Raw genomic sequence first — 57,671 nt, 5'->3', positions numbered from 1 at the left:
CCGCTTGACCAAGGCGACCATCTCCGGGCCGTACAGCCCGCCGCGGGCGGCCCTGCCCGACTCGTTCGGGTAGATCCGCTTGAGCGTCGCGCCGAGGTGGTCGACCTTCACACGGTCACGCTCGCCGGGCTGGATGCCGAACTTCGGCGTCACGGCGGGGCCCAGGGTCAGCCCGGCGTCCATCCGTCCGAACAGGGCCTGCCAGGTCTTGGACCCGACGATGCCGCTGTCCTTGATCCCCTGTGCGCGCTGGAAGGCGCGCACGGCGGCGAGCGTCTTCGCGCCGTAGAACCCGGTGCCGGTCAGCTGGTAGCCGCGGTTGCGCAGGTTGAGCTGCAGCGCCAGGACCTGCTTGCCGGTCGCGCCGGGACGGACCTGTGGCTGCCTGCTCGCGTAGCTGTGCGAGTTCGTCGACGAACTCGCGGTCGATTCCGGGCACGCGGCGGCGGTGCCCGCGCCGGCGGCCAGGCCGCCCGCGAGCACGCCCGCCGCCAGCAGACCGATGATGGACGTGCGGAAACAAGCCTTGATTCCCATGGATTCTCCCCAGTTCGGCGGCCTTTCGGCCTCGTTGCCAGGTACACGCCTGAACCGGGGAATCGGTTGGTCACAAGGAAGTCACGGATTTCTCGACCGAAAACATCGAAGCCCCCAGGAGGTCCTGGGGGCTTCGGTGAGCTGACCGATCAGGCGACCGTGATGGCCACGTCGTGCAGGCCGGGGCCCGCCGCGCTGACCGTGGCCTCGCCGTTGCCGGTGCGGTGCAGGGCGCGCACGGTCCAGTCGCCGGGGGCGGCGAAGAACCGGAAGTCACCGGCGTCGGAGGCGACGACCTCGGCGGTGAACTCGCCGGTCGAGTCGAGCAGGCGCACGAAGGCGCCGCCGACGGGCTCTCCGCCCTTGGTGACCTTGCCGGTCAGGACGATCTCCTTGCCCGCGTCCACGTTGGCGGGCAGGGACTGGTCGGGGGCTCCGCAAGAGCTCATTTCAGGTATCTCCCTAAGTGGTGCGGCGGGTCAGTTCTGGGCGCCGATTTCGACCGGCACGCCGACCAGCGAGCCGTACTCGGTCCACGAGCCGTCGTAGTTCTTGACGTCGCTGTAGCCGAGCAGCTCGCGCAGGGCGAACCAGGTGTGCGAAGAGCGCTCGCCGATGCGGCAGTAGGCGATGGTCGCCTTGCCCTCGTCGAGGCCCGCCTCCTTGTACAGCTCGCGCAGCTCCTCGTCGGAGCGGAACGTGCCGTCCTCGTTGGCCGCCTTGCTCCACGGCACGTTGATCGCACTCGGGATGTGGCCCTTGACCTGGGCCTGCTCCTGCGGCAGGTGCGCGGGGGCGGCCAGCTTGCCGGAGAACTCGTCGGGCGAGCGGACGTCCACCAGGTTCTTGGCGTTGATCGCCTCGACGACCTCCTCGCGGAAGGCGCGCAGGCTCAGGTCCTGGTCCTTGGCGGAGTAGGTGGTCTCCGGGCGGGACACCGGGTCGGCCTCGAGCGGGCGGCCGTCGAGCTCCCACTTCTTGCGGCCGCCGTCGAGCAGCTTGACCGACTCGTGGCCGTAGAGCTTGAAGTACCAGTAGGCGTAGGCGGCGAACCAGTTGTTGTTGCCGCCGTAGAGGACCACGGTGTCGTCGTTGGCGATGCCGCGGGCGGAAAGCAGCTTCTCGAAGCCGGCGCGGTCGATGAAGTCGCGGCGCACCGGGTCCTGCAGGTCCTTGCGCCAGTCGACCTTCACCGCGCCCGGGATGTGGCCGGTGTCGTACGCGCTGGCGTCCTCATCGACCTCGACGAACACCACACCGGGCGCACCGAGGTTCTCCTCGGACCAGGCGGCCGTCACAAGCACGTCTTCGCGGCTCATCGGGTGGTTCCTACTTTCTTATTCGTGATGGATAAGCGGTTGAGCAGCAGATATGCCTCGCAGCCGAGGCAGAACCCGAACGCGGCGTTCAGGAAGGCGGCGGCCAGCGCGGCCGCCGTGGCGACGATGCCGAGCCCGACGAGCCCGGTCGCGTAGCCGAGGGTGCCGACGACGGCGAAGCCGAAGCCGACCGCCTGCGCGAACCGCAGCGGCGCGACGTCCTCCCGCTCGTCGGTCGGCCGCAGCCGGGGCGCGACGAACACGCGGTAGAGCGCGCCGTAGGGCGAGTAGTTCAAGCCCGCGAACGCGCCGAGGGCGAAGACGACGGCCTGGGCGGCCAGCAGCGGCCACCAGCCGGTGAGAAGCACCGCGACCAGGACGGCCGTGGTGAGCCAAGCGCTGAACCGGGGACCACGGGGGTCCACCTGGGGTGTGACTGGTCGAGTCACTGTGCCTCCTGACCTGGACGCGGGAAAACTGAGGTCCGGTGGGGGCGGAGCGGACGCTTGCGCGATCCTGGGCTTACCGCCCGATCAGATCGTTTCCCGACACAGCGAACTGTCGACACGGCAGAAGTCCACCGCGCGTCGCCTGGTCAGAGTGCTGGTCACGGCGGCGAGTTTACCGGCGATCCCTCGGTACGGGACCAACGTCCAGTCAGTGGGACTGATCATGCCGACAGATGCGGCCGCAGCGCGGCCAGCAGCGACTCCCGCCGCGGCACCCCGCCGACCCGCAGGATCTCGGCCCCCTGGGAGTCCACGGCCAACGTGGTTGGCGTCCGCAGCACAGCGAGCCGCTGGGCGAGTTCGGGCCGGTCAGTGAGGTCGATATCGGCGTGCGCGAGGCCGTCGGTCTTGTCGGCGAGGTCGGCGAGGATGACCCGGGCGTGCCTACAGGGGGCGCAGAAGGTGGTGGAGAGCTGGACCAGGGTCACCTCGGCCCGGGGGTCAAGGACCGCCCGGACGTCGTCGGGAACGGTCGCGGTGTTCTTGGTCCGCACTCGACCATCCCGCCTTCGCAGCAAGACTCCGATGAGTCCCGCGACGAGCAGAGTGCCGATGGCCACCAAGCCGCCGATCATCCGGTCTCCTCTCGTCGGCACCGACAAGCATCGGCCCGGGTGGTGGGTGAGCGCATCCACGTCCACCCAGTGGAACTGTGGGGTGGATCGGAGCATTCCCCTGGGCACCGGAATGGCCGCTGTGGGTGACGGAACCGATCGGCGCCGATGGCTCCTCGCTCGCTGGGCTGCCGGGCGGCTGTGCCGTTGGCTTCCTCGCTCGTTCGGCTGTCGGGCTGTCGGGCTGTCGGGAGGCTGGGGCTGTTGGCCGCTGGGCCGCGTAGGGGCGGTGCCTGTTCGGGTAGTTCGCCTTGATTCGGGGAACCCGGAGAAGGACCTGCGCGGGTAAAGCGGGGCAGGGTGAAGAAACCGCCCCGCGCCGGGCGAGTTTAGGTCCGACCTGTTCTTGCCGGCATGGCGCGCTCGTAGGGCCCGGGAAGGCCCCGGGCCTGCGCGTAAGACGGAAGCGAAGCCCTACCCCGGCGTCTTTGCGAACAGCTCAAGATGCCCGCACTGATTGCACCGATACGCCGCTATCTGCATCCGGACCTTGCCCATCCGCTTCGCCCCACCGAAGATCCCCCGCTCCAATGGCCCATCGACCCACCGCGCGAACCCGCTGGAGCCTTCACCCCGGTCTTCGATGAACCCCTCCTCCAACCTCCCGGTGTCACACCACCGGCACGCGGAGCCTGCGCTCACTTGCCGAGCACCAGGTTCGTCGCCTTGCCCTTGACCGACAGCACGCCTGGCTCGACCTTCACCGACGTCGGCGTCACCGCGAACGGCAGGTCGCCTGGGTTGAGCTTGACCGCGAAGAACGGCAGCACCTTCTGCTGGATCGCGGGCGGCAGTTTGACGTCGGCTTCGCCGTTGCGCAGTTCGATGCGCTTGGGCGATACCGAGATCAGGTTGTCGGTGAGGCTGATGATCGAGAAGACGCACAGCTCGGTGGACTCGCCCGCGATCTCGGCGGTGCCGCAGAGCTTCACCCCGGCGGTGCCGCCTTCGACGTCGGCGGTCTCCGGGGTCTCCTCCGCCGGGGCGTCCTCGGCGGGCTTGGTGGCAACCGTCTTCTCGCTGACCGGGTCGATCGTCAGGTTCGTCAGCGACTTGATGACCTGGTTCTCGTTCGCGGCCATGGCCCGGGTGACGTCGGCGGCCTTGACCTTGACCTGGCCGACGACCTCGCGAACCGGGACCTCGGTCAGCGAACCCGACACCACGTCGGACAGCGGCGCCTGCACGCCGCGCAGGTCGGCGTGCACCTCGACGTCGCGCAGCTGGTTGACGGGGACGCCCTTGGCGTCGACGGTCACCAGTTCGTACTCGCCGGACAGGGCCTGCAGCAGGAACGAGAACCCGCCCACCTTCACCGACGGGTGGTCGGTGAGGTCGAACTGCTTCTGCGCCCGCTTCGAAACCTCGTGCTCGAAGACCGCGGCCGCCCCGAAGTCGGCTGCCACAAGCAGGCCGAGCAGCACGACCAGGGTGATCACCAGCCGTCGCACCGCCTTCGAGCGGCGCTTGGGTCCGGCTGTGGGCCGTCCCCCGTTGGTCACCATGGTTGTCCCGCCACCTGTCATCTCGTCATCCGTCCGCGCCGGTGTCATTCGGTCTCCAAGCCTACTGAGGACGTGCCGCCGGTGGATCAGGTTGTCCACAGGCGGGCTGATGAATGGTGGGATGAATCGGTGTAACACGCCATTCACACGACGATCAAAACCGGCCTCACGGGCCCCATAAAGCGCAGTCCACCTAAGGTTTTACTTCCCTGTAACACGAGGTAAGGCCTGCGGCGTCATCATCGGAAAGATGCCGCCTACCGTGTGACGCGGGCGGCATGACCAGGACATATGCCGTTCCCAGTGGTTAATCTGTGTGCACGTCGCAATCGAAACCCCCGGATGGGGGCCGCGCCTCAATGAAGCGGAGCGGATCAACAGAGAGGCGGACTCGGATGAGCCTCGATCTGCTGCTGCTTACCGCTGACCCGGAGCCGGGTTCGGTGTTGCCCTCGCTGATGCTCCTCCCGCACACCGTGCGGACCCAGGCGCCCGAGGTCACCGCGCTGCTCGAGGCGGGCTCGCGTGACGCCGTGATCGTGGACGCCCGGACCGACCTCGCCGCCGCCAAGAGCCTGTGCAGGCTGCTGACCAGTGGCGGCGACAGCTGCCCGGTCATCGCGGTGGTCAACGAAGGCGGCCTGGTCGCCATCACCTCCGACTGGCGCATCGACGAGATCGTGCTCCCCGCCGCGGGCCCGGCCGAGGTCGACGCCCGACTGCGGCTGCTGACCTCGCGTGGCCCGGCAGGGGCCGCCGTCGACGGCGCGCTTCGCCTGGGCGAGCTGGTCATCGACGAGGCGACCTATATGGCGCGCCTGCGTGGCCGCCCGCTCGACCTCACCTACAAGGAGTTCGAGCTGCTCAAATACCTCGCGCAGCACGCGGGCCGGGTGTTCACCCGGGCGCAGCTGCTGCAGGAGGTCTGGGGCTACGACTTCTTCGGCGGCACCCGCACCGTGGACGTCCACGTCCGGCGTCTGCGCGCCAAGCTCGGCCCCGAGCACGAGCAGCTCATCGGCACCGTCCGCAACGTCGGCTACAAGTTCGTCCAGCCGCCGAAGTCGGGCTCGCGCCGCGAGGCGGAGATCTCGGCCGACGACCTCCGCTACTCGATCGACGCCTAGTGTCGGAGGGGTGGAGCACACCCCCGCGACCCGTGACTGGCTGGATGGCGCCCTCGATGGGCGCCATTCGGCGTTGATCCGTTCTCTGCTGCTCGCCGTCGCCGCCGAGGACGGCGCGCCCGAGGTGTCGGCCGACAGACCGCTGCCGCCTGACTTCCGCGGCGGCGAGCACCTGCTGGCCATGGCAGCCGACGAGCCCGTCGGCTACGCGCACCTCGACACCGGCGGCGACGCCTTCGGCCGCCAGGTCGTCGAGGCCTTCGTCCGCCCCGACGCGCGCGGGCGCGGCATCGGCACCGAACTCGTCCGCGCGGTCCTGGAGCGGGCCACGCCGGGAGTGCGTCTCTGGTCGCACGGCGACCACCCGGCGGCCGCGGCCATCGCCGCCAGGTTCGGCCTCACCAAGGTCCGCGAGATGCTGAAGATGCGCCTCGACCTGACCACCGCCGACCTCCCCGCGCCGCGCTGGCGCGAGGGCGTCCGCGTCCGCACGTTCGTTCCCGGCCAGGACGAGGCCGCTCTCGTCGAGGTCAACCGTCGGGCGTTCGACTGGCACCCGGAGCAGGGCGCGCTGAGCGTCGCCGACGTCGAGGCGACCGAGAAGGAGCCCTGGTTCGACCCCGCGGGCTTCTTCCTCGCCGTGGACGCCGACGACCGGGTGCTCGGCTTCCACTGGACGAAGGTCCACCCGGGTGGGGAAGGCGAGGTCTACGTCGTCGGTGTCGACCCGGCCGCCCAGGGCGGCGGTCTCGGCAAGGCGCTCACACTCGCGGGCCTGGCTCACCTCGTCGACCTGGGACTGTCCGAAGTGATCCTCTACGTCGAATCCGACAACGCTCCCGCGGTGACCGTCTACCGCGGACTTGGATTCGAGCGCGCGCAGGCCCATGTGCAGTACTCCACATTGGACACCCACGGGGACTAGCTGGTTACGCACCGCGTACACGCAGGTCACGGGCCGGACACGGACGGGCGACCAGTGCGTCGCTCTGGTCACAATCAGGTGCTTGTTCACTCGTCGTTCATTTTGTTGGGGTGAAGCGTCAACCACCGCTGCCTAGCGTCCCATCACGAGAGGCGGCGCCACTCGGTGTGCCGCGACAATGAAGACTCCTGGTGGAGGAATCCAACGTGAACATCAAGCGGCACGCGTCCGTGCTGAGTCTCATCGCCGCGGGCGCCCTCGCGCTGACGGCGTGTGGCAGCGACGCCAACACCCCCGCGGGTTCGAACAACTCCGCCGCTCCCGCGCCCACGCAGACCGCCGCGGTCGAGTGCGGCGGCAAGAAGGGCCTCGTCGCGGAGGGATCCAGCGCGCAGAAGGGCGCCATCGAGGCGTTCACCGCCGCGTACGTCACCGCCTGCCCGGGCCAGCAACTCGCCTACACCCCGTCCGGCTCCGGTGCCGGTGTCAAGCAGTTCAACGCGGGCATCGTCGACATCGGCGGCTCGGACTCGGCGCTGAGCAAGTCCAAGGGTGAGGTCGAGGCCGCGGCCACCCGCTGCAAGGGCAACCCGGCGTGGAACCTGCCGATGGTCTTCGGCCCGGTCGGCATCGCCTACAAGGTCGACGGCGTCACCGACCTGGTGCTCAACGCCGAGGTCACCGCCAAGATCTTCAACGGCACCGTCGCCAAGTGGAACGACCCGGCCGTCGCCGCGCTCAACCCCGGCAAGACCCTGCCGGACACCGCGGTCACCGTGATCTACCGTGGTGACGAGTCGGGCACCACCGACAACTTCCAGAAGTACCTCGTGGCCGCCGCCAAGGCCGCCTGGGGCAAGGAAGCGGGCAAGAAGTTCAACGGTGGCGTCGGCCAGGGCGCCCAGGGTTCCGCGGGCGTGGCCGACGCCATCTCCGCGGGCACCGGCACCATCGGCTACATCGAGTGGTCCTACATCCAGGACAAGAAGCTGAGCGCCGCCAAGATCGACAGCGGTGCCGGACCGGTCGAACTCGGCGCCGAGGGTGCGGGCAAGGCCATTAACGCCGCCAAGCTCAAGGGCGAGGGCAACGACCTCGTCATCGACTTGGACGCCCTTTACGCGAGCAAGGAAGCAGGCGTCTACCCGCTGGTCCTGGCGACCTACGAGATCGTCTGCTCGAAGGGCTACGACGCCGACACCGCCAAGGCTGTGAAGGCGTTCCTCACCACCGCGGCCACCACCGGTCAGGCGACTCTGGCGGACGCGGGCTATGTGCCGCTGCCCAACGAGTTCCAGGCCAAGCTGCTCACCGCCATCAAGGCGATTTCCTAGTCGGCAGCCGGCACACTTCGAACGGGCGTAAGCGATGAGCGAACCCGTCTCGGTCGGACGCCCCGTGGCCCCTCGTGGGTCGCGGGGCGGTTCGGCTTCCAACACCGCCGCGGAGGCCACGATTTCTTCCAACGAGCAGGGTGCGGGCGGACCCCCTCCAGGGACTGCCGCGCCTGCCAAGGTGATCACCCGCCCGGGCGACCGCATCTTCAAGGCGCTGACGGTCGGCTCCGGTGTCTTCGTGGTCGCGATGATCGTCCTGATCGGCGTCTTCCTGCTGATCCAGGCGATCCCGTCGCTGATGGAGAACCAGTCCAACTTCCTGTTCAGTCGCGACTGGAACGCCGAGCCGGGCGACCTGGCCTTCGGCGTCCTCGACCTGCTGCTGGTGACCGTCTTCAGCTCGGTCTTCGCCCTGCTGATCGCGATGCCGGTCTCGCTGGGCATCGCGCTGTTCCTCACCCAGTACGCGCCGCGCAGGCTGGCCCGGCCGTTCTCCTACATCGTCGACCTGCTGGCCGCGGTGCCGTCGATCATCTACGGCCTGTGGGGCGCCTACGTCCTCGCGCCTGCGATCGCCCCGTTCAGCGTCTGGCTCAACGAGAACCTGGGTTTCCTGCCGATCTTCGCCAAGGGCAGCTCCGACCTCGGCATCGGGCAGACGATCTTCACCGCGAGCATCGTCCTCGCCGTGATGCTGCTGCCGATCATCACCGCGATCAGCCGCGAGGTCTTCGACCGCACACCCACCATGCAGGTCGAGGGCGCGCTCGCGCTCGGGGCCACCAAGTGGGAGGTCATCCGGACCACGGTCCTGCCGTTCGGCAAGGCGGGCTACATCAGCGCGTCGATGCTGGGCCTGGGCCGCGCCCTCGGTGAGACCATCGCCGTGATGATCATCCTCAGCTCGACGACGACGAACTTCAGCTTCAGCCTCTTCGACGGCGGCGACACCATCGCATCGAAGATCGCGCGCGCGGCGCAGGAGTTCAACGACCCGCGCGGCGCGGGCGCCTACATCGCGGCGGGCCTGGTGCTGTTCGTCCTGACCTTCATCGTCAACGCCTTCGCTCGGTCCATCATCGCGGGTCACAAGGAGTACGAATGATGACTACCGCGACCAGCCTGGACCGGCCCGCGAAGGCGCCGGCGTTCCAGCAGCTCAGCACTGGGCGCAAGCTGAAGAACCGGGCCGCGACGGTCCTCGTCGGCTCGACCTTCGTCCTGGCCCTCGCGCCGCTGGTGTGGCTGCTCTTCACGGTCATCTCGAAGGGCTTCAAGCACGTCCTCACCGCGGACTGGTGGGGGAAGTCGCTGGCGGGCCTGACGTCGCGCCAGTTCGGCGGCGGCGTCTACCACGCGATCCTCGGCACGCTGCTGCAAGGACTGATCTGCGCGGTCATCGCCGTCCCCATCGCCATCATGGTGGCGGTGTACCTGGTGGAGTACGGGAAGAACTCGCGCCTGGCGCGCGCGGTCACCTTCACCGTCGACATCCTCTCGGGTGTCCCGTCGATCGTCGCCGCGCTGTTCATCTACGCCCTGTGGATCACCACGATGGGCATGCCGCGAAGCGCCTTCGCGGTGTCGCTCGCCTTGGTGCTGCTGATGATCCCGGTCGTCGTGCGGACCACAGAGGAACTGCTGAAGATCGTCCCCGATGAACTTCGGGAGGCGTCGTACGCGCTGGGCATCCCCAAGTGGAAGACCATCGTCAAGATCGTCATCCCGACCGCGATGTCCGGCATCATCACCGGCATCTCGCTGGCCATCGCCCGCGTCATGGGCGAGACCGCGCCGGTGCTGGTGCTCGTCGGCTACACGACCTTTATCAACTACGACCCGTTCGGCGGCAGCATGTCCTCGCTGCCGCTGCTCATGACCTCCGAGCGGCTGACCACCAACGAGGTCGGCGAAGCGCGGGTCTGGGGCGCGGCGGTCACCCTGATTCTGATCATCACCGTGTTCAACCTGCTGGGATCCCTGATCTCGCGGCTGACGTCTCTGAAGACCAAGTGAGCGGGCGGTAGAGCAACCATGGCCAAGCGCATCGACGTGAAAGACCTGAACCTGTACTACGGCAAGTTCCACGCCGTGGACAAGGTTTCGCTGGCAGTGCCCCCGCGCAATGTCACCGCGTTCATCGGCCCGTCGGGCTGCGGCAAGTCGACCGTCCTGCGGTCGCTGAACCGCATGCACGAGGTCATCCCCGGCGCCCGCGCCGAGGGCAAGGTCCTCCTCGACGGCGAGGACATCTACGCCTCGACGGTCGACCCGGTGTCCGTGCGGCGCACCATCGGAATGGTGTTCCAGCGCCCCAACCCGTTCCCGACGATGTCGATCCGCGACAACGTCGTCGCGGGCCTCAAGCTGGCGGGCGAGCGCGACAAGCGCAAACTCGACGAGGTAGCCGAACGAGCCCTGCGCGGCGCCAACCTGTGGGCTGAGGTCAAAGACCGCCTCAACAAGCCCGGCGGCGGCCTGTCCGGTGGTCAGCAACAGCGTCTGTGCATCGCCCGCGCCATCGCGGTCCAGCCGGACGTCCTGCTGATGGACGAGCCGTGCTCGGCCCTGGACCCGATCTCCACGCTGGCGATCGAGGACCTGATCGGGGAGCTGAAGAAGGACTACACGATCGTGATCGTCACCCACAACATGCAGCAGGCCGCACGTGTGAGTGACCAGACCGCGTTCTTCAACCTCGCGGGCGTCGGCCAGCCGGGACGGCTGATCGAGATCGACGACACCGAGCGGATCTTCTCGAACCCAGGTCAGAAGGCCACCGAGGACTACATCTCGGGCCGCTTCGGCTGAGTCAGCGCGCACCGAGGTCCCCCGCATGGTCCGTGCGGGGGACCTCGCGTTTCCGGGGAACCGGAAGTCAGGCCATTTCGTCACACACAAGACGGACACCACGGGCGATTGGTACCGTGCCCTTGGGGTCTGGCAGGCGATCGGACTAGGGGCAAACATGTACATCGACGACGCGGGCGGCGCGCCGATCGGCAGCGCGATCGGCAAATCCATGTCGGACTTCGCCTCGGGTGCGGCCAGCGGAGCTTTCGCGGTGAATGAGGCCGGTGGTGACGCGCTTTTGGCCGCAATCAGGGACATGGCCGAGTGGGTCGACGGCGAACAGGCGAGCCTGCAGTTGCTCAACCAGGACGTGATGCTCGGTGGTAGCAACGGCGCGGGAGCCATGAAGCCCCACCTGAAGCAGGTCGCGACCGACCAGCAGGGTTTCCTGACTCAGCTGAAGGCGTTTCGTGAGTCGCTGATCAAAGCGGAGGAAGGCATCCGTCAAGCGATGGCCAACTACCAGAACACCGACAATCTTAGTGCCAAGAAGCTTAGTTGACCCGTCGACACCAGAGATGACTGGAAACACCGTGAGCCGCATTCGCGCGACTATTTCGACACTGGCAGCTGTCCTCATGTGTGTGGGCTGCTCCGAGTCGATGTCGGGTTCGCCGACGACCGCGCCGTCTTCGACCGAGTCTCCCGATTCGACGACCGGCAGTCCGTCACCCACGAAATCGACTGCGGAGCCGTCCTCGAGTCCGCTGAAGGCGCTCAAGCCATGCGAACTCCTCACGACCTCGGCGATGAGCTCGCTCGGAGTCACCGGCGAACCGAAGGAAGGCACGTCGAAGAGCGTTCCATCGTGTCAGTGGCGTGTGACCAAGGCGAGCGTCAAGGACAGCTACACGATCGCTGTCGGCATCTACGAGCGACGTGGTCTTAAGGACATCGTCGCCTCGGGGCAGATCCAGAAAATTCAGGTGGGATCACGGCAGGCGGCCCAGTATCTGGGGGAAGGTGGCGCGCACTGTGCCGTGGCATTGGAGGTAACCGCCTCTTCGCGAGTCGATGTGCTCGCCACTGGTGACAGTGCGGACAAGCTTTGTGGTCCCGTTTTGGAAGCGGCGAAGCTCGTCGAGCCGGAATTGCCCTAGGTATCGGAGGGATTGACCAATGCCTGGACCTGTCAGGACCGCATACACCCCTCCCCAGGGGAATCAGACGACCGTGGACGTGTCCCGTAACGGGCAGCGCGACCACCCGTCCTACGATCCCACCTACGATCCCAACAGCCGGTACTACATCGACCGCAAGGGCACGTCCGACAGCGGCACCGAGGTGCGCGACCAGGCCGAGCAGCAGGTCGACCGGGAGATCGAGAACGCCGAGTGGTGGGAGATCTGGAAGCGGTTCACCCGCAACAGCGAGGTCAACGAGCAGTACAACCAGGAGATGAGCGCCCAGGCCGCCCAACTCGCGCAGGGAGTCGACACGCGGCCCGCTCCGGGGATCCCGCGGTCGAACTACATGAGTCACGCTCACTCCGAGCTGCGTCCGATGGTCACCGAGAACGTGGATCCGGACCAGGTTGGCGAGATCGGCGAGATGTACATCAGCGCGGGAAACGCGATGACGAAGTTCCAAACCGACGTCGCCAACGCCATCAACAGCAGCCAGTCAGACTGGCAGGGCAAGGCGGGCGACCAGGCCCGGCAGTTCATGGCCGACATCGGCAACTGGGTCGGCAAGTCCGGGCAGAGCGCCCAGCTCGCCGGGACGCAGACGAGTCTGCAGGCGGCCGCGCTGGCTGAGGCGAAGAACTCCATGCCGGAGGAGAAGCCGTTCGACATGGCGGCTGCCAACCGCGACCTCATGAACACGACGAACCCGATCGACCTCGCCCGCAAGTCCGCCCTCTACATGTACGACTACCGCGAGAGCCAGACCGCGCACCAGGAGGCCGCGCGGGTGGTCGGGTCGTACGACGGGGCGCTGGGGAGTGCTTCGACGATGCCCGCGTTCGCGCCGCCCCCGACGATGGGTGGTGGGGGAACCGGAGACCCGGGTGACACCGGTGGCACCGACGGCGTCAGGAAGCCCGGTGGCCAGGACATCAACGTCGGCGGCACGGGCGATCAGGGCGGCACCGGCTCGACGATTCCCGGTGGCGGCGGCACCACAGGCGGCGGCGGGTACAAGCCCCCGCCCGGCACCGGTGGCGTCCCCCTGCCCGGTGGCGGCGGAGGCGGCGGCAGCACGACCCCGGGTGGGTACGTGGACCTGCCGCCCGGGCCCGGTGGCCCCGGCCAGAACCCCGGCGGACACCCGCCCGCCGGCCCGTACCCCGGCGGCATGCCACCGATGGTCCCCGGTCCGATGGGCCCCGGCGCGGGCGGCGACACCGCCCGGACGGGCCGTGGCGGTGGTGGCGGAGGCGGCGGCGGAGGTGGCCGCAGTGGCTTTGGGCCCGGTGGTGGTGGCGCCGGTGGCAGTGGCATGGGCGGCCGGTCGGGCATGGGCGGACCGGGCGTGGGCGGTGCGGCGGGCGCGGGTGCGCTCGCGGCCGAGCATGCCGCCGGTGGTGGCCGTGGCGGCGCAGGCGCGGCCGGTGGTCGCGGTGGCGCGCCCATGGGTGGCGGCATGGGCGGCGCACGTGGCGGCCAGGGCGGCGAGGACGACGAGCACAACCGGCCGTCGTACCTGGTCGAGGCCGACCCCGACCAGGTCTTCGGGACCGACGAGATGACCGCACCCCCTGTGATCGGCGGCTAGTGGATGCCTAGGTCGTTCTCACTGTCGCTCGCGGCAGTGGACATGTTGTCGCAGCTGCTGCGGATCAGCTGCAGGCAGTTCCCGTTCGAGATCCCGAGCTTCGGGCAGCTGGAGGAGGACCGCAATCGCATCGCGAAGGCGGTCTTCACCGATCTGGCCAACCGGGGTCTGGTGCGGCGCAACCAGCTCGACGCCGACCTCGAGGCGGCGCTGACCGTCACGGGCGACCACGACATCGGTATCGGCATGATGGGCACCGTCGAGAAGGACCGGCCGGTGCGCGCCCGCGCGGCCGCGGCCGGGACGACGGCGGTGCTGGCCGTGCAGGAGGGGCAGACCATCCGGTTCGAGCTGATCAGCCCGGCCGGGCTCGCCCGGTCGCTGGTCGGCCTGCTGCCGGGCATGGCGGCCGGGCCGGGGCAGTCCGTGCAGGTCGTCGAGGCCCCGCCGCAGCCGAAGTCCGACGACGGGTTCGTCCAGCAGGTGCGGGCGCCCCGATCGACTTCGGAGGCGCAGCTGCGGATGGCGGCGGCGATGCTGGAGCGGCCGCGCACCGGGTTCGGCATGTTCACCGTCACCACGCGCGGCAGGCGCGGGCGGCAGGCCGACGCGGGCACGGTCAGCTGGATCGACACCGACGCCGGTCGCTACCTGTCGCTGTCGCGGCCCAGCCCCGACGGCTCGATCCGCGCGACCTACTCGCCCGCAGACAGCGTCCGCCTGACCCAGCAGCTCGGTGAGCTGATCGAGTCGGTCGCGCCGCGGCCATAGGGCCGCGGCGCGCGGCCGCTACAGGTCGTCGTCCTCGCTGACCGAGCCGGGCATCCGGCCGGTAACGACGAACACGACCCGCTTGGCCACGGACACCGCGTGGTCGGCGTAGCGCTCGTAGAAGCGGCCGAGCAGGGTGACGTCGACGGCCGACGGGACACCGTGCTGCCAGTCCTTGTCCATGATCACCGTGAACAGGTGCCGGTGCAGGTCGTCGACCACATCGTCGTCGTCCTCGAGAGCGCGCGCGGCTTCGACGTCCTGGGTGCGGATGATGACCTCGGCCTTGCGGGCGAGCTGCACGGTGACCCGGCCCAGCTCGGCGAAGTAGCCGCGCACGTCGTCGGGGAGCACCGGCGCGGGGTGCCTGCGCCGCGCGGCCTTGGCCACGTGCAGCGCGAGGTCGCCCATGCGCTCCAGGCTCTCGGCGGCGTGGATGGCCGCGAGCACGGTGCGCAGGTCGGTCGCGACGGGCGCCTGCAGCGCGAGCAGCGAGTAGGCGTGCTCCTCGCAGGCGGAGCGGGCGTCGTCGATCTTCTCGTCGCCGCTGATCACCTGTTCGGCGATGGTCAGGTTGGCGTCGAGCAGCGCGCGCGTGGCGAGCTCCATGGCCTCGGCGACCATCGAACACATGGCCGCGAGCTGGTCGGCGAGCACGCCGAGTTCGGAATGGTAAGCCTCACGCATGCGCACAGCCTAGAGGGACGCGCGGCAGCGCACCCCATCGTGAGGTGAATCCATGGTGAACCACGCGAGAACGCCCTACGCGCAGGTGACGTCGCCGCCGTTCACCGTGGACAGGTTGGCGGGCAGCTTCTCCGGGGCGGGCTGGGCCACCTGGCCGGTGGGGGCCACGACCTCGCCCTTGTACTCCGGCCCGATGATCAGCACGATCGCGCCGACCGAGGCCGCGTCCTCCTCGATGACCGCACCCGGCACCGATGACGCCAACGTCTTCGCCTCGGCTTCCTTGCCCTTGCCGTAGCGGACCACGGTCTTCGGCACGGCGGGCGCGGCGTTGACATTGACGACCTGGTAGCCCAGCGCGGTGAGCTTGTCCGCGGTCCTGCGGGCGATGCCGCCGCTGGTGTTGCCGCCGTTGAGCACCTGGATCTTGAGCGTCTTCGGGTCGACCGGCCCCTGCTGGCGCAGCGGCGCGGACTGCGGCAACGCCTGCTGGCTGCCGGAGGCGAGCGGCTGGCTGCCCGCGGGCTTCTCCCCGGGCAGCGGCTGGTCGTTGACGATGGCCCGGAACAGCGCGTTCGTCGGCTCCTGCAGGAGCACCTCGTTGCCGCGTTCGTTCGCGTCGCCCACGGTCGGGACCGTCACGAACGTGACCCGGCCCGCCTCAAGGCCCTGCATCGACTGCCCGAGGCCCAGGAGCGCGTCGATGTCGATGTTGTCGCCGAAGGTGGCCTTGGCGAAGGAGGTGGCGAAGTCCGTCAGCTTGCCCGGGTCGAGCAGGACCTGGCTCGACATGGCCTTGCGCAGCAGGGACGACAGGAAGCGCTGCTGGCGCTTGATCCGGCCGTAGTCGGAGGTGATGTCGCCTTTCACATGCCGGGCCCGGACGAAGTCCAGGGCCTGGTCGCCGCGCAGCTCGACGGCCTTGCCCGCGTCCTTGACGATCCACTTGTTGAGGAACGTGTCGAACATCGGCTTCTCGACGCACACGTTCACACCGTCGACCGCGTCGACCATGCCTTTGAAGCCGTTGAAGTCGATGCCCACGAACCGGGTGATCCGCAGCCCGGAGATCTCCTGCACGACCTTCGTGGCGCACAGCGGCCCACCGACCTGGTACGCCGTGTTCATCTTGGCGATCTTCTGCCCGGGGACGCGTTCGCCGGTGTACGTGCCCGTCTTGGAGTCGAACCGCTCGCATTCCGGGCGCTTGATCTCAAGGTCACGCGGAAAGGACACGATCACCACGCGCGACCGGTCGGCGGGCACGTGCGCGATCATCATGGTGTCCGAGCGGGCGCCCGGGACCTGGTTCGCGTTGCCCACGCCGTCTTCGCCCGCGGCGCCTTCCCGCGAGTCGGAGCCGACGAGCAGGAAGTTCTCGTCGCCGCGCTGGGCCTCCGGGTTCTGGATGGCCTTGGAGTTCGGGTCGAGCGCGCGGATGTGGGGAATGCTGTCGTCGGCCCATTTCTTGAAGCCCCAGCTGACACCGGTCGCGAGGAAGACGAGCGCGGCCATGGTGCCCGCGACGATCTTGGCGATCTTGGACGACTGCGTCTGCTTGCGGACCTTCTTCTCCTGCAGCCGGGTCCCGGCGGGCGGCTCGTCCTCGTCGGCCCCGTCGATCGCGACGACTCCGACCGACGCGACCAGCGCGGTCGGCTCGCCGGGGACCATCGCGAGTTCCTCGAGGTGCTCGTTGAGCTCGGCGTCCTGCGCGGCCCAGGGGTTCAGCTTGCTGAACTTGGACTTGCGGGCGCGTTCCTCGGCTTTGAGCTCGTCGTGCACCTTGGAGAAGCGGGCGAGCGTCTGATCGACGCGCCTGCGCTTCTGGGTGTGCTCACCGATGGCTTCCATCTCGGTGGTCATCCCGATGAGCTCTTCGGGCGACGCGGCGGGAGCCGGGGGCGCGGAAGGCTTCAGCGCTTCGTCGGGGTCGGGTCGGGGCGGCATCGACGACTGCCCGGGCGGAATCTGCCGGGGAATCATCGGCCGCGCCTGGCTTCCGGGCAGCGAGTCCTGACCGGGCGGCGGGTAGTGGCCGGTGGCCTGGCCGACGTCCGTGTCGGGCCTGGGGCGGGGATGGCTGCCCGTGTCGACCGCGCCCGACAGGATCGCGTCGACCGAGACGGCTGCGGTGGGCATCGGGCCGCGCGGGGGCATGCCGTCGACCGGCCGGGGACCGCGCGGCGGCCTGCCGTCGCCGGGCAGCGGGCGGGAGCCCCGGGCGGCGGGGTCCATCGGGTGTTCGCCGGGGCGGCCACCGCCCCGGTTCCCTTGGGCCTCACCGGGGAGCGGGCCGCGTCGGCCGCCTGGATCAACGGTGTTCGGCCTGTGGTCCTGCTCGCCGTCATAGGGCGTGTCAGGCCGGTAGCCGGGGTTCTGGGGGGCGGGACGGTAGCCCTGCGGGGAATCGGGCCGCCCGTGCCCGCCGGTGGGCTGGTAGCCGCCCTGCGGCGGAGCGGGCCGGTATCCGTTGCCCTGCGGGGCCTCGGAGCCGTTGCCCGGGTATCCGTTGCCCTGGGGGCCCGCAGGTGTGGCGCGGTAGCCGCTGCTCTGGCCGGGGCGAGGCTCGTGGCCCGGATCCGCCTGCCTGCGCGGTTCCACGGGGATGGGCCGTGCTCCGGTGCGGTGGGCCGGGTCGATGCCGCCCGCGGGTCGCTGTGCGCGCGGATCGAGCGGGAGTGGCCCCGAGTCTGCGGGCCCGCGGCCGGGCGCGGGGGCCATGGGAATCGGGCGGGCACCCGTGCGCTGGGCTTCAGCGGGCTCGCGGCGGTGGTCGAGGTCGCCGGGCCGGGGCGCGGGGTCCATCGGAATGGGGCGGCCCTGGTGCGGTTCGACATGTCGGTAGCCCTGGGGCGGGTCCACCGGGATGGGTCGGGCGCCGGTGCGCTGCTCGCCGTGGGGAACCTCGGCGGGACGGGGCGCCGGGTCCATCGGGATCTGGCGCGGCTCCGCCTGCCGGGGCGGTGGCATGGGGGCGGGCGCGGTCGGCCGCGGCGGCACGACGGGCGCCATCGGGATCGAGTGCTGGCCCACGTCGGCGCGGGGCCGGTCCACCGGAGGGCGTGGCGCGGGCCGCGCGGGCTCCTCCGGCTTGACCTCCACCATGCGGTGCACCTGCTCGACCGGCACCGGCCTGCGCGGGGCGTTGTCGGTCCCGGTCGGCGGCACGGCGAGGTCGGCCGGGATGGGCGCGTGCAGGATCGCGCGCGGCGGCTCGGGCTGAGGGCGACCGAAGGCGTCGGCGAGGTTGGGGCGGGGGTCATCCTCGACGGCGCGGCGGCGGCCGGATCGAGGGGCGTGCGGCGTGACATCGGCGGCTGGGCCTGCCGGGAACTCACCGGTGCCGTGCTTGGCCGGGGGCTCAGGAGGTGCGACGTAATGCGGGGTGGGCGGATCGACGGGTTTCTCCGCCGGTCTGTGCGGCGGGGGCGGCACGGGCTGGAGATTCGTTCGCGACCCTGTGTGCCGCTCTACCAGATCCGAGACGCTGACCCCGCCGGACGCCTCCATCGACCGGCGCCTGCGGCGGGGCGCCTCGTCGGGTTCGGGAGCACGTCGTTTGCCACCCTGAGTCGCACGTCCGGAGTCGGGGTCGAGATTGTCGCGCACCCGGGCTCCTTCCGAAGTTCTGCTCGAACCGTTGTCAGGTGGTTATCAACACGTTGTGGGACTGCGTGCGGTTGCCCACCTAATCGTGGCAGGCGGAGGCGATAGTACGGCCGCAGGGGCGGTCGTGACGACCGCATGGCGGGATTTGTTCACTAACGGTACGCAATTACGCGGATACCACTAGCCCAATCGGGCGAGCATCGCCCGCTGAGGGCGGTATCAGGGCTGGATTGGTCGCGGAACAGTGACCGCACGCCTGCCCGAAGCCGGTCCGGCCAGGTGAGCCTTGCCGTCGAGCAGATAGGCGACGGCGTTGCGGCCCGACTGTTTCGCTGTGTAGAGCAGGGTGTCGGCGTCGCGCAGTTGCCGCTCGGGAGACGCGGGTGTGTTGTGCGCCACGTGCGACGCCGGTTCGTGCGACAGGCCGATGCTGACCGTCACGCGCAGTCCGAGGACCAACGAGGACCACGCGTAGGTCTCTACGCGCGCGCGTGCGGTCTCAGCCAGCGTGACCGCTGTCGGACGGTCGACGCCGGGCAGGACGAGAACGAACTCCTCCCCGCCGTAGCGGGCGCAGAACGCCCCCTCGGGCAGGCCTTGCTGCAGCAACTCGACGACCCGCTGGAGTACCCGGTCGCCGACGAGGTGGCCGAAGGTGTCGTTCACCTGCTTGAACCAGTCGAGGTCCACCAGCGCGACGGCGAGCCCGTGGGCGTGGCTCTGCTCGCTGACGACCTCGACCAGCCGCTGGTCGAGGTAGCGCCGGTTGTAGCTGGCGGTCAGGCTGTCGCGGATGCTCTGCTCGTGAGCTTCGGCGTGCTCGCGGCGCAGCCGGTCGACCTCGCGGCGGAACTGCTCAGGGATCTGCGGGGGCGCGCTGAGTTCGGACATAAGGTCCAAGGCGGACCGCAGGTGCTGGTAGGCCTGGCGGTACTGCCCGCGCGAGGCGAGCAGCGCGGCGATCGACTCGTGCAGACTCACAAGGTTCGCCGCGTCTGCGGGCGGCCCGGCGGCGGCGGAGTCCGGATCCGCGGTTTCGGAGAGCGCGGACCGACGCAGGGGAACCGTCGGCTCGTTGCGCCAGCCGCTGTCCCGGGCCCGCTGGGCGGGCTCAGGCTCGGCGACGCCTCGTCCCAGTGCGGCCACCGCGGTCACCTCCTACCTACGTGGTGTGTCGTCTGTATTGACGCGAGGCTTGAGCGGACGGGACGACTGAAGCCGGGAATTCCCCCTACTGGTGGACTGAACGCTGCGCCAAGCCGGTGACGCTCACTGAGCGCTGTTGCGCTAAGCGCCCATTCGGGTACCCGAATGGATCAGCGGGTCGGGCACGGCGCGAAGCCGTAGGCGCGGCCGTCGAGCACGACGATCCGCTGCGACCCGATCTGCTCGGCCAGGGTCGCGTTGTCCCGCCGGATGCGCACCGAGACACCGACGACGTACACGGAACCGCGGGGGCGCTTGCTCGCGTCCTCGGGCTTCCACTTCGCGTCCGCGCGCAGGGTCGACAGCGCGGGCTCCACGGTGAGCACGAGGTCGCCCAGGTCGCAGGTGCGGTCGGTGAAGTCGGGGTGCTGCGTGCGCCGCAGATAGGCGCGCTGCGCCTGCGGGCCCTCGTCGGCGGCCTCGTTGAAGTCGGTGAAGTACTGGCCGATGAGTTCGCGTTCGACTTCCGGCGCGCTCTCCCCGCCCGCGGGCAGCGCGCGCCCGACCACGGTCGTCGAGCAGCCCGACGCGGTGGCCACGACGAGTAAGACCCCCAGAGCCCACCGCATGTCAGCCCCCGGAGTGCATCAGTTCCGCGCCCGCGGGCACGGCGGCGTCGTCGGGATCGTCGAGCCACCCTTCCGGAAGCACGACCTTGCCCGGCGAACCCTGGCGCCCACGCGGCCCTTCGGCCTCCTCGGGGTAGGGGGCCGTCGGGTCGAGCTGTCCGATCAGGTCGGCCAGTTCGTCGAGCCCGGACACCATCGCGAACCGGGTGCGCAGGTCGCCGCCGATCGGAAAGCCGCGCAGGTACCAGGCCATGTGCTTGCGCAGGTCGCGCAGGCCCTTCTCGGCGCCGAGGTGGTCGGCGAGGAGCGTGGCGTGCCGGAAGAGGATGCGGCCGACGGTGCCCAGGTTCGGCCCGTCGGGGATCGGGGCGCCGGTGAAGGCGGCGTGCAACTCGGCGAACAGCCACGGCCTGCCGAGGCAGCCCCGGCCGACGACGACACCGTCGCACCCGGTCTGCTCCACCATCTTGAGGGCGTCGGTCGCGCTGAAGATGTCGCCGTTGCCCAGCACCGGGATGGTCGTCACCGCTTCCTTGAGCCGCGCGATCCGCGACCAGTCCGCCTGTCCCGAGTACCGCTGCGCCGCGGTCCGCGCGTGCAGCGCGACCGCCACTGCGCCCTCGGCCTCGGCGATGCGCCCCGCGTCGAGGTAGGTGACGTGCTCGTCGTCGATGCCGACCCGGAATTTCACGGTGACCGGCAGATCGCCCGCGTTGCGCACGGCGGCGGCGACGATCTCGCCGAACAACCGGCGCTTGTACGGCAGGGCCGCCCCACCGCCCTTGCGGGTGACCTTCGGGACGGGACAGCCGAAGTTCATGTCGATGTGGTCGGCCAGGTTCTCCGCCACGATGATCTTGACCGCTTCACGCATGTTGGCCGGGTCCACGCTGTAGAGCTGCATGGACCGCGGGTGCTCGTCGGCGCCGAAGGTGATCATTTCCATCGTCTTCGGGTCCCGCTCGACGATCGCCCTGGCGGTGATCATCTCGCAGACGTAGAGGGAGGTGGGGCTGCCGAACTCCCGACACAGCGTGCGGAAAGCCACGTTCGTGATGCCCGCCATCGGGGCGAGCACGACTCCAGGATCGACCTTGTACGGGCCGATCATGAGGGGCTGGACCTGGGACATCACGCCTCAAGGCTAACCGAGTGCCGTTCGGGTCCTGGAATCGTGACCTGGGCTACAGCACCAGGTGCGGCCGACTGGCTCTATGCGCGGTAGGGCGGTTTTGCGATCATCGTGAAGTCCGAGGTCGTCTGTTCCTGGCTCGGTGGGCCGAATCGTGTATTCGGGCCGGCCGTGGAGGTGCGGGCGTTCCTTCTCCAGCGGTCGACGGAGGACGCCGATGCTGTTCGCGCGCGTTTCCCCCGGCCCGACGAGGGAGAACGCTCCATGCCCACGTTTGTCCAAGTGCTGACACGGCTGCCCGTGCCGCTGCTCGCGGTTGCCGTGCTGCTCAGATACGTGCCCTCCGCGCTGCTGGTCCTGCTCGCGGGAGTGATCGCGGTGGCGGTGCCAGGTGAGCGCGGCGAGCGGGCGCTCACGGTCCTGCGACTGCTGCTGCCCGCACGTCGTACAGGATTGGCCGAAGGCGACGAACGTGATCAGCGCAGGTGCACGAACCGCGTCCCGGCGGCCAGCAGGGGTGGCAGGGCGGCGGCCATGCCCTTCGCGGTTGCGCCGCTGGGGCGGTTCATGTGGGCGATGACGATCGAACCCGGACGTACCCCCGCCATGGCCGCGGTGATCTGCGGCAGGCTCGCGCGGGCGCCGCTGTCGGCGTTGACGTCGAAACCGATGACCTGTTCGCCCAGCTCGGCGACGATCTTCGTGGCCACGTCGTCGTAGTGGGCGGTGCCGGAGCGGAAGAACGCGGGCGGGTGGCCGAGTGCCTGGGTGAGCAACTGGTGGTTGCCCGCGATCTCGTCGTAGGCCTCGCCGGCGTCGCGAGTGCCCGCGATGCCGTAGGCCGAGCGGCCTGCGACCGAGAGCGGCAGGTGTCTGGTGCCGTGGTTGGCGATGTCGAAGAGCGGGTCGGCGGCCAGGTCGCGGAAGGTCGCCGGGTTGGCCTCGATCCAGCGGGCGTTGAGGAACAGCGTGGCGGGGGTGCCGAGGTCGCGCAGGGTCTTGATCAGCGCGGCGTCGTACTGGGCGCCGCCGGGACCGCCGCACGCGTCGAAGGTCAGGGCGACGCCGGACGACGGCAGGCGGTTGATCACGCCCGGCACGGTCAGGCCGAACCGGGTGGGCCGGGCCGCCCGGTAGCGGCTCACCACGGCCGCCCGCGCGGCAGGCGGTGTGGTGGAGACCGGCGCCGGTGAGGCCGTCGTCGTGGGTGCGGGAGGCGAAATCGGCGACGGACTCGGTGACGGGCTCGGCGCGGAAGTCGGCTCGGTCGCCCGCGGGCGGGGCTGCGGTGGCGTGCAGGCGCTGAGCGCGCCCACCGCGCCCGCGGTGAGCAGTGCCCGCCTGCTGAGTGTCATCCCCACGCCATCAGGCTAGGGCCTGACCAGTCGATCTTGGCGGAGCCGCCCTGGTCCGGGGCCTACAGCTCCGAGTACCAGTCCGACAGCCCGGTGTCGGCGGTGTCGTCGGCCTGGAACAGGTCGGCGTCGGCGAACGCGCCGTCGTCGAGGGTGTCGTCCTCCGCGGGCGGCTCCTCTTCGGCGGCGGGCTCTTCCTCCTCGGCGGCAGGCGGCTGGTCGGACTCCCCGGAGCCGTCAGACCCCTCGGACTCCCCGGACTCATTCTCGAACTCGACGTCCGCCGGGATGTTCTCGAAACCCGAGTCCGGCTCGCCGCCCGAACCGTCCTCGCCCTTGGCGCCGCCCTCGTCCTTGGGTCCGTCCTCCTTGGAACCATCCTCGTCCCTGGGCTCGTGGTCCTGGGGCTCTTCCTTGTTCTCGGTGGGGACGTTCTCGCCCTTGTCCTCCACGGGCGCGTCCTTCGCGGGCGTGTCCTCCTCGGGGACGTCGGACGGCTGGTCCTGCGACTGGTCGTCCGGCGCGGCGTCCTTCTCCGGGACGTCCTCCGCCTGCGGTTCGGCCTTCGGCTCGCCGCCCTGGCCCTTGGCGTTCCACGTGCCCAGCCCGGTCGGGTCGGAGTACGCCGACTCGGCCACCCCGTCGTTGTCGTGATCGAGCAGCGCCGTGTCGGCGACGCCGTCGCCGTCGGAGTCCCACATGGCGTCGTCGTAGCGGCCGTCACCGTCGAAGTCGACGGCGATCGCGTCCGCCGTGCCGTCGCCGTCCACGTCCACATTGGCCTGGCCGTGGTGCACGTTCGGGTCGCCCTCGCCGGTGCCGAACCGGTACTCGATGTCCGCCATGTGTCGTCCCCTCTGAGATCTAAGTCGACGGGTAGACGTCCATGTCCCCGCCTTGGTTCCAGCTCGCCCACGGGTTCGTCGCGAGGTAGGCGTTGCGGTACCGCTTGTCGTCGGTGACCTCTTCGCCCAACCACGGCGGGCGGGGGAACTCGGCGTCGGCAGTGTCCAGTTCCAGTTCGGCGAGCACAAGCCCGGCGTTGTCGCCGAGGAACACGTCCACTTCGAACAGATACCCGTCGACGTCGACGACGTGGCGGTCCTTCTCCACCGGTGAGCCCTCGCACAGCCCCGAGGAGCGCACGCCTTCGACGAAGTCCACCGGCACCTCGGTCTCGAACTCCGGCCGGGAGATCCCCTTGGCCTGGCCCTTGACCGTCACCCACGCCTTGTCGCCGGAGCTGCGCACCCGCACCTGCGCGCGTTCGCCGATGGCGAGGTACGCCTGCACCATCCGGTTCGTCGAGATCACCGACGACCGCCACGAGTCGTCCGCCACCAGGAACTTCCGCTCGATTTCCTCCATCGCGCCAGGCTGTCAGGCCGGGTCCGCGCCGTCCACCGCCCTCAGTAGTAGGACTCGGCGAGCAGGCTCATGAGCGTCTCGCGTGGCGCGTCGGCCCAGTCCCCCGGCGAGACGGCGACCGCCCGCGCCCAGACCAGGGTCCGCGCGACCTTCGCGACCCGGCATGCCAGGTCCAGCTCGGCGACCAGCTCCGCGCGTGACCCGAGGTCGGCGAAGACCTCGAGGTAGGCGTCGCGCACTCGCAGCACGCCGGTCGTCTGCTTGCCCAGCAGGTCGGAGAGGACCTTGAGCGGCACGAACATCGCGGCGAACGGGTGCGCGACGACGGCGTCGCCCCAGTCGTAGAAGCGCACCGCGTCGGGCTCGGCCAGATCGGCGAGCAGGATGTTGCCCACGTGCAAGTCGTTGTGGTCCAGGCTGGGCGGGACCGGGGAGAGAGCCAGCCGGGCGCACCAGTCGGCGAACTCGCCGGACTTCGCGGCGACCGCGGGCAGGCCGCCCACCACGGCGAGGGCCTCCTCGAACCGTTGCGGCATCACCGTGGGCCGCATGTCGGTGACGCCCGCGGCGAGCATCCGGTCGACGTGCGGGGCGAGGTCGCGCTGCAGCAGCCCGTAGCGCGGTATGACCTCGGTCAGCACCTTGACCAGGTCGTCCTCGGCGAGGTCGCGCTCGGCGAGCGTGCGGCCGCCGTCGGGCAGCAGCATCCAGCCGCGCTCGGCGTCGGTGGCGATCGGTTCGAGGACGCGGTGCGGGATCAGCTCGTGCAGCACGTCGTACAGCCCGGCCTCGAAGGCGTTCGGCGGGTTGACCGCCTTGAGCCACACGGTTCCGACCGTGGTCGGCGCGGTCAGCTGGGTCGACCACGGCCGCACGCGCGGCTGCTCGACCGGGCCGGTCCGCTCGATGCCCGCGGCGGCGAGCCGCTCGTCCAGCCACGCCGTCGCCTGCTCCACCCATGCCGACGACGACCACAGTTCGAATCCCATGGCCACCAGCCTTCCAAACGCGGACCGAAACGCCCAGGGCGCCGCGATGGGCGCCCCTGGGCGGTGGATCAGCCGGTCACCGAGAGGCGGTAGCCCGCGACGCCCGCCTGGCAGGTGTAGGAGGCGAACACGCCGTCCGCGACACCGTTGTCGCCGCTGGTGGCGCGGTGGCCGCTGGAGCCGGTGTAGAGGAAGATCGAGTTGGCGGCGCGGCCCGCGCGGTGCCCGCGGCGAGCGCGACCGCGGCGGCGGTGCCTGCCAAGACGGTGTCACGGCGCGCATCTGTCCCGCCTTCCCGGAATTTTGTGTGTTGGTCCTGATCGTGGGCACCTGCCGGTTCAGGGGGCACCGTGGTGGCCGCCGTCACGGTCCCCTTGGTTGACGGTTGTGGGCGGCCATTTCGCTTGGCAGGCAAGGGATTTCTCCCTTGTTAGCGCACACTGAGACCTGTGATGTCGATCATGTGCCCGAACTCCAGCCGTCGCCCCACTCCACGTCGCGGGCCCGCCTGTACGCGTCGGGATCGCGTTTGGTGATCTTGGCTTCGGCGAGCCCGTCCGCGCCCGTGCACAGGCTCAGCGAAACCAGTCCCTTGCGCTTGAACGGGTGGCGCAGGACCCGGTTGTCGACGTGCGGCAGGTCGGCGCGGGTGAGGGCGACGTAGGAGTACTTCTCGTCCTCGTGCGCGAGCGTCGCGGACTTGATCCGCCGGTGCAGCGCGGTCCGGTTGAGCCGTTCGGCGAAGTGGCACCAGTCCTGGCCGCGTGGAATCGGGCACGCGCGCTCGTGCGGACACGGCGCCAACACCTTCATCCCGTCGGCGATGAGCAGGTCGCGGGCCGCGACGATCCGCTCATAGCCCGCGGGCGTGCCGGGCTCGACCAGCACCAGCAGCCCCGCGTCCTGGGCGAGCGAGCGCACCACCGCCGCCCGCGACGACTCCGCCAACTCCCCCAGCACGTAGGACAGCGTCACCAGGTCGGCGGCGGGCTTGGCCACGCTGCTCCCGATGACCGCGCGCTCCCACCGGGCTGATCGCAGAGCGGGCTCCGACGACCGCTCCGCCAGCTTGCGGCCCAGGGCGATCGCGGGCGCCGACTGCTCCAGCACGGTCACCTCCGCCAGCGACGGCCACACCGCCTGGGCCGCCCACACCGACGTCCCCGTGCCGCCGCCGACGTCCACCATCGACTTCGGCTGGAACTCGGGGGCCAGGACGGCCGCGTGGCGCAGCGCGGCCGACACCGCGGCGAAGGTCGCGGGCATGCGGTAGGCCGCGTAGGCCGCCACCGTCAGGTCCTTGTCGAGCACGGGCGACGACGGGTCGACACCACCGCGGTACCGCTCGATGAGCGCCTCCACAGCCGTCGTGACCTGCGAGGTCGGGAACCGCCCGAGGGCGTCGTCGAGGGCGCCTGCGAGCTCGGCGGGGAGGGTGGACACGGCTTCGAATCATGCCTGGTCAATCCCGGTCGGCCCACCTGGGTGGTAATGACCGGGCCTTGACCTCGTCCGGCGGTGGCACGACCATCGGCACGACCAGATCAGGAGCCCGCGATGTTCAGTGAGCCCGACTTCGCCTACGAGGACACCATGCCGTCCTTCGCGGCCGCCCTCCGCTCGGCGATCGATGCCAAGGGCCTCGGGCTGGTACGGATCCAGGACCGGCTGAGCAGGCGCGGGGTGTCGGTCAGCCTGGCGACGCTGAGCTACTGGCAGACCGGCCGCAGCCGCCCGGCGCGGCAGTCGTCGCTCGCCGTGGTGCGGCACCTCGAGGACATCCTGGACGTTCCGCGCGGCGCGCTGACCGCGCTGATCGACCCGCACCGCCCGGCGATGGGCGCGTTCTGGCCGCGGGAGACCCGGGTGGAGGACGCGGTCAGCGAGGTCGACATCGGCTGGGACGACCGGCTGACCCGGCTCAGCCAGCACGACCGGGTCGTCGTCGGCGGCGACCGGGGCGAGCGGACGTCGACCTCGCGGCAGGTGCTGCGGGCCGAGGCGGACGGGCCGGACCGCTGGATCGTCATCAACCACATCGACGAGCACGACCGCGCCCTGCCGACGATCCGGCCGCTGCGCAACTGCCACCTCGGGCGGACCATCAGCAGGCCGCAGAGCGGGCTGCTGGTCGCCGAACTCGTCTTCGACGCACCACTTCGCCGAGGCGAGACGATCGTCCTCGAACACGAACTGATCAGCAGGCCGCCGCATCCGTTGGCCACCAACTACGAGCGCAAGTTCCGGCTGCCGGTGCGTGAGTACGTGCTGGAGGTGTGCTTCGACCCGGCCGCCGCGCCTGGGCGGTGCGAGCAGTTCGCCCGGACCGCGGGCAATGCCGAGCGGGTGCGGCCGATGGCGGTTGATCACCGGCACACGGTGCACAGCGTGGCGTTGGATTTCGGGCCGGGGTGTTTTGGGTTTCGCTGGGACTGGGACTGATCCGCCGCAGGTCTTCCTGCCGGCTCTGGCGGGTGCCTGCTGGGTGGGTGAGGAAATGCTGGGTTGTGGGTCAGGTCAGGGAATTCCGGTGTGGGTAAGGTGAAAGTTGGTCTGTCCCGCCGGCCGTCATCCATCCTGTGCGGATGCTTGGTCGGGGCGGAAATGGATCTTCGGGTTCAGCTCAACCTTCCTGGCCGCCAAACGTCTTCCAGTGGAGAGCCGACTATGCCTGGGGGGCGAAGATGCGTGTGGGTCAGGACGCCGATCTTGCCGAGCGAATACTGAACCAGCCACTGGTGGCCGCCGCGATGGTGGCGGGTTGCGTGGTGATCGGGTTCGCGGCGTTTGTGCTGGCTGGATGGCGGAACTGGCCTCGGGTTCCGGCGGTGCTCGCGGGCTTCGGGCTCGCGCTCGCGCTGGCCGTCACGTTGGGCAGATCCGGTGTGCTGGACCCGGACATCGCCACCATGGACCCGTTTCGCCGCTGCGTCGAGAATGATTTCGCGTTGGCGAGTACGAAACAGCGGTTGAACTTCTACATGCTCATGCCGTTCGCGTTCTTCGCCACTTTGACTGTGCGCAGGCCGTTGCTGGTGATGATCTCTTGCGCCGCGCTCAGCGCGGGAATCGAACTCACCCAAGCGCTTATCGCGGTGGGTGTCTGCGATTCGCAGGACTTTTACAACAACACCGCCGGCGGTGTGATCGCCGTGGCGGCGGCGTGGGCGATCGGCCTGCTTGTCCCGGTGCGCGGGCGGGACACGGAACCGGATGCCGCCACCACGCGGCGGTGACGGCACCCGGGTTCATCCGCGACGGTCAGCAGGAGCCGAGGTCGCGCCAGTTGCTCCACTGGGACGATCCGGGAGCCTGGCCTGAGGTGTACCAGGTCGCTTCCCAGCGGTGGCCGCTGTAGGAGACGCGGTTGCCTGGCGAGTACCAGACATTCGGGTTCCACGGCTGGACGTCCGAGCACGTCGGCGACGGCGTCGGCGTGCCGCCGCCGCCGGTGGTCTGGTTGATCCAGTTCTTGTACGCCGGAACGTTCATGTAGATCGCGGGCGCTGTGCCGCAGGTGTCCTGACCCCTGCCCGCCCGGCTGGTCGCGCCGGTCAGCTCCCAGCGGCCGTTGACCTGGCGCACCGACGGGCCGCCCGAGTCGCCGTAGCAGGCACCGGTGTTGGGCTTGTCGCCGAGACAGATCTCCTTGGTGGAGTCGAAGTCGTCCGTGCGGCCGGAGCTGAGGACCTTGACGTCGATCTCGCGCAGGTTCGTCGGCGGGCCGCCGCAGCCGCGGGTCGGGCAGGTCTGGCCCCAGCCGATGAGCCGGGTGACGGTGCCCGCCGGGCCCGGGTCGGCGGCGATGGCGATCGGCGCCTGCTGCACGGCGGAAGCGAGCTTGACCAGAGCGAAGTCGCGCCCGTCCTGGCTCTTCGTCTGCGACGCGATCCGTACCAGCGTGCCGCCGGAATTCCATGTGGTGGTGCCGACCCGCGCCTGAGTCAGGCTGCCGACGCAGTGCGCGGCGGTCGCCACCCACTGCGGGGCGATCAGCGAACCGCCGCAGTAGTGCCCTTGCGATGTCTGCAGGGACACCATGAACGAGTAGGTCTGGCCGGCGTCGCCGCCACCGATGATCATCGGTTGGGCCACGTTGTCCTCGGCGGGCGGCGGCGCGGCGAACGCGGACGGCGCGACGACCGCCACACCGATCGCGGTCACGGTGAGACTCGCCGCGAGCGCAGCTTTCCTGAGCCGCGTGCGGGATCCTCTCAAATGCGGGGTGTAAAACTCGGACGCAGGTATCCGTGCAGCGAAATATGGTCCAGCTTTCTGACCAAAGCTCATCTAAACGAGGTATTAATTGCGGTTATGGCGAACTTGGAACTAAGACACCTGCGGACGATCTGCGCGATCGCCGAGGAAGGAAGCGTGTCGAAGGCGGCGGCGAGAATCGGTGTGTCGCAGCCCGCGTTGACCACTCAGCTGCGCTCCATCGAGCGGCTGATCGGCGGCGACCTGTTCGAGCGGTCCCCGTCGGGCAGCGTGCCGACCGAGTTGGGCCGCAGCCTCATCCGCTCGGCCCGGGTGGTGCTCGACGACGTCAAGACGCTGCTGAACATGGGCGACCCGAAGACCCGCTCGGCGGCGGACACGTCGCTGGTTTTCGCCTCGATACCGATGCTGTTCACCGGGACGGTGGTCTCCGAACTGGCCGCGTGGATCCGCTGCGCGAAGGTGCGGGTGCAGACCTACACGGCCGGGTCGTGCGTCCTGGACCTGGTCGCGTCAGGTCGCGCGGACCTCGCTGTGTTCGAGTGGTCCGAGGGTCTTGAGCAGCGAAAACTTGCCGGTGTCGAGGTTCGTTCCCTGGTCGGTGAGCCGCAGTTCGTCGGCCTGAGCGAGAACGACCCGCTCTCCGGAGCCGACGAAATCGACCTCGCCGACCTGGCTCGCCGAGACTGGGTGGTGCCGCCGCCGGACGTGGACGGCCTGCGCATCCAGCTCCGCCACGCGTGCGACGCGGCCGGTTTCCTGCCCCGCCTCACCCACCAGGTCAGCGACGCGCGGACCGCCATGACACTCACCGCGGGCGGCGCGGTCTGTCTGCTCCAACCCGCCTCGATCGACGGCCACGGGATCGTCGTGCGCCCGCTGCGCGGCACGCCGCTGATCACCCCGGTGCTGTTGGCCATGCGCTCGGACGGTCTGTGGGCCGACCGCAGACATGAGATCACCGCCTGCGTCGCACACGCCTACTCACCATTGTCGCGCGCAATCCCTATTACGCGAAGTGGTGGACCAGTCATCCGGAACACCACGCCGAACTCGACGCCGCACGGCTTCTCCCGAGGCCCAGTCGACCGCAGTAGGCGGATTCACGAAATGTCTGCTATCCGCCATCAACGCCATTGCCAGTTTGCGGCCATCAGCGTTTTTGATGCCCGAATGGGATAGGCGCGGGACACCCTGTCCCCCCGGGATGCGCCCGCTGATCACCCAGTCACCCCTCCCCAGCGTGCGGCACCCGGTACACTCGCGCAGCGGAGGGGGCGTTAGCTCAATCGGTAGAGCTGCTGACTTTTAATCAGTAGGTTCCGGGTTCGAGCCCCGGGCGCCCCACAACCTCCCCCGTCGGCCCTGGTCGATCCGGTTTCGCCACGCGTTGAATTTACTACCGTGGCTTCGACTTCCGGGGGGAACGATGGTCAGCACAACTCAGTCCGGTCGGTGGGCGGGATATGCGACCGCGGGGTGCGCCTTCCTGTACGCACTGACCAGCTTCTACTGGGGTTCCGGCGGCACCTTCGCCCTCGACACGGTCGGCCGCGAGGCGGTGCGGCTGATCGAGGCGGGTGATCCGGGCATCCATCTCGCGGTGTGGTTCGCGGGAGTCGTCAAGGTCGCAGGTGGAGTTCTGGCTTCTATGGCCACCTCTACCTGTGGGGCCCGTGGTTCGTCGTGTGGGGCGTTCTCATGGGCATCACCGCCTTCTACTACAACCGCGGCGCGCGACGGTCGGCTGACCGCGACTCTCAGGCGGCGCTCGGGTCCGCGGGCGACACCGTGAGGTGATAGTCCACCGACACGGAGAGAGTCCCGGCGTCGCCGCGGATGGTGATCGTGTGGTCGCCTGGCGGCAGCGGTGCGATGGCGACCCACAGCCCGCACGCTCGGCCGCTGAACCTACCCGCCTTGTCGCTCACCGGGTTGTCCGCGACGCCCCGAACCGTGATGTCGGAACCGCTCCACCGCAGGAGAGTCTGTGTCTCGCCGTCGACCGCCACCGCGCCCGACGCGCCACTGAGGAATACCCGGCAGCCCGTGGCGTCGCGCGCGACCCGGTTCACCACTGGTGCGACCAGCATCCGTCCCGCCGGAGCCGCGCACCTGCGCGTCGCCGTCTCGCCGAATGTGCCCGCGAGGAACCAAGGACCCGTGGCGGGCTGGTCGACCGCGCAGTCCTCGCCCGTCAGGTCCATGACCGGGTTGGTCGCGGGCGGGGAGCCTGCCGCCCAAGTCCACCACGCGGTCTGGATGGCGGCCTCGTCCAGTGCGGAACCGCGCTCGCCGGTCGGCGAAGGGGGAGGAGGTTCGGCGGGGCCGGTGGTCCCACAGCCCGCGGCCAGCAACGCCGCCAGGACAATCGTTCTGCGCACCGCGGAAGCATATGCGGTGGTCAGGTGTAGAGGCCCGCCAATTCCGTGACCGTCTTCGCGAACAGTTGTCGGAGTTCCGGCGGTTCGATGATCTCGATGTCCGCGCCCAGCCGCAGCAAGTCGCTGACGGTGTGGTCGGGGGATTCGACGGGGATCACCGCGCGAGTCCATTGTGGACGCGTGCCGGGCTCGCCGGTGTCCGCGACCGCCCGCACGGTCTCGGCGGACAGGATGTCCGGCAGCCGCTCCACTCCGCGCGGGGACAGCTCGACGGTCGCCGTTCCGCGCATGCGCCAGGACAGGAACTCTTCCACGTAGGACTTCCAGTAGGCGACGAGATCGAAATCGGGGCGCTCGAACGTTTCCGTGGACACCTCGAGGTCCAGGATCGCGGAGACCCGGTACGTCGACACCGTGGTCGAGCCCTGCGCCACCAGGTACCAGCGGCCCGCTTTCAGTACGACGCCGTAGGGCCGCAACGTGCGGGTCACCTCACGGGGCGCTTTCCAGCGGCGGTAGCGCACGTCGATCACCCGCTGGTTCCACACCGCGCCCGCGACGGCGGCGAGGTGCGGCGTCTCGTCGGCCTGGTACCAGCCCGGGGTGTCCAAATGGAACCGAGAGGTGATGCGGCCCGCCCGGTCGCGCAGCTCTTCGGGCAGGGCCGCGACCATCTTGAGCTGTGCTGCGGCGACCACCGAGCCGAGACCCAGTTCGGCGGCGGGTCCGGGCATCAGGAACAGGGACTCGGCTTCGTCGCTGGTGAGTCCCGTGAGCTTGGAGCGGTAGCCGCCGAGCAGTTGGTATCCGCCCGCGGGGCCCGCGTTGCCGTACAGGGGGATGCCCGCGGCGTGGAGGGCGTCGACGTCGCGGTAGACGGTGCGGATCGACACTTCGAGCTCGGTGGCGAGTTCCTGGGCGGTCATCCTGCCGCGGGTCTGCAGGAGCAGGAGAAGGGAGACCAGTCTGCTCGCGCGCATGGCGGAATTCTCGCAGGTATCACTGACAGAAGATGTCAGTGATACCCCGCTAGCGTCGCGGTCATGACCAAGGGGTTCGACTTTCTTCATGGCAGCTGGAACGTGCTCAACCGCAGGCTGCTCGCACCGCTGACCGGCAGCGACGAGTGGGACGAGTTCCCCGCGGTGTCGACGTGCCGACCGTTCTTCGGCGGCAACGTCGATGAGGTTTCGTTTCCCACCAAGGGGTCCGCTGGGATGACACTGCGGACTTGGGACGTTGCGGCGGAACAGTGGGCGATCTACTGGATCAGCAGCCGGACGGGGGTGTTGCAGGCGCCGGTGTTCGGGAACTTCGGCTCGGACGGCGAGGGAAAGTTCTACGGCTGGGACGAGTTCGAGGGGCGGCGGGTGAAGGTCAGCTACCTGTGGACCGTGAACTCGCCCGACTCGGCTACCTGGCGGCAGGGATTCTCGGTGGACGACGGGGAGAGCTGGGAGATCAACTGGGTGATGGAGTTGTCTCGCTGACTCTTCGTGGCACCGCGTTTCCGGTGGCTCCCGGGGGTTAAGCCGGTGCCTTGTACTCGTCCTCGCCACCAAAGTCCCGTACTTCGCGGGTCCGGAACGGTTTGGGACCGGTCGGCGAAGTGCGCGGGGTGCGGAGGACTGGGGGGACAAGAAAGGGCGGCTGCCACAGGGGGGTGGTGGCAGCCGCCCTTTCGGGGCTATCTCAGGTGTGTCAGATGTTCGCGATGGTCTTCGTCGCGTCGATCAGGCCCGCGCCGCAGCCTTCGGCGCAGACGCCGGGGAGGGGGCGGACGTTGGCCTTCAGCGCTGCCTCGACCTGGGCCGGGGTCAGCGGCTTCTCGCCGAGCATCAGGGCGACCAGGCCCGCGACGTGCGGAGCGGCCATGCTGGTGCCCATGAACGTCTTGTAGTCCTCGGTCGTCTGCACGGTCGCGCCCGCGTTGATCGTCGAGAGGATGCCGTCCTGCGGCTTGGTGCGGCTGCCGGACGGGTCGGTCTCGTTGCGAACCTCGCCACCGGGGGCGGCGACGTCGATCAGGCTGCCGTAGTTCGAGTACCACGCGCGGTTGCCCTCGCGGTCGCTGGCGGCCACCGAGACCACGTTGTTGCAGTTGGCCGGGGTGAAGCCCGAGACGTTGGAGTTCGAGTTGCCCGCCGCGATGACGACGGTGGTGCCGCGGGAGACGGCGCCGTCGATGGCGCGCTGGTAGGCGCGGGCGCAGCTGCCACTGCCGCCGAGGCTGAGGTTCAGGACCTTGGCCGGGTTGGCGTTCGCGGGCACGCCGCGGACCCTGCCGCCCGACGCCCAGGTGATGGCGTCGGCGATGTCGGAGGTGCGGCCACCACACTTGCCCAGGACGCGGACGGGGACGATCTTGGCTTTCGCCGCGATGCCGGTGATGCCGTTGGCGTTGTCGCTGACCGCCGCGATGGTGCCCGCGACGTGGCTGCCGTGCCAGCTCGAGTTGCTCGGGTTGGCCGCGCCGCCGCACTCGCCCGCCGCGTACCAGTCACCCTCGTCGTTCGGGTTCGCGTCGCGGCCGTTGCCGTCGCGGGCGCTGGTGGCGTCGCTGATGAAGTCGTAGCCGGGCAGCACGTTCCCGTCGAGGTCGGAGTGCTTCACGATGCCGGTGTCGATGACCGCGACGGTCACGCCCGCGCCGTCAGCCGTGGTCCACGCGCCGGGGGCGTTCATGCCGGCGGTCGGCTCGAAGAGGTCCCACTGCTCGCTGTAGCGAGTGTCGGTGGGGACAGCGGTGGCGGTCATGATCAGGTCGGGCTCGACGCTCACGACACCGGCCTGCTTGCGTAGGTCGTTGATCAGCGCGGCCGTGCCGTTGCGGCCGAGGCCACGGGACGGCTTGACGACGACGCTGCCCGACTCGAGCTCGCGCACCTGGGTGACACCCTTGTGGGCGAGGCCACGGGACTTCGCCGAGTCGGCGAAGGTGACGATGAACTGGTCGTAGCCAGCCTCGATCGCCTCGTCCTGACCAGCCTGTGCCGTTCCTGCCAGCGTCGGAACCGCGAACCCGGCGAAAGCCAGGCCCAGGGTGGCGAGCGCGGCGGTGTACCGCTTCTTCATCAAGAGGTCCTCTCGTGAATGCGCAACCGGTGACGGCATGCACCTTCGGGTGAACATTGCCTTCACCATTCGAGAGGGAACTTAGGTCGAGTTATGACGCTCCGAAACCGTTCACAGTTGCCAGTTGAGGGAGGGTCTAGACCCTTTCCAGAGGGCGATTCGCCTGGTCGAATCGATCCAGTAGACCCTGACTCCGCTCTCGGTAACGATTGATGGAAGCCACCTTGATCTCCTCGTAGCCGCGCACCGAATCCGGCAGCGCCGCCAATTCGCAGGCCACAGCGTGGCTCTCGGTGGTCATTTCAGCCGAGATCCGCTCGATCACCGCGATGTATTCGCTGATCAACGCACGTTCCACCTTGCGCAGGTGGGCGTAGCCGAACGGGTCGAAAGCGGTGCCGCGAAGTCCGCGAAGCGCGCGCAGCACCTTGAACGCCGGACCGGCCGTCCGCTTGAGCGTGAGCTTCCGCTTCATCCCCATGGCCCGCAGCATCGGCGGGTGCAGCTGGTAGCCGATCGTGGCGCCCGCGCCGAACTTCTCCTCGACCGACGCCCGCAGCTCCGGGTCGAGGTGCAGCCGGGCCACCTCGTACTCGTCCTTGTAGGCCATGAGCTTGAACAGGTTCCGCGCGACCGCCTCCGCCAGTGGCGTGCCAGGCAGGCCCAGCGCCCGCTCGGCCGCTTCCACAGTGGACACGACGTCGGTGTAGCGGCGGGCGTAGTCGGCGTTCTGGTACGCGGTCAGCTCCGGCACCCGGATCGCCAGCAGGCGCTCCAGCTCGGTGCCTTCCACCGGGGCCGCGGTGGGCTTCGCCGAGCTGATCCAGGTCGGGTCCTGCACGACCTTGCGGCCCGCGCGGAACGCCTGGATGGTCGTGGCCACGCCGACGCCGTTGAGCTCGACGGCCCGCTCGATGGCCGACGCGGTCAGCGGCAGCAGCCCGGCCTGATAGGCCGCGCCGACGACGAGGAAGTTGGCCGCCGCCGTGCTGCCGAAGAGCCGTTCCGCCAGGTCGAGAGCGTCGAAGGCGTGCACCGACTTGGTCCGCCCGGAGATCTTGCCGAGCAGGTCCTCCCGCCCCGGGTAGGACGCCGCCGGGTCGACGACCATCCGCCCGGTCGGGACCTCGGAGGTGGACACGACCGCGATGGTCTGGTCCGAGCACCGCGAGAGGTTGACGTCGGTGGTCGCGGCCAGCGCGTCGAAGGCGAGGTAGCCGGTGGCGGTGCCCGCGGGCACGAGCCCGGGCAGCGACGTCGGCTCCGGGGTGATGCGCAGGTGGGAGACCACCGCGCCGGCCTTCTGGCTCAGCCCGGTCTGGTCGAGTGCCCGCGCGTCGAGGCCGCTGATCAGGGCCGCGGTGGCGAGCACCTGGTTGGTCGTGACGACGCCGGTGCCGCCGATGCCGACCATCACGAGGTTCGCCGAGGTCGGCCGTGAGTCGGGTTCGGGCAGGTCGGCGGGCAGTTCGTCGCGGACCAGCCGCTTCTTGCCGGTGCCGGGGATGACCGTGAGGAACGACGGACAGTCGCCGAGCAGGCAGGAGTAGTCCTTGTTGCACGACGTCTGGTCGATCTGGGTCTTGCGGCCGAACTCGGTGTCGGTCGGCTCGACGCTCAGGCAGTTGGACTTCTGCCCGCAGTCGCCGCAGCCCTCGCACACCGACTCGTTGATCATTACCCGCTTCGCCGGGTCGGGTGCCAGCCCGCGCTTGCGCTTGCGGCGCTTCTCCGCGGCGCACTCCTGGTCGTAGAGGATCACCGTGACGCCCTCGGTCTCGCGCAGCTCGCGCTGGACCTCGTCCAGGTCGTCGCGGTGGCGGACCTTCACGCCCGGCGCCCACTTCGTCGAGCGCGGGTACTTGCGCGGCTCGTCGGAGACCACAACGGTCTTGACGACACCTTCGGCGTGCAGCATCCGGGTCACCGCGGCCGGGTCGACCGACCCGTCGGCGTGCTGGCCGCCGGTCATCGCGACCGCGGCGTTGTAGAGCAGCTTGAAGGTGATGTTGGTGTTCGCCGCGACGGCCTGGCGCACGGCGAGGCTGCCGGAGTGGAAGAACGTGCCGTCGCCGAGGTTCTGGAACAGGTGCGTCGTGCCGGTGAACGGCGCCGCGCCCACCCAGCTGACTCCCTCGCCGCCCATCTGCGTGAAGCCGACGCTGCGGTCCATGAACGTGGTCATCGCGTGGCAGCCGATGCCCGCGCCCGCCAGCGACCCGTCCGGGGTCTCGGTGGAGCGGTTGTGGGGGCAGCCGGAACAGAAGAACGGCGTGCGGTTGACCGGGGTGAGCGTCAGCGCGGGCAGCCGCGGCTTGAACGCCGGGTGCCGCAGGTCGACGTGCTCGCGGCCGACCCGGTCGGCAAGAAATCGTCCCAGAGCGGCCACAATTCGATCGGACTCCAGCGCGCCGTGGACCGGGATGAGCGTCTTCCCCTCGGGGCCCTGCTTCCCGTAGACGCGCGGCCGGACGGCCTTGTCGAACAGCGCTTCCTTGATCAGCGTCTCGATGAACGGGCGCTTGTCCTCGATGACGACCATCTCGTCGAGGCCGTCGGCGAAGCGGAACAGCAGGTCCCGGTCGAGCGGGTGGACCATGCCGAGCCGCAGCACCCGGATCCCGCGTGCGCGAAGCGCGTCCTCGGTCAGGCCGAGGCGCTGCAGCGCGTCGCGCAGGGAGGCGTAGTTGTGGCCGGAGGCGACCAGGCCGATGCGCGCGTCCGACACCGCGCCCTCGATGCGGTCCAGGCCGTTGGCCGCGCCGAACGCGACGGCGGCGGCGAGCCTGCCGTCGAGCACCTCGCGCTCCATCGCCAGCGCCTCGGGGATACCGACGCCGGGCTTGTGGGTGGGCCGCCACGGCCGCCCGTCCCACTCGAACTCGGGGACCACGATCTCCGGCGTCGCGCCAAGGTCGACGATCTCGTAGGCGTCGCCGATGTTGGTGACCACGGTGAACCCGGTCCACGCGCCGCTGAACCGCGACATCTCGAAGCCGAAGCGCCCCAGTCGCAGCACGTCGGCGACGTCGACCGGCGCCAGCACCGGCATGAGCGACTCGGCCAGCGCCATCGTGGAGTTGGACGGCAGCGACGACGACTTGCTGGCGGGGTCGTCACCGGCGACGACGAGCACACCGCCGCGCGGGGTGGTGCCCATCCAGGTGCCGTGCTTGAACGCGTCGACGGAGCGGTCCACCCCGGGCGCCTTGCCGTACCAGAGGCCGAAGACGCCCTCGAAGGTCGGATCGGGCAGCTGCGGGGCGAGCTGGGAGCCGTAGACGACGGTCGCGCCCAGCTCCTCGTTGACGCCGGGGATGAACTTGATGTCGTGCTCGGCGAGCAGGTCGGCGTTGCGGTCGAGCACCTGGTCGAGCCCGGCGAGCGGCGACCCCCGGTAGCCGGACACGAGCCCTGCGGTCTTCCAGCCCCGGGCCTGGTCGGCGCGGTGCTGGTCGACCAGCAGCTTGCCGAGGGCCTGCACCCCGGTCATGGCGCCCAGACCCGAGGTCCGGCGCACGACGTCAGCGGGGCGGTACCCCTCGAACAGCTCCGTCATGGTCGTCGACACCTCTCATCGGCCTGCGCGTCGCGGGCAAGGAGACGGCCCGCAGTGAGCGTAGTGCAAGACTGTGAGGTGGAATTTGAGCGAATTGCTCAAATCTGGTCCGCGTCCAGTGAGGAGGTTGCGCAGCATGGGCATGCTGAACCGCCTTGACCTGCGGGTCATCCGCGAACTGGTGGCGAGCCCGCGCATCGGCATCACCGAACTGGCGGAACGTCTGGGCATCGCCCGCAACACCGCCCACGCCCGCGTCGCCCGCCTGGAACGCCAGGGGGTCGTGGGCATGCGCGGCCGCTCAGTGGACTACACCGAACTGGGCGTCGAGGTGACAGCCTTCCTGACGGTGCAGGTGGCACAGGGAAGGCTGGGATCGGCGATCGAAGACCTGGCCGTCGTCCCGTTCGTCCTGGAGGCCCACGGCATCGCAGGCGACGGCGACCTGCTGGTTCGCGTCGCCGCCCGCAACACCCGGCACCTGCACGAAGTGATCAACGCGGTGCTGGCCTGCCGAGGCGTCATCCGCAGCACCACGGCCGTCGCGATGACCGAACAGATCCCGTACCGGGTCGCCCCACTACTCGACGCCCTGGAACGCGCCATCCCTTGATCGCGCCCCACCATCGCGACAGGCCGTCGACAGGCACCAGCAGCCAGAGCCGCCAGGCACCCCAAGCAGCTATGCGGGAGCCGAAGACTGTTCCCGAACAGGCTGAGCAGCCGACGCGTACAACCAGGCGAACAACGCCCAAGCCAGCGCGAACACCCCACCGACAAACAGATAGGCGATCGACCACAACACCGCCGGAGTGTCCGACTTCCGCTCCCGCTGCAAGAAGTCGATCTCCGCCACAAACGGATGCGGCCCATCCACGGCCGCGATCGCCGGCGCGTTGGCGGCCGGATCCGCCGGCGCGTAAACAGGCGCCAAGGTCAGCACACGGTCAGCGGTGTGCAGCCGGATCCCCGACTTCCAGTTGCCGAACACCGGCAGCGGCTCGCTGGTCCGGTAAACCCCGTCCCCCAGCGGAACCAGCGGAGCGCTGTTGAACCCGCCACCCTGCCAGGAGAACCCGTTCAGCCACACCGCGTCCTCGGTGATGGACGCCGGGGTGATCTTCACCGTCGCGTTGACCCACCGCTCCGGGGCGCCGTCGGGCCGCTCCACGTGCAGGCCCGTGGGCGACTCGGTGAGCTGGATGTCCGCCGACCAACCGGGTTCCGGGTCCTGCGGCGGGACCACGAAGCCGAGCACGGCCGTCGCGCCGAGTGCGCCGACGAGTCCGAGCGCGTGCCTACGGCGGAACCCCTGGGGGGCAATAGTTTGCGGGTGGGCGATCTCCTCGATCCGCTGGTGCTGCCAGGCGCCGATGAGGCCACCGGCGACACCGGCGAGCACACCCACGACCAGCGTGTCGGCGAGCATCGAGGTCGGCCACGGGTCGGGCATGATCCACTGGCTCAGGCCGGTCTCGGCCAGCATGCCCAGGGTGCCGACCGCCAGGCCGGACACCGCGCCGAAGGCGTAGCCGGGCCGCAGGAACAGGGCGACGACCTCGATGATGATCGCCTCGGCGATGCACGGCAGCAGCACGGCCACGTGGAAGTCCTGGGCGAACGGGATGGCCACGAACACCAGGCGAGAGAGGAGCAGCACCGCGACCGTGATCAGCGCGCCGCCGGGGCCGAAACTCGCCCGGGCGACGACCATCGGCCACGTGGTGGTCAGCGCGACCAGTCCGACGTGGGCGAGCATCGGGAACTGCGGCACGCCGAGGTCGAACTCCATCAGCATCGCCGAGGTGCCCATCAGCCAGGCGCCCGCCGCGATCACCCCGAGCCAGCGGGTGACCTTCGTGTCGCCGGTGATCTGCCGGGCCTCGGCGAGCAGAAGCTGGATGCCGATCACGACGATGATGCCGCCGCAGATCATCAGCACGTGCGTGGGGCCCCACTCGGTGACGTCCTGGCCGAAGAGCCGGTGCCACAGGTCGTCGAGGGGGAAGCCCATCAGGCCGACGGAGCCGGTGGCCATCATCAGCACGCTGCCGCGCGGGATGCGCAGGTTCGGGCCGATCTTCAGGCCGCGGGGCGGCATGTCGCGCACGGCGAGGGCGGCGCTGATGATGCCGGAGGCGAAGATGCCGACGAGGCCGAAGTAGATCGGGTAGTGCGAGGGGTTGGCCAGCGGACCTTCGTCGCGGCCGAGTTCCATGTGGATCGGGACGTCCCAGTAGACGCCGATCAGCGCGGACATGCCGGAGGCGAAGGCGACAGCCATCGGCAGCGGCGCCCAGCGGGGCAGGCCGGTGATCCGGGCGCTGAAGTCGGCCAGTCCGCCCAGCAGCGTCTTGCGCCCGCGGGCCTCGCGCACGACGAAGATCGTCAGCGGGATGAACACCGCCGCGAACATGCCCAGGGCAATGAGGATCTGCAGGACGGGCGCGCCCCCGGCGGGTGGTGTGTCGGCGTGTGCCAGCGTCATTGGTCCTTGCCTCTCTCGCAGCTGCTCGAAGCCATGATAGCAAGTAACAGTTACTTCCGGTAACACCAATCTTGGGTCCGCTGTGGACGGGTGGAACCTCTGTGGTCTCCACCGCGTCACATTGTGGCGCGGAAACGCGAACAACACATTGGGAGACCGCTAGGGTCGGGACCACAACCGGGTGATGGGGGCGGTACATGGGTGAGTTCGTCGCGGCGACTCTCCGGTTCCCCGTCGTGTTGTTCACCTTCCTCTTGCTCGTAGTGATCCTTTACTGGCTTTTCGTCGCGCTGGGTGCGTCCGAAGTAGACGCGGTGGACACCCTCGACGGCGGCGTCGCCGGCGGGTTCGGTCTCGGTGGTGTGCCGGTGAGCATCGCGCTCACCCTGGTGGTCGTCGTGGCGTGGTTCGTCGCCCTCGTGGGCACGGTCCTGCTCGGCGACGTCGGATTCCCGGCTCCGCTCAAGATCGCGGCCCTGGTGGGCGTGCTCCTGGCCGCGCTGCTCATCGCGCTGCTCGTGACCCGCGTGGTCGTGGTCCCGCTGCGGAAGGTTTTCGGCGACGAGATCGTCGCCTCCCGCATCGACTTCGTCGGCAGGCCGTGCGTGGTGCGCACCGGCGTTGTCGACGAGACCTTCGGCCAGGCCGAGGTCACCGCCGATGACGGTTCCTCGGCGATCATCCAGGTCCGCCGCGCGGGCGGGCCGGTGCTGCGCACCGGCGAGACCGCGTTCATCTATGACTACGACCCGACCGGCGAGTTCTTCTGGATCTCCGCGGTCGACGTTCCACTCTCCTGATCTGACCTTTTACTGAGGGGCAACAAGAATGGACCTGATCTCCACCGGTCTGGGCATCCTGCTCGGCGTGATCCTGCTCGTCGTCATCATCATGCTGTTCCTCGTCAGCAGGCTGTTCCGGAAGGTGGAGCAGGGCAAGGCGCTGATCGTGTCCAAGGTCAAGAAGGTGGACGTCACGTTCACCGGCGCGGTCGTGCTCCCGGTGCTGCACAAGGCCGAGCTCATGGACATCTCGGTGAAGACCATCGAGATCAACCGTGCGGGCAAGGACGGCCTGATCTGCCACGACAACATCCGCGCCGACATCCGCATCACGTTCTTCGTGCGGGTCAACAAGACCGTCGAGGACGTCATCAAGGTCGCCCAGGCGATCGGCACCCAGCGGGCCAGCGACGAGCACACCCTGCAGGCGCTGTTCAACGCCAAGTTCTCCGAGGCGCTCAAGACCGTCGGCAAGCAACTCGACTTCGTCGACCTCTACACCCAGCGCGACCACTTCCGCGACCAGATCATCCGGGTCATCGGCACCGACCTCAACGGCTACAGCCTTGAGGACGCGGCGATCGACTACCTCGAGCAGACCCCGATGACGCAGCTCGACGCGGCCAACATCCTTGACGCCCAAGGCATCCGCAAGATCACCGAGCTGACCGCGATCGAGCACATCCGCACCAACGAGTTCCAGCGCAATGAGGAGAAGGAGATCACCCGCCAGAACGTCGACGCGCGGGAGGCCATCCTGGAACTCGAGCGCAGGCAGGCGGACGCGGAGATCAAGCAGCGTCGCGAGGTCGACACCATGCGCGCCCGCGAAGAGGCGGAGACGGCCAAGGTCCAGGCCGAGGAGCGGCTGAAGGCCAACACCGCGCACCTGCGCACCGAGGAAGCGCTCGGCATCCAGACCGAGAACAAGGCCCGCGAGATCGCCGTGGCGGAGAAGAACCGCGAGCGGGTCATCGCGATCGAGACCGAGCGCATCGAGAAGGACCGGATGCTCGAGGTCATCGCCCGCGAGCGCGAGACCGAGCTGTCCACCATCTCCAAGAACAAAGAGGTCGAGGCCGAGAAGCGCGCGGTGGCCGAAGTCGTGCGCGAGCGCATCGCCGTCGACAAGACCGTCGCCGAGCAGGAAGAGAACATCAAGCGCCTGCGGATGGTCGAGGAGGCCGAGCGCAAGCGCCAGGCGCTGATCATCGGCGCCGAGGCCGAGGCCCAGGAGAGCCTGGTCAAGGACATCAAGGCGGCTGAGGCGTCCGAGGCGTCGGCCAAGCACAAGGCCCGTGAGGAACTGGTGCTCGCCGAGGCCCGCCAGCAGGCCGCGGAGCTCGACACCCGGGCGATGATCCGGCTCGCCGAGGGCGCGCAGGCGGAGGCCGCGGCCAAGGGGCTGGCCGAGGTCCAGGTCCGTGAGCGCGACGCGGCGGCGATCGAGAAGGTCGGCCGCGCGGAGGCGGCGGTCTACCGCGAGAAGGCGATGGCCGAGGCCGAGGGCATCAAGGAGAAGCTCAAGGGCGAGGCCGAGGGCCTGTCCGACAAGGCGGGCGCGCTGGCCGCCATGGACGACGCGACCCGCGGGCACGAGGAGTACCGACTGCGGCTCGAAGCCGACAAGGAGGTCCGTCTCAAGGGCATCGACGCGCAGCGCGAGGTCGCCGAGGCGCAGGCCATGGTGCTGGCCGCGGGCCTGGAGAAGGCCGACATCGACATCGTCGGCGGCGAGACCATGTTCTTCGACAAGATCGTCGGCGCGATCACCATGGGCAAGGCGGTCGACGGGTTCGTCGACCACTCGTCGGTCGCGCAGCAGCTCGGCGGCGGCTGGCTCAACGGCTCGGCGAGCTTCACCGACGACCTCAAGGGCATCCTCGGGTCGTTCGGCACCAACGACGTCAAGAACCTGACCGTGTCCGCCCTGCTGCTCAAGCTGATCAACACCGGCGGTGGCGACTCGTCGAAGCTGCAGGAGCTGCTCGGCCACGCGCAGCGCCTCGGGATCGCCGACCAGCCGGTCGCCGCCCTGGCCGCCGCGCAGAGCTGACCTGACAGCGGTGACAGCGACCGAGGTGGCGGGGACTGCGGTGTCCAAACTGGAAGCGCCCGCGCTCGACGCGGGCACATACGAGGTGCTGCGCGCCCGGCTCGGCGAGCAGGCCGCCGAGCTGGCCCGCCGGGCCGAGGCGCTCAACACCGAGCGCCTGCGGGTCTTCGGCGGAACCGAGCTGCGGCTGGTCGGCAACGACCGGATCCGCACGGAGAACAACTGCGTGCCGAGGGACATCGTTCCCATGCCCGCCGGCATTGGAGGCAGTCACAGCCCGGGGGGCCTCATGCTCTTTGGGTACAACGTGTTCATCGGCCTGAAGCCGGAGACCACGATCGACGACGTGTTCTCGCTGCACACCTTCGTCCGCGACGGCGAGGCCTTCCGGTTCGACGCGGCGGGCGCCGAGGAGCTTCCCGAGCTGCTGCGCGACGAGCAGTTCGTCCGCGACTTCGGCGAGCTGTACCGGTACTACCGCGAGACTCGGCTGCTGCAGCTGCGCCGGGTCGAGGGCAAGCTGCTCGCGGTGTTTCAGACCGGTCCGCGCACCGAGGACATCAAGGTCCTGCGCTGGAAGGTCACCTCCAGCGGATTGGTGTCCTATGAGGACAGTCGTGGCGAGCGGGATCATGTCTTCCCGCCGTCGCACGACTTCGAGTGGGTCGAGACGACCCGCGACAATCACGTGCTTGGCCGGTTCCCGCACATCTCCATCCTGGACAAGGTGTTCGTCGAGACGATCCACGGCGATCTCACGCTGAAGGTCGAGAACAACACCGAGACCGGCGAGGGGATCTACGCCGAGGCGGTCGCCGAGCCGCTGCAGAGCCTCGCCGACGCCGACGTGCACTACGCCGAGGTCGGGCCGCTCATCCTCATCCGGGTGCGGCCCTACAACGAGACCGTTTGGCGGCACCTGGTCTTCAACACCCACACCAAGTCCGTGGTGCGGCTCGACGGCATCGGCCAGGCGTGCAGGCGGCTGCCGGAGGACCAGGGCCTCATCTTCCCCGGCGGCTACTACCTCGCCACCGGCGTGCACAAGACATTCGACACCGACGTCACGGACCTGGAGTACGAGCGGGTCATCCGCTCGCCCAACGGCGAGGACGTGCTGTTCGTCTTCCACGCCCGCGGCGACGGCCGCTCGCTGCTGCTGCCCTACAACCTGATCCGCAAGGAAGTGGCGAACCCGCTGGTCTGCCACGGGTACTCACTGTTCGACGACGGCACCCTCGTGGTGTTCCGGGCGGTCTCCGAGGAACCGACCCGCGTGCATCCCATGCAGGTCTGGCAGACGCCCTACCTGTCGGACACTTACGCCGCCGCGCAGCCGGTCGGGACCGGGCCGCTGGAGCGGGTCGGCAACCCGGACCTGGTACGCGGGATCTCCGACTGCCTGTCGGTGGCGCACATGGTCGACGACATGGCGCCGTCGGCCGCCGTCTTCGAGTCGCTGATCGCCTCCTGCTCCCGGGCGTTCGACGTCTACCACTGGCTCGACCTCGGTGACCTGCGCGAGTCGCTGACCCAGGTCCGGGCCACCGCCGAGCAGGTCCTCGACGAGTTCGAGACCGTCACCGCGCTGACCAAGCAGGCCGCCGACGTGCTGGCCGAGACCTCGGCGCAGATCACCACCCTGGTGCGGGCCGTGCGCGGCGAGGCGCCGAAGTCGGCCGCCGCCTGGGTGTCCCAGCTCGCCGAGTTGCGCCGCGCCCAGGGTCGGCTGATCACGCTGCGCGAACAGCGATATGTCGACTTGTCTACTGTGGACTCCCTCGACGCGATGGTGGTCGAGGAGCAGATCTCGGCGGGCCAGCGCGCTGTCGGCTTCCTGCAGGGCGCCGACGCGTTCACGGGGTATCACGAACAGGTCGCCAAACTGGTCGCCGACGCCGAGTCGATCACCACGGTCGCCGAGGCGGCACCGATCAGCGAGCGGCTCAGCGAGCAGTCCGAGGGTCTGGAGGTCGTCACCGAGGTCGTCGGCTCGCTCGACATCGCCGACGCCACCGCGCGAACGTCCATCCTGGAGCGGATCGGCGAGGTCCTCGCGGGGGTCAACCGGGCCCGCGCCACCCTCATCGCGCGACGCAAGGAACTCCTGGCCACTGAGGGCCGCGCGGAGTTCGCGGCGGAGTTCGCGCTGCTTGGGCAGGCCATTACGGGAGCGCTGGCGGTCGCGGACACCCCCGAGCGCTGCGACGAACAACTCGGGAGACTCATGCTCCAGGTGGAGAACCTGGAGTCGCGTTTCGGCGAGTTCGACGACTTCCTCACCGAACTGGGCAAGAAGCGTACCGACGTCTACGAGGCGTTCTCCTCGCGCAAGCAGGCCCTGCTCGACGACCGCGCGCGCCGGGCCGACCGGCTCGTCGAGTCGGCCGAGCGGGTGCTGGCCAGCGTAACCCGGCGGGTGGCGAGCCTGGCCACGATCGACGAGGTCAACACCTACTTCGCGTCCGACCCGATGGTCGCCAAGGTCCGCTCGGTGACCGCCGATCTGCGCGAACTCGGCGACCAGGTGCGGGCCGAGGAACTCGCGGGCCGGGTGAAGGCCGCACGCCAGGACGCGGGCCGCTCGCTGCGCGACCGTCTCGACCTGTTCAGCGACGGCGGCGACACACTGCGCTTCGGCAAGCACGCCTTCGCCGTCAACACCCAGCCGCTCGACCTGACGCTGGTCCCGCACGGCGACGAGATGGCGTTCGCGGTCACCGGGACCGACTACCGCTCGCCGGTCCGTGACCAGGACTTCCAGCACACCAGTGTCTTCTGGTCGCAACTGCTGGTGTCCGAGTCGCCGGAGGTCTACCGGGCCGAGCATCTCGCGGCGTCCATTTTGGACTCGGGTGACCCCGTGGCCCTGCGCGAGTCGGAGAGCCTGCTCGCGGAGGTCCGCAAGATCGCGGAGAGCCGCTACGACGAGGGCTACGAGCGCGGCGTGCACGACCACGACGCCACCCAGATCCTCGACGTGCTGCTGCGGCTGCACGCGGGGGCCGGTCTGCTTCGCTACTCGCCTGCCGTCCGTGCGGCCGCCCAGCTGTTCTGGGCTCACGGCGCCGATGAGGCGACCCGCACGCAGTGGACGGTCCGGGCGGGCTCGCTGGCGCGGGTCCGATCGGCTTTCGGTCCGCCGCCCGCCATCGCCGATCTGTGCGGGGAGCTTTCCCACGCGGCGTCGGAGTTCCTGACCGGGGCCGGTCTGCCGATCGAGGACGTCGGCGAGTACCTGTTCGAGGAGTTGGCGAGCGCGCCGCTGGGATTCGTCACCAGTGCCGCCGCCCGCGCGCTCGTCGACCGGTTCCGCGCCGCCTGCGGACAGCAGTTCGACGAGGACCTCCGGTCGCTGGGCGACGATCTCGCCACCCGGCACCAGCTTGTCCTCGCCTGGCTTGGCGCGTACCAGGCGACCACCGATTTGTCCGATGTGGACCTGCCAGAGGCGGTGGCGATCGAGCTGTGCCCGGACCTGCCGCGGCACGACTCGTCCGCCGCGCTCACCGAGCGGGTCGAGGGCCTGCTCGGCGCGCATCCGCGCATCGCCGACCGCGCGGTCGACCTGCGGCTCGACGAGTTCCTGGCCCGCACCAAGCGGTTCCGGGTCGAGCAGGTGCCGGCGTTCCGCGCCTACCAGCGCAAGCGTGAGGCCCTGGTGGCCGCGGAGAAGTCCCGGCTGCGGCTGACGGAGTTCCAGCCCAAGGTCATGAGCGCGTTCGTCCGCAACCGACTGCTCGACGAGGTCTACCTGCCGCTCATCGGCGACAACCTGGCCAAGCAACTCGGCGCGGCGGGCGACGCCAAGCGCACCGACCAGATGGGCCTGCTGCTGCTGATCTCCCCGCCTGGCTACGGCAAGACGACGCTGATGGAGTACGTCGCGAACCGCCTGGGCCTGGTGTTCGTCAAGGTCAACGGTCCGGCACTGGGCCATGACGTGACGTCGATCGACCCCGCGGACGCCCCCAACGCGACCGCCAGGCAGGAAATCGAAAAGATCAACTTCGGGTTGGAGATGGGCAACAACGTCCTGCTCTACCTCGACGACATCCAGCACACCAACCCGGAGCTGCTGCAGAAGTTCATCTCGCTGTGCGACGCGCAGCGCCGGATGGAAGGCGTCTGGGACGGGCGGACCCGCACCTACGACATGCGCGGCAAGCGGTTCGCCGTCTGCATGGCGGGCAACCCCTACACCGAGTCCGGCAAGCGCTTCCGCATCCCGGACATGCTGGCCAACCGCGCCGACGTGTGGAACCTCGGCGATGTGCTGTCCGGCCGGGAGGAGCTGTTCGCGCTGAGCTATGTGGAGAACTCACTCACGTCGAACCCGGTCCTCGCCCCACTGTCCACTCGGGAGCGCGCGGACATCGGCCTGTTCGTCCGAATGGCCCGCGGCGACGACTCGGTCCGCTCCGACCAGCTCTCGCACCCGTACTCCGCGGTGGAGGTCGAGCAGATTCTTTCGGTGCTGCGCAAGCTGTTGCGCGTGCAGGAAATCGTGCTCGCCAACAACCAGGCGTACATCGAGTCCGCCGCGCAGGCCGATTCCTCACGGACCGAGCCGCCGTTCGGGTTGCAGGGCTCGTACCGCAACATGAACAAGCTCGCGGAGCGCATCGTCGCGGTGATGAACGACGCTGAGCTGGAAGCGGTCATCGACGACCACTACCAGGGCGAGGCGCAGACCCTCACCTCCGGAGCCGAGTCCAACCTGCTCAAGCTCGCGGAACTGCGAGGCAGGCTCTCGCGAGAGCAGGCTGAGCGATGGACGGCGGTCAAGGCCGCCTACCTGCGGGAGAAGGCGTTGGGCGGCGATGGAACGGATCCGATGAGTCGGGCGGTGGGGGCTGTGGGGCTGCTCGCTGACCGGGTTGGCGATATCGGATCGGCTATTCGGTCTCGGGCGTAGGCGTTGTCTGGCCGGTCGGCGGTTCGGGCCTATGCGTGGGGATGCCGGTCGGGTGTGGGCAGCCCGTATGTGCGTGTGGATTCTTCGTTCAAATGAAACTGCCCGACCGGATCGCCGGTCGGGCAGTTTCGTGTCAAGCGAACGTCAGCGGCGGATCGCCGTGGTGCCGGTGTACTTGCGGTAAACCGTGATCTTGCCGGTGCTGTTGCTGATCAGAACGGTGCCGCCCTGGAAGTTCGCCCGTCGCCCGCCGTCGATGGTTTCCTCGTCGGTGGTCGGGTAGCCCAGGAACGACTTCTCCGCGCCCAGGGAGTTCCAGGTGTCGAGGATCGGGCCGAGCACCGCGTGCGCGCCGGTCGTGGGCGTGTAGTAGATCGACGCGCTGCCGGTGAAGTGGTTGAAGCGGCCCTGGCCGTCCGTCGTGGCTGATTCGTCGTTCGTCGGGTAGCCGAGTTTGGCGATTCCGCCCAGTTCCCGGAACTTGGCGTTGATCGCGCCGCTCACCAGGTGGGCGCCGATGTCGGAGCGGTAGGCGATGGTCGACACGCCTTGCTTGAACTCGGTGGACCGTCCGCCGCCCGCCTCGGACTGCTCAACGCCGTAGACCGGGCCGATTGAGGCCGTGCCCAGTGCCTGCCACTTCTGGTGGATCGGGCTGGCCTGCCAGTCACCCATCAATGTGGTGACCCGGGTCCGGATGGCGCCGAGCCTGTCGTATGCCATCTGACCGGGGCATTCGGTGACGACGACATCGCGGTGGCCGAAAACCTTCGGCACGGTCTTGCTCACGCCCGCGGCGCTGGTCAGCGTGACCGTGCCCGCCGGATCGACGTAGCCATTGCTCATTTTCCACGCCGCCATGGCCGCCACCGATTCCAGAGTGGCGTCGGTCGGCGGGGTGGACGTGTGGTGGCCCATCATCGAGATGCCGAACGTGTGCCGGTTGTAGCCGTACGCGTGCCCGGCGATCACCGGGTGGCGTTGGCCTCCCGAGCGGCCCTCGAAGAGCGTGCCGCACTTGTCGACGAGCACGTTGTAGCCGATATCACCGAAGCCGCGGTCGATGGCGTGGATTCGGTAGATCGAGCGGACGATCGCCGCGGAGTCGGCGCAGGAGTAGTCGTTGGTCTCCGCGGTGTGGTGGACCGTGATGCCCTTGATGTCGTCGACGTACTCCGGCGTCCAGTCCATGATCGACTCGTCGGCGCCCCACTGCGCGCGGGTGACCAGGGTCGGCTTGTCCGGGACGGCGTTCACGGTCGCGATGCGCGCGTCATTCGGCGACTCCCCGGGGTCGACGGCCACCACGGTCAGCGCGTCGGTCCCGACCTTGCCCGCGCGGGTGGCGCGCACCTGGATCCGATCGGCCCGCCCGGTCCAGATGGGTTCGGTGGTGACGACCGGCTTTCCGTCGCGGCCGCCCTCGGTGGGCTCACTCTCCTGCCATTCACTCCAGGTGCCGTCCTTGCGCCAGCGCACCTCCATCACCTCGGGAGCCTCGCCGCTCCACTTGAGCGCGACCATCGAGAACCCGCCGTCCGGCGCCACCTCGCGCACACCTGGCGCCGTGGTCTTGCCGGACTTCGCCGCCAGCGTCGCGGCCTTCGCCTTGACCGGCGGGCTCGCGGACAGGTCGGCCGTCTGGATCGACGGCATCTTCGGCGCCCTGGTGGGCTGCGCGGCGTTCGCGCCCGCAATGGTGACCAATAACGGAGCGACTATGGCGAGTACAGAAAGGGATACAACGCGCTTCATCAACACCCCAAGTATAGGAAGCGGCACGCCCCAGACGTGCTCTCCCGGCAGACTACCGAGGTTCACACGGACGCGGGCGCGTCCCACGGCGAGCGATAGTCGTACATCCAGTTCAGGTCCGGCTTGGGCAGCACCTTGAAGATCACCGGCAGCAGCATCCGGCCGATCCGGCCGAGTCCCTTCTGCGATCCGTTGCGCTTGCCCGTGGCCACGATCCGCTCGACCCGCTCGCGCCGGAATCCCTCGTACGCGGCGAAAGCGCGGGTGTGGTCGGGGAGGTCGCGCAGGCAGCGGGCCAGTTCCACCGCGTCCTCCAAGGCCATCGACGCGCCCTGGCCGGACGACGGCGAGGTCGCGTGCGCCGCGTCGCCGATGATCAGCAGGCGGTCGCGGTGCCAGAGCGGCGCCGATGGGAAGTCGTAGGTGGCCCAGCACGGCGGGATCACCGGGGTGGCCCTGATCAGCTCCGACGCCACCGGGTCGTCGCCGTCGAACAGGTCGAGCAGCCTGGCGCGCCACTGCTCGGAGCTGATCGTGTCCAGTTCGGCGCGGGAGAGTTCCTGGCGCTGGGCCGGGTTCGCGAACCACCACACCGAGCCGTCCGGCGCCGGGGTGTAGCCGAAGAAGGCGCGCCTGCCGAACATCATCCGGGTCGTCCCGAGCGGCACGTCCACCCGCACGCCCTCGGCGAAGCCGCCGGTGTTGAGGAACGGCACATAGCGGGGCGCGGGCGATGCCGGGTCGATGAGCTGCCGGACCCGCGACTGCAGGCCGTCGGCCCCGATGAGCAGGTCGCCCTCCGCTGTCGTGCCGTCGGCGAACCTGGCGACGACGCCGGTCTCGTTCGATTCGGCGCCAACCAGGCGCTTGCCGTAGACGATGTCGACCCCGCGCCGGATGGCCTCGTCGCGCAGGGTCGCGTAGAGGTCGGCCCGTTTGATGGTGATCGGCGGCAGCGCGTCGGCGCGGGTGCCGGTGAACGACGTCTCCAGGAGCGTGCGGCCGCCGCTGAGGGTGAGCCGCAGGCCGGGACTGTCGAACCCGGCCGACCGCACCGGTTCGTCCAGGCCGAGCACGCGCAGCGCGTGCAGCCCGTTGGGGGCGAGGCCGAGAAACGCGCCCACGCCGTCGGCGGCCTGGTCGTAGGCCTCGTAGACGGTCGAGCGGATGCCGGCTTCGCGGAGCGCCATCGCGGTAACGGGACCGGCGATGCCTCCGCCGATGATGAGAACGTGAAAGGTCATGTCATGACTATACATATTATGACTACATCCAACAAGCGATTAGGCTTGGCGCCATGTCGAGCCGGTCGCACCGCCCATCGCCGCTGGCCCTCGTCCTGCTGGTGCTCCTGGCCGAGCAGCCCATGCACCCGTACCGGATGCGTGAGCTGATCAAGGAGCGGGCCAAGGACCGGGTCGCGAACGTCGCGCAGCGCAACAGCGTCTACCAAACCGTCGAGCGCCTCGACCGGGTCGGACTCATTCGCGTCCGCAACACCGCCCGCGACGAGGGCCGTCCCGAGCGCACGGTCTACGAGCTGACCGAAGCGGGCTCGCGCACGGTCGTCGAGTGGCTGCGCGAACTGCTGAGCACGCCCGCGACCGAGTTCCCGGCGTTCCCCGCCGCGCTGGCCTCGATGCTGATCATGGAACCGGCCGAGGTCCTGGCCTGCCTTCGAACCCGCGCGGACACGCTGGAGCGCTCACTGGACGAGTCGCTCGCCGAGGTGACCGGGCTGCCACGGATCTTCGGGCTGGAAGAGGAGTACGCGCAGGCCGTCGGCCGGGCCGAGGTCGCCTGGCTGCGCTCGGTGGTGAAGGACTTCGAGAGCGGCGAACTGACCTGGACGCACGACAAGTTGCTCTCCTACGCGGCGGGCCATTCCGACTAACCTGGCCCGATGGGTCGGGTATGCGTCATCGGAGCGGGGTCTTCCGGCATCGCGGCAGTGCAGGTGCTCGCGGCCCGGGGGGTCGACTTCGACTGTTTCGAGGCGGGCTCCGAGGTGGGCGGGAACTGGCGCTACCTCAACGACAACGGGATGTCGTCGGCGTACCGGTCGCTGCACATCAACACCTCGCGGCAGGTGATGGAGTACGCCGCGTACCCGATGCCCAAGCACCTGCCGGACTACCCCAGCCACTTCCAGATCGCCGAGTACTTCGACGACTTCGTCGACCACTTCGGCCTGCGCGAGCGGATCACGTTCCGGACCGAGGTCGTCGCCGTCGAGCCGGCTGGCGACGGCTGGCGGGTGACCGTGCGCGACCGCGACACCGACGAGCGGCGCACCGCCGAGTACGGCGCGGTGGTCGTCGCGAACGGGCACCACTGGGACGCGCGCTGGCCCGAGCCCGCCTTCCCCGGCGCCGACACGTTCGATGGCGGGCAGACCCACGCCCACGCCTACAAGGTCCCCGATCCCTATGTGGGCAAGCGGGTTCTCGTCCTGGGCATCGGCAACTCGGCGACGGACATCGCCGTCGAGACGTCGCGGGTGGCCCAGCGGACGTTCCTTTCGATGCGCCGCGGCGCGCACGTCGTGCCGAAGTACATCTTCGGCAGACCGTTCGACCGGCTGGCGAAGACGCCGATCGCCCTGCTGCCGCACTGGTTTCAGCGCCTCACGATGCGGGTCGCGCTGCGGCTGACCCAGGGCCGGATGGTCGACTACGGGTTGCCGGAACCGGACCACAAGGTGCTTTCCGCGCACCCCACGGTGTCCAGCGACCTGCTGGTCCGGCTAGGCCACGGCGACATCACCGTGAAGCCGACCATCACCCGTCTCGACGGCTCGGTCGTTCACTTCGCCGACGGGTCGCAGGAGGAGGTCGACGAGATCGTCTACTGCACCGGTTATCGCATCAGCTTCCCGTTTCTGGCACCGTCCGTCTTCAGCGCCCGGGACAACGAGGTGGCCCTGTACCGGCGAGTCGTGGACCCGTCGCACGCGGGCCTGTACTTCCTCGGCCTGGTCCAGCCGCTGGGGGCGATCATGCCGATCGCGCAGGCGCAGGCGCACTGGGTGGCCGACCTGGTCACCGGCGCGGCCAGGCTGCCCGGCCGCACCGAGATGATCAGGGAAATCGGCGCGTACCAGCGCTCGGTGCGCAAGCGGTACCTGTCGTCCAAACGGCACACCATCGAGGTCGACTTCCTGCCGTACCTGCGGGAGTTGGCGCGCGAGCGGAAGGCGGGCGCCCAGCGGCGGTGACGGTGGGCCTGGCGAAAATCGGACGCGGGAGGGCCATGGCAGGTGATTGGGTGTGCCATATGGACTCCCAGCGCTACCTCGACTGCTTCGCCTCGGACTTCGCCCGCCTGCGCACTGTCGCGGCTTCGGCACCCGACGCCGAGGTTCCCACCTGTCCTCCGTGGACCATGACCGACCTGGTCCGCCATGTCGCCCAGGTCTACTCGCACAAGGCCGCCACAATGGAGCACGACGCCCGGCAGCCGCAGCCGGATCTGACCGGCGAGGACCCGCCGGCCGCCCTCGACCGGGGCTACGACAAGTTGCTCGCCCAGTTCGGCCACAGACAGCCCTCGGATGTCACGGTGACGTGGTTCCCACCCGACCAGACCGTCGCGTTCTGGATCCGCCGCATGGCCCAGGAAACCGTGATCCACCGCGTCGACGCCGAACTCGCCGCGGGCGTCGAGAGCGCCCCGATCCCGCGGGACCTGGCGGTGGACGGGGTCGACGAGGTCCTGGAACGATTCCTGGCCTTCGCGTCCCACCACTTCCGTGAGGACTTCGCCGGCGCCCTGGACGACCTGACCGGCCAGCGCGTCCGCGTCGAGACCGGTGACTCGGCCTGGCTTGTGAACCTCGACTCGAAGGTCATCACCCTTGAGGCGGCCGACGGCCCCGCCGACGCCACCGTCCGCGCCGACCCGGAAACCCTCCTCCGCTGGCTCTGGCGCCGCGCCGCCGAGGATTCCGTCACCACCGAAGGCGACCAGTCCGCCGTCGACGCCCTCTACACGGTCCTCAAAGGCGCCACCCAGTAACCGCAAGTCCAGGACCCAACTGATCCACACCCATCCCGACCTGTCCACAGTCCCCGCGAGCCCCGCCCACCCACCCCCACCAGCCGATAGACTGGCCAAGGGCCGTCCCCCCTGGGTGGGCGGGGGCTTTGCGCGGAGGGGTGACGCCGCGATTTCCTTGATCGGCGAGTTCGGCCCAGGACTACCGGCACGATCAGGCGGTTCGGAAGCGGACGGTGAAGGCAGCCCCGCCCTCCGGGGCGGGGCCCGCCTCGATCGCCCCACCCATCCGGCTCACCAGCCCGTGCACCAGCGCCAACCCGATCCCCGTCCCCACCGGTCTGCTCCCGCTGTAGCGCGCGTTCAGCACCCCCCGCGCGAACGCCACCGGGTACTCCTCCGGCGCCAGTCCCGGTCCGCCGTCGCGCACCTGCAGCACCGCCACCCCAGCCGTGCGGGTCAGGGCGAGCACCATCGGCCTGCCGGAAGGGGTGACGCGCAGGGCGTTCTCGGCCAGGCCGTCCAGCACCTGTCGCAGCCGACGTGGGTCCGCGTGCACGACAACCGGTTCGGTGGGGGCCTCCAGTGCGAAGCGGACTCCGGCGGTGGCGCAGCGGGCCGACCAGACCGTCGCCGTCTCCGCGACCAGGGCGGTGAGGTCGACGGCGACCACGTCGAGGCGGAAGTCGTCGGCGCCCAGGCGGGCCAGGTCGAGGAGGTCGGCGACCAGGCGGTCGAGTCGGTTCGCCTCCTGGTCGATCGTGCGGCCTGCCGCGGCGACCGCGTCGCCGGTGACGACGCCGTCGGCCAGTGACTCGGCGAAGCCCTTGACCGCCGTCAGCGGCGTCCGCAGCTCATGCGAGACCGACAGCAGGAAGTCCCGCTGCCTGGCCTCGCTGCGGTGCAGGGCGTCCGCCAACTCGTTCACCGACGCGGCCACCTCCGCCACCTCGCGCGGGCCGTCGACCGGCGCCCGCAGGTCGCGTCGGCCGTGGCTCATCGACGTCGCCACCGCGGCCGTGCGGCGCAGCGGCCGGGACAGCAGCCGGGCCAGGACCAGCCCGGCGACCGCGGCCACCAGCAGGCCGAGGCCGAGCGCGACGACGATGTTGCGGATCAGCGTCCGACCGACCCCCTTCGCCGCCTCCGTCTCCCGGACCAGCCCGATCGCCCCGCGCGGGTCGGCCTGCCGCAGCTCGACGAGGAGGACCCGCCCGTTGATCTCGATCGTCGTGTGCACCGGCCCGGTCAGCTCGGCGATGCCCGCCTTCCGCGCCGCGCGCTCGGCGGTGGCGTCGGAGCTGACGACGTTGCCGTTGGGCCGCACCTGAACCACCGCCACGCCTTGGCCGCCGAGCACCTCGACGACGCGGCGCAGGCCGAGTTTGCTGTCGGCGAGCTGACCCGCCACCACGTCGGCCTGGTCGGACAGCGTCTGCCTCGTCACCTCCCGCGCGGTCTGCGCCACCAGCCGCGCGGAGACCAGCCCGCCGACGACGGCGACGACCCCGGCCACGGCCAGGCCCAGCGCGGTGATCCGGACCGCGATCGACGCCCGCTTCACCGGCGCTCCACCGCATAGCCGACGCTCCGGACGGTCCTAATCGGACAGTGCGGTCCCAGTTTCGCCCGCAGCTGCGCGATGTGGACGTCGACAGTGCGAGTGCCCGCCGCCGCGGCGTAACCCCAGACCGCGCTCAGCAGTTGCGCCCGGTCGAACACCTGCCCCGGCCTGCGCATCAGGTGCGCCAGCAGGTCGAACTCCGTCGACGTCAGCGCGACCTCGCCGCCGTCCGTCCACACGCGACGCTCGCCGAGGTCGAGCCGGGTCCCGCAGGCCGAGAGCACCTCCGCGGCGCCCGGTCCGTTGGCCCGACGCAACACCGTGCGCACCCGCGCCACCAGTTCGCGTGGGCTGAACGGCTTGGTCACGTAGTCATCGGCCCCGAGTTCCAAGCCGAGCACCCGGTCGACCTCGTCGTCGCGGGCGGTCACGAACAGCACGGGGGTCCAGTCACCGTCCTTGCGCAGGGCGCGGCAGACCTCGATGCCGTCCATGCCGGGCAGCCCGATGTCGAGCACCACCGCGACCGGCTTGACCCGCCGGGCCGCGGCGAGCGCCGCGACCCCGTCGCTCTCCACCTGCACCCCGAACCCGTCTCGGCGCAGGTAGAGCGTGACCAGTTCGGCTATCGCCGGGTCGTCCTCGACCACGAGCACCAGCCCACGGGACTCCATGGCGGTCAGGCTAATCCCCGGCAAGCTCGGATTCGATGGCGTCGAGGGTGGACTCGATCTGATCGAGGTCCGAGGTGCCCGACGAACCGGGCGCGGGCGCGGCGGGTTGCCGCTCGCACGCCACACAGGCCAACAGCAGGGCGGCGATGGTCACCGCGCGCTTCACTTGGCACCACAGTGCTTCGACTGGAACTGCGTGACCCGGTCATTGGCCTTGTTCAGCTGCTCGACCCGGCCCGCCCGGCGCTCGGCCCGCTCCCGCAGCACCTGGGCGCTGGTCTCCCGGCCCGCCGCCCGCTCCTTCTCCGCCCGCGCCTTGAGCCACGCCACGGAGCCCTTGACCTGCGCGTCCCCGTTGATCCGGGCCAGCAGCTTGGCGATCCGCTTCTCCGCCTTCGGCAGCCGCTTCTCGCACAGGTTCTGGACCTGTTCGGGGCTCAGGGTGATGGTGACCGGCTCGCTCGGCTGCGCCGCCGCGACCCCGCCGCCGATCAGGCTGACCCCGCTGACGATGGCCGCGACCACGGCCCACTGCTTGACCCGCATGGCAGTTCCTCCCTTGACGAACCCGATGACATGACTGTCACAGAGCCGGATCAAGGAGACGCCAGGAAAGGGTTCGAGTCATGTAAGGACTCTCAGAGCATGGCCAGGATCATCCCGCCCGCCCCCACCGCCATGACGCCCTGGCAGCCCGCCGCCACCCGGTGCGTGTCCGACCGCAGGCTCACCCGGACCAGCCGCGCGGCCTGCACCGCGAAATAGCCGACGAAGATCCACCCGAGCACGGGCAGCGCCGCCTGCTCCCCGGCCATCCGGGGACTCCAGGCCGACGCCATCGCATGGGCGCTGTGCGGGACGGCGGTGAGCATGTAGAGCATCGCCAGACCGCCGACCGCGTGGTGCAGCCCGCCGCCGTGCCACCCGGACACCGGCTCCCTGCGGACCAGGAACCAGACCGTGAGCAGCAGGAAGACCGTCTGCCACCCGGCCATCGGCAGCGGCCCGCCGACCGGCGAGCACATCACCGCCATGCCAAGCGCCATCAGCGCGTGGGCGGTGTCGACCG

50 protein-coding genes and 1 tRNA gene (2 of these 51 running past the window's edge) are annotated in these 57,671 nt (G+C 69.6%); 22 read left to right on the top strand and 29 right to left on the bottom strand.

Going from position 1 to position 57,671, the window contains the following annotated elements; translation table 11 throughout:
• The 6 genes from GPZ80_RS05740 to GPZ80_RS05715 form a co-directional block, all read right to left on the bottom strand.
• Positions 1–537: the 5' portion of a peptidoglycan-binding domain-containing protein gene (locus GPZ80_RS05740; protein WP_187218752.1), read on the bottom strand. Its footprint begins 102 nt before the window's first position; the window shows 537 of its 639 coding nt (coding positions 1–537); it begins with the start codon at positions 535–537; its stop codon lies beyond the left edge, outside the window.
• Positions 538–686: 149 nt separating this feature from the next.
• Positions 687–986 (bottom strand): DUF1416 domain-containing protein, encoded by a 300-nt coding sequence (locus tag GPZ80_RS05735; RefSeq protein WP_187218750.1) that lies wholly within the window; start codon positions 984–986, stop codon positions 687–689.
• 30 nt (positions 987–1,016) lie between these two features.
• Positions 1,017–1,856: a sulfurtransferase gene (locus tag GPZ80_RS05730; protein WP_187218748.1), complete on the bottom strand. Its 840-nt coding sequence runs from the start codon at positions 1,854–1,856 to the stop codon at positions 1,017–1,019.
• Complete coding sequence (locus GPZ80_RS05725) at positions 1,853–2,305, bottom strand: DUF4395 domain-containing protein (protein ID WP_312880134.1); 453 nt, start codon at positions 2,303–2,305, stop codon at positions 1,853–1,855. Before GPZ80_RS05725 ends, GPZ80_RS05730 begins: the two co-directional genes overlap by 4 nt.
• Positions 2,306–2,526: 221 nt before the next feature.
• On the bottom strand, positions 2,527–2,940 hold the full coding sequence (locus tag GPZ80_RS05720) for a TlpA family protein disulfide reductase (RefSeq protein ID WP_187218746.1): 414 nt from the start codon (positions 2,938–2,940) through the stop codon (positions 2,527–2,529).
• Positions 2,941–3,617: 677 nt separating this feature from the next.
• Positions 3,618–4,484 carry an LmeA family phospholipid-binding protein gene (locus GPZ80_RS05715; RefSeq protein ID WP_187218744.1) on the bottom strand — a complete coding sequence of 289 codons (867 nt, stop codon included), beginning with the start codon at positions 4,482–4,484 and terminating at the stop codon, positions 3,618–3,620.
• Between the two features lie 395 nt (positions 4,485–4,879).
• On the opposite strand from GPZ80_RS05715, the gene GPZ80_RS05710 reads away from it, so the two are divergent.
• The 10 genes from GPZ80_RS05710 (at position 4,880) to GPZ80_RS05665 (ending at position 14,215) form a co-directional block, all read left to right on the top strand.
• Positions 4,880–5,611: a winged helix-turn-helix transcriptional regulator gene (locus tag GPZ80_RS05710; protein WP_187218742.1), complete on the top strand. Its 732-nt coding sequence runs from the start codon at positions 4,880–4,882 to the stop codon at positions 5,609–5,611.
• Between the two features lie 10 nt (positions 5,612–5,621).
• Positions 5,622–6,536: a mycothiol synthase gene (gene mshD, locus GPZ80_RS05705; RefSeq protein ID WP_446678422.1), complete on the top strand. Its 915-nt coding sequence runs from the start codon at positions 5,622–5,624 to the stop codon at positions 6,534–6,536.
• 206 nt (positions 6,537–6,742) lie between these two features.
• Complete coding sequence (gene pstS, locus GPZ80_RS05700; protein ID WP_187218741.1) at positions 6,743–7,870, top strand: phosphate ABC transporter substrate-binding protein PstS; 1,128 nt, start codon at positions 6,743–6,745, stop codon at positions 7,868–7,870.
• Positions 7,871–8,051: 181 nt separating this feature from the next.
• The gene (pstC, locus tag GPZ80_RS05695; protein ID WP_312880133.1) at positions 8,052–8,978 is read left to right on the top strand and encodes a phosphate ABC transporter permease subunit PstC; all 927 of its coding nucleotides are present in this window, start codon (positions 8,052–8,054) and stop codon (positions 8,976–8,978) included.
• Positions 8,975–9,889 (top strand): phosphate ABC transporter permease PstA, encoded by a 915-nt coding sequence (gene pstA / locus GPZ80_RS05690; protein ID WP_376771636.1) that lies wholly within the window; start codon positions 8,975–8,977, stop codon positions 9,887–9,889. Before pstC ends, pstA begins: the two co-directional genes overlap by 4 nt.
• An 18-nt stretch (positions 9,890–9,907) precedes the next feature.
• Entirely contained in the window at positions 9,908–10,684 is a 777-nt protein-coding gene (gene pstB / locus GPZ80_RS05685; protein ID WP_187218735.1) for a phosphate ABC transporter ATP-binding protein PstB, read from the top strand.
• Positions 10,685–10,841: 157 nt separating this feature from the next.
• Complete coding sequence (locus GPZ80_RS05680; RefSeq protein WP_187218733.1) at positions 10,842–11,228, top strand: hypothetical protein; 387 nt, start codon at positions 10,842–10,844, stop codon at positions 11,226–11,228.
• Between the two features lie 31 nt (positions 11,229–11,259).
• Positions 11,260–11,826: a DUF3558 domain-containing protein gene (locus GPZ80_RS05675; RefSeq protein ID WP_187218731.1), complete on the top strand. Its 567-nt coding sequence runs from the start codon at positions 11,260–11,262 to the stop codon at positions 11,824–11,826.
• Positions 11,827–11,899: 73 nt separating this feature from the next.
• Positions 11,900–13,444: a hypothetical protein gene (locus tag GPZ80_RS05670; RefSeq protein WP_187218729.1), complete on the top strand. Its 1,545-nt coding sequence runs from the start codon at positions 11,900–11,902 to the stop codon at positions 13,442–13,444.
• Between the two features lie 3 nt (positions 13,445–13,447).
• Positions 13,448–14,215 carry an ESX secretion-associated protein EspG gene (locus tag GPZ80_RS05665; RefSeq protein ID WP_187218727.1) on the top strand — a complete coding sequence of 256 codons (768 nt, stop codon included), beginning with the start codon at positions 13,448–13,450 and terminating at the stop codon, positions 14,213–14,215.
• 18 nt (positions 14,216–14,233) lie between these two features.
• Here GPZ80_RS05665 and phoU read toward each other — a convergent pair whose 3' ends face one another.
• The 10 genes from phoU to GPZ80_RS05615 form a co-directional block, all read right to left on the bottom strand.
• Complete coding sequence (gene phoU, locus GPZ80_RS05660; RefSeq protein ID WP_187218725.1) at positions 14,234–14,902, bottom strand: phosphate signaling complex protein PhoU; 669 nt, start codon at positions 14,900–14,902, stop codon at positions 14,234–14,236.
• 75 nt (positions 14,903–14,977) lie between these two features.
• A complete protein-coding gene (locus GPZ80_RS33615) occupies positions 14,978–18,514 on the bottom strand; it encodes an LCP family protein (protein ID WP_222718868.1) in 3,537 nt (1,178 codons plus the stop codon).
• Positions 18,515–18,733: 219 nt separating this feature from the next.
• Entirely contained in the window at positions 18,734–19,669 is a 936-nt protein-coding gene (locus GPZ80_RS05650) for a GGDEF domain-containing protein (RefSeq protein ID WP_187218724.1), read from the bottom strand.
• A gap of 161 nt (positions 19,670–19,830) precedes the next feature.
• Entirely contained in the window at positions 19,831–20,289 is a 459-nt protein-coding gene (locus tag GPZ80_RS05645; protein WP_187218722.1) for a hypothetical protein, read from the bottom strand.
• 1 nt (position 20,290) lies between these two features.
• Positions 20,291–21,421, bottom strand: coding sequence for a tRNA dihydrouridine synthase DusB (gene dusB, locus GPZ80_RS05640; protein ID WP_187219013.1), 1,131 nt, complete (start codon positions 21,419–21,421; stop codon positions 20,291–20,293).
• 476 nt (positions 21,422–21,897) lie between these two features.
• The gene (locus GPZ80_RS05635) at positions 21,898–22,776 is read right to left on the bottom strand and encodes a polysaccharide deacetylase family protein (protein ID WP_187219011.1); all 879 of its coding nucleotides are present in this window, start codon (positions 22,774–22,776) and stop codon (positions 21,898–21,900) included.
• Positions 22,777–22,838: 62 nt separating this feature from the next.
• Positions 22,839–23,621, bottom strand: coding sequence for a hypothetical protein (locus GPZ80_RS05630; RefSeq protein ID WP_187218720.1), 783 nt, complete (start codon positions 23,619–23,621; stop codon positions 22,839–22,841).
• Between the two features lie 19 nt (positions 23,622–23,640).
• A complete protein-coding gene (locus GPZ80_RS05625) occupies positions 23,641–24,144 on the bottom strand; it encodes a CYTH domain-containing protein (RefSeq protein WP_187218717.1) in 504 nt (167 codons plus the stop codon).
• 41 nt (positions 24,145–24,185) lie between these two features.
• Positions 24,186–25,133, bottom strand: a complete 948-nt coding sequence (locus tag GPZ80_RS05620) for a phosphotransferase (protein WP_187218715.1) — start codon at positions 25,131–25,133, stop codon at positions 24,186–24,188.
• A 459-nt stretch (positions 25,134–25,592) separates the two neighbouring features.
• Entirely contained in the window at positions 25,593–26,576 is a 984-nt protein-coding gene (locus GPZ80_RS05615; RefSeq protein WP_187218713.1) for a small ribosomal subunit Rsm22 family protein, read from the bottom strand.
• Positions 26,577–26,690: 114 nt separating this feature from the next.
• Here GPZ80_RS05615 and GPZ80_RS05610 point away from each other — a divergent pair, with 114 nt between their 5' ends.
• Together GPZ80_RS05610 and GPZ80_RS05605 are read left to right on the top strand one after the other, a co-directional pair.
• Positions 26,691–27,575, top strand: a complete 885-nt coding sequence (locus GPZ80_RS05610; protein ID WP_187218711.1) for an XRE family transcriptional regulator — start codon at positions 26,691–26,693, stop codon at positions 27,573–27,575.
• Between the two features lie 242 nt (positions 27,576–27,817).
• Complete coding sequence (locus tag GPZ80_RS05605; protein ID WP_187218709.1) at positions 27,818–28,369, top strand: VanZ family protein; 552 nt, start codon at positions 27,818–27,820, stop codon at positions 28,367–28,369.
• Between the two features lie 25 nt (positions 28,370–28,394).
• On the opposite strand, the gene GPZ80_RS05600 is transcribed toward GPZ80_RS05605, so the two are convergent.
• On the bottom strand, positions 28,395–29,297 hold the full coding sequence (locus tag GPZ80_RS05600; protein WP_312880131.1) for a trypsin-like serine protease: 903 nt from the start codon (positions 29,295–29,297) through the stop codon (positions 28,395–28,397).
• Positions 29,298–29,447: 150 nt separating this feature from the next.
• Between GPZ80_RS05600 and GPZ80_RS05595 the strand changes: the two genes are divergently transcribed.
• Entirely contained in the window at positions 29,448–30,533 is a 1,086-nt protein-coding gene (locus GPZ80_RS05595; RefSeq protein WP_246476778.1) for a LysR family transcriptional regulator, read from the top strand.
• Positions 30,534–30,625: 92 nt separating this feature from the next.
• A tRNA-Lys gene (locus tag GPZ80_RS05590) sits at positions 30,626–30,698 on the top strand.
• A gap of 413 nt (positions 30,699–31,111) precedes the next feature.
• Here the strand turns inward: GPZ80_RS05590 and GPZ80_RS05580 are convergent.
• Together GPZ80_RS05580 and GPZ80_RS05575 are read right to left on the bottom strand one after the other, a co-directional pair.
• The gene (locus GPZ80_RS05580) at positions 31,112–31,735 is read right to left on the bottom strand and encodes a signal protein (RefSeq protein ID WP_187218704.1); all 624 of its coding nucleotides are present in this window, start codon (positions 31,733–31,735) and stop codon (positions 31,112–31,114) included.
• Positions 31,736–31,755: 20 nt separating this feature from the next.
• The gene (locus GPZ80_RS05575; protein WP_187218702.1) at positions 31,756–32,715 is read right to left on the bottom strand and encodes a helix-turn-helix transcriptional regulator; all 960 of its coding nucleotides are present in this window, start codon (positions 32,713–32,715) and stop codon (positions 31,756–31,758) included.
• Positions 32,716–32,778: 63 nt separating this feature from the next.
• Between GPZ80_RS05575 and GPZ80_RS05570 the strand changes: the two genes are divergently transcribed.
• The gene (locus GPZ80_RS05570) at positions 32,779–33,225 is read left to right on the top strand and encodes a hypothetical protein (protein ID WP_187218701.1); all 447 of its coding nucleotides are present in this window, start codon (positions 32,779–32,781) and stop codon (positions 33,223–33,225) included.
• Between the two features lie 211 nt (positions 33,226–33,436).
• Here the strand turns inward: GPZ80_RS05570 and GPZ80_RS05565 are convergent, their stop codons facing one another.
• The gene (locus GPZ80_RS05565; protein ID WP_222718866.1) at positions 33,437–34,810 is read right to left on the bottom strand and encodes a S8 family peptidase; all 1,374 of its coding nucleotides are present in this window, start codon (positions 34,808–34,810) and stop codon (positions 33,437–33,439) included.
• A gap of 136 nt (positions 34,811–34,946) precedes the next feature.
• On the bottom strand, positions 34,947–38,369 hold the full coding sequence (locus tag GPZ80_RS05560) for an indolepyruvate ferredoxin oxidoreductase family protein (RefSeq protein WP_187218698.1): 3,423 nt from the start codon (positions 38,367–38,369) through the stop codon (positions 34,947–34,949).
• Positions 38,370–38,505: 136 nt separating this feature from the next.
• On the opposite strand from GPZ80_RS05560, the gene GPZ80_RS05555 reads away from it, so the two are divergent.
• Positions 38,506–38,982, top strand: coding sequence for an Lrp/AsnC family transcriptional regulator (locus tag GPZ80_RS05555; protein ID WP_166657898.1), 477 nt, complete (start codon positions 38,506–38,508; stop codon positions 38,980–38,982).
• A 69-nt stretch (positions 38,983–39,051) separates the two neighbouring features.
• Here GPZ80_RS05555 and GPZ80_RS05550 read toward each other — a convergent pair whose 3' ends face one another.
• Entirely contained in the window at positions 39,052–40,857 is a 1,806-nt protein-coding gene (locus tag GPZ80_RS05550; protein WP_187218696.1) for a hypothetical protein, read from the bottom strand.
• Between the two features lie 197 nt (positions 40,858–41,054).
• Between GPZ80_RS05550 and GPZ80_RS05545 the strand changes: the two genes are divergently transcribed.
• The 3 genes from GPZ80_RS05545 to GPZ80_RS05535 are packed head-to-tail and all read left to right on the top strand — an operon-like array spanning position 41,055 to position 48,613.
• Positions 41,055–41,657, top strand: a complete 603-nt coding sequence (locus tag GPZ80_RS05545; protein ID WP_187218694.1) for a hypothetical protein — start codon at positions 41,055–41,057, stop codon at positions 41,655–41,657.
• A gap of 28 nt (positions 41,658–41,685) precedes the next feature.
• Complete coding sequence (locus tag GPZ80_RS05540) at positions 41,686–43,695, top strand: flotillin family protein (RefSeq protein WP_187218691.1); 2,010 nt, start codon at positions 41,686–41,688, stop codon at positions 43,693–43,695.
• Positions 43,696–43,735: 40 nt separating this feature from the next.
• Positions 43,736–48,613, top strand: coding sequence for a DNA repair ATPase (locus tag GPZ80_RS05535; protein WP_312880130.1), 4,878 nt, complete (start codon positions 43,736–43,738; stop codon positions 48,611–48,613).
• A gap of 144 nt (positions 48,614–48,757) precedes the next feature.
• Here GPZ80_RS05535 and GPZ80_RS05530 read toward each other — a convergent pair whose 3' ends face one another.
• Entirely contained in the window at positions 48,758–50,320 is a 1,563-nt protein-coding gene (locus GPZ80_RS05530) for an N-acetylmuramoyl-L-alanine amidase (RefSeq protein WP_187218689.1), read from the bottom strand.
• A 110-nt stretch (positions 50,321–50,430) separates the two neighbouring features.
• Positions 50,431–51,612, bottom strand: coding sequence for an FAD-dependent oxidoreductase (locus GPZ80_RS05525; RefSeq protein ID WP_187218687.1), 1,182 nt, complete (start codon positions 51,610–51,612; stop codon positions 50,431–50,433).
• 53 nt (positions 51,613–51,665) lie between these two features.
• Here GPZ80_RS05525 and GPZ80_RS05520 point away from each other — a divergent pair, with 53 nt between their 5' ends.
• From GPZ80_RS05520 to GPZ80_RS05510, 3 genes are read left to right on the top strand one after another with little or no spacing between them, the layout of a single operon-like run.
• Entirely contained in the window at positions 51,666–52,262 is a 597-nt protein-coding gene (locus GPZ80_RS05520) for a PadR family transcriptional regulator (RefSeq protein WP_187218685.1), read from the top strand.
• Between the two features lie 9 nt (positions 52,263–52,271).
• Positions 52,272–53,585, top strand: coding sequence for a flavin-containing monooxygenase (locus GPZ80_RS05515; RefSeq protein WP_187218683.1), 1,314 nt, complete (start codon positions 52,272–52,274; stop codon positions 53,583–53,585).
• 59 nt (positions 53,586–53,644) lie between these two features.
• Positions 53,645–54,385, top strand: a complete 741-nt coding sequence (locus GPZ80_RS05510; protein ID WP_187218681.1) for a maleylpyruvate isomerase family mycothiol-dependent enzyme — start codon at positions 53,645–53,647, stop codon at positions 54,383–54,385.
• 193 nt (positions 54,386–54,578) lie between these two features.
• Here GPZ80_RS05510 and GPZ80_RS05505 read toward each other — a convergent pair whose 3' ends face one another.
• From GPZ80_RS05505 to GPZ80_RS05485, 5 genes are all read right to left on the bottom strand, one after another.
• Positions 54,579–55,928, bottom strand: a complete 1,350-nt coding sequence (locus GPZ80_RS05505) for a HAMP domain-containing sensor histidine kinase (RefSeq protein ID WP_187218679.1) — start codon at positions 55,926–55,928, stop codon at positions 54,579–54,581.
• Positions 55,925–56,602, bottom strand: a complete 678-nt coding sequence (locus GPZ80_RS05500; protein WP_187218677.1) for a response regulator transcription factor — start codon at positions 56,600–56,602, stop codon at positions 55,925–55,927. The genes GPZ80_RS05505 and GPZ80_RS05500 overlap by 4 nt, the downstream gene beginning before the upstream one ends.
• 10 nt (positions 56,603–56,612) lie before the next feature.
• A complete protein-coding gene (locus tag GPZ80_RS05495) occupies positions 56,613–56,768 on the bottom strand; it encodes a hypothetical protein (RefSeq protein WP_187218676.1) in 156 nt (51 codons plus the stop codon).
• Positions 56,765–57,148 (bottom strand): hypothetical protein, encoded by a 384-nt coding sequence (locus GPZ80_RS05490; protein WP_187218674.1) that lies wholly within the window; start codon positions 57,146–57,148, stop codon positions 56,765–56,767. Before GPZ80_RS05490 ends, GPZ80_RS05495 begins: the two co-directional genes overlap by 4 nt.
• A 92-nt stretch (positions 57,149–57,240) precedes the next feature.
• Positions 57,241–57,671 carry the 3' portion of a DUF5134 domain-containing protein gene (locus tag GPZ80_RS05485; RefSeq protein ID WP_187218672.1) on the bottom strand. 115 nt of this gene lie beyond the right edge of the window, so 431 of the gene's 546 nt are visible here — the last part of the coding sequence; its start codon lies beyond the right edge, outside the window; its stop codon occupies positions 57,241–57,243.

This window comes from Actinokineospora xionganensis, from assembly GCF_014323725.1.
Classification (GTDB): Bacteria; Actinomycetota; Actinomycetes; order Mycobacteriales; family Pseudonocardiaceae; genus Actinokineospora; species Actinokineospora xionganensis.
Note: the sequence above shows the minus strand (reverse complement) of the source record. Positions and strands in the feature narration are given on the sequence as shown.

Bases quoted from the DNA above. Each gene is read 5' to 3' on its own strand.
- GPZ80_RS05735 (WP_187218750.1), bottom strand. From the start codon at position 986: ATGAGCTCTTGCGGAGCCCCCGACCAGTCCCTGCCCGCCAACGTGGAC.
- GPZ80_RS05730 (WP_187218748.1), bottom strand. From the start codon at position 1,856: ATGAGCCGCGAAGACGTGCTTGTGACGGCCGCCTGGTCCGAGGAGAAC.
- GPZ80_RS05720 (WP_187218746.1), bottom strand. From the start codon at position 2,940: ATGATCGGCGGCTTGGTGGCCATCGGCACTCTGCTCGTCGCGGGACTC.
- GPZ80_RS05715 (WP_187218744.1), bottom strand. From the start codon at position 4,484: ATGGTGACCAACGGGGGACGGCCCACAGCCGGACCCAAGCGCCGCTCG.
- GPZ80_RS05710 (WP_187218742.1), top strand. From the start codon at position 4,880: ATGAGCCTCGATCTGCTGCTGCTTACCGCTGACCCGGAGCCGGGTTCG.
- pstA (WP_376771636.1), top strand. From the start codon at position 8,975: ATGATGACTACCGCGACCAGCCTGGACCGGCCCGCGAAGGCGCCGGCG.
- pstB (WP_187218735.1), top strand. From the start codon at position 9,908: ATGGCCAAGCGCATCGACGTGAAAGACCTGAACCTGTACTACGGCAAG.
- GPZ80_RS05680 (WP_187218733.1), top strand. From the start codon at position 10,842: ATGTACATCGACGACGCGGGCGGCGCGCCGATCGGCAGCGCGATCGGC.
- GPZ80_RS05665 (WP_187218727.1), top strand. From the start codon at position 13,448: ATGCCTAGGTCGTTCTCACTGTCGCTCGCGGCAGTGGACATGTTGTCG.
- phoU (WP_187218725.1), bottom strand. From the start codon at position 14,902: ATGCGTGAGGCTTACCATTCCGAACTCGGCGTGCTCGCCGACCAGCTC.
- GPZ80_RS05645 (WP_187218722.1), bottom strand. From the start codon at position 20,289: ATGCGGTGGGCTCTGGGGGTCTTACTCGTCGTGGCCACCGCGTCGGGC.
- dusB (WP_187219013.1), bottom strand. From the start codon at position 21,421: ATGTCCCAGGTCCAGCCCCTCATGATCGGCCCGTACAAGGTCGATCCT.
- GPZ80_RS05635 (WP_187219011.1), bottom strand. From the start codon at position 22,776: ATGACACTCAGCAGGCGGGCACTGCTCACCGCGGGCGCGGTGGGCGCG.
- GPZ80_RS05630 (WP_187218720.1), bottom strand. From the start codon at position 23,621: ATGGCGGACATCGAGTACCGGTTCGGCACCGGCGAGGGCGACCCGAAC.
- GPZ80_RS05625 (WP_187218717.1), bottom strand. From the start codon at position 24,144: ATGGAGGAAATCGAGCGGAAGTTCCTGGTGGCGGACGACTCGTGGCGG.
- GPZ80_RS05620 (WP_187218715.1), bottom strand. From the start codon at position 25,133: ATGGGATTCGAACTGTGGTCGTCGTCGGCATGGGTGGAGCAGGCGACG.
- GPZ80_RS05610 (WP_187218711.1), top strand. From the start codon at position 26,691: ATGTTCAGTGAGCCCGACTTCGCCTACGAGGACACCATGCCGTCCTTC.
- GPZ80_RS05605 (WP_187218709.1), top strand. From the start codon at position 27,818: ATGCGTGTGGGTCAGGACGCCGATCTTGCCGAGCGAATACTGAACCAG.
- GPZ80_RS05595 (WP_246476778.1), top strand. From the start codon at position 29,448: ATGGCGAACTTGGAACTAAGACACCTGCGGACGATCTGCGCGATCGCC.
- GPZ80_RS05575 (WP_187218702.1), bottom strand. From the start codon at position 32,715: ATGCGCGCGAGCAGACTGGTCTCCCTTCTCCTGCTCCTGCAGACCCGC.
- GPZ80_RS05570 (WP_187218701.1), top strand. From the start codon at position 32,779: ATGACCAAGGGGTTCGACTTTCTTCATGGCAGCTGGAACGTGCTCAAC.
- GPZ80_RS05565 (WP_222718866.1), bottom strand. From the start codon at position 34,810: ATGAAGAAGCGGTACACCGCCGCGCTCGCCACCCTGGGCCTGGCTTTC.
- GPZ80_RS05560 (WP_187218698.1), bottom strand. From the start codon at position 38,369: ATGACGGAGCTGTTCGAGGGGTACCGCCCCGCTGACGTCGTGCGCCGG.
- GPZ80_RS05555 (WP_166657898.1), top strand. From the start codon at position 38,506: ATGGGCATGCTGAACCGCCTTGACCTGCGGGTCATCCGCGAACTGGTG.
- GPZ80_RS05550 (WP_187218696.1), bottom strand. From the start codon at position 40,857: ATGACGCTGGCACACGCCGACACACCACCCGCCGGGGGCGCGCCCGTC.
- GPZ80_RS05545 (WP_187218694.1), top strand. From the start codon at position 41,055: ATGGGTGAGTTCGTCGCGGCGACTCTCCGGTTCCCCGTCGTGTTGTTC.
- GPZ80_RS05540 (WP_187218691.1), top strand. From the start codon at position 41,686: ATGGACCTGATCTCCACCGGTCTGGGCATCCTGCTCGGCGTGATCCTG.
- GPZ80_RS05525 (WP_187218687.1), bottom strand. From the start codon at position 51,612: ATGACCTTTCACGTTCTCATCATCGGCGGAGGCATCGCCGGTCCCGTT.
- GPZ80_RS05520 (WP_187218685.1), top strand. From the start codon at position 51,666: ATGTCGAGCCGGTCGCACCGCCCATCGCCGCTGGCCCTCGTCCTGCTG.
- GPZ80_RS05515 (WP_187218683.1), top strand. From the start codon at position 52,272: ATGGGTCGGGTATGCGTCATCGGAGCGGGGTCTTCCGGCATCGCGGCA.
- GPZ80_RS05510 (WP_187218681.1), top strand. From the start codon at position 53,645: ATGGACTCCCAGCGCTACCTCGACTGCTTCGCCTCGGACTTCGCCCGC.
- GPZ80_RS05500 (WP_187218677.1), bottom strand. From the start codon at position 56,602: ATGGAGTCCCGTGGGCTGGTGCTCGTGGTCGAGGACGACCCGGCGATA.
- GPZ80_RS05490 (WP_187218674.1), bottom strand. From the start codon at position 57,148: ATGCGGGTCAAGCAGTGGGCCGTGGTCGCGGCCATCGTCAGCGGGGTC.